Source organism: Croceitalea sp. P059, assembly GCF_031846365.1.
Classification (GTDB): Bacteria; Bacteroidota; Bacteroidia; order Flavobacteriales; family Flavobacteriaceae; genus Croceitalea; species Croceitalea vernalis.
Map to the genome: position 1 here is coordinate 519,043 of NZ_JAVRHW010000001.1, position 57,671 is coordinate 576,713.

General features: G+C 36.8%; 38 protein-coding genes and 1 tRNA gene (1 of these 39 running past the window's edge). 18 read left to right on the top strand and 21 right to left on the bottom strand.

Annotation, left to right across the window (positions count from 1 at the left end; genetic code table 11):
* On the top strand, positions 1 to 794 hold the 3' portion of the coding sequence (locus RM542_RS02295) for an FtsX-like permease family protein (RefSeq protein ID WP_311384092.1). 415 nt of this gene lie to the left of the window's left edge; only the last 794 of its 1,209 coding nucleotides appear in the window; the start codon falls outside the window, past its left edge; it ends in the stop codon at positions 792 to 794.
* Between the two features lie 27 nt (positions 795 to 821).
* On the opposite strand, the gene dusB is transcribed toward RM542_RS02295, so the two are convergent.
* Together dusB and RM542_RS02305 are read right to left on the bottom strand one after the other, a co-directional pair.
* Complete coding sequence (gene dusB / locus RM542_RS02300) at positions 822 to 1,817, bottom strand: tRNA dihydrouridine synthase DusB (protein WP_311384093.1); 996 nt, start codon at positions 1,815 to 1,817, stop codon at positions 822 to 824.
* Positions 1,818 to 1,883: 66 nt separating this feature from the next.
* Positions 1,884 to 3,110 carry a M28 family peptidase gene (locus RM542_RS02305; RefSeq protein ID WP_311384094.1) on the bottom strand — a complete coding sequence of 409 codons (1,227 nt, stop codon included), beginning with the start codon at positions 3,108 to 3,110 and terminating at the stop codon, positions 1,884 to 1,886.
* Between the two features lie 29 nt (positions 3,111 to 3,139).
* On the opposite strand from RM542_RS02305, the gene RM542_RS02310 reads away from it, so the two are divergent.
* Positions 3,140 to 4,246 carry a hypothetical protein gene (locus RM542_RS02310; RefSeq protein WP_311384095.1) on the top strand — a complete coding sequence of 369 codons (1,107 nt, stop codon included), beginning with the start codon at positions 3,140 to 3,142 and terminating at the stop codon, positions 4,244 to 4,246.
* Here RM542_RS02310 and RM542_RS02315 read toward each other — a convergent pair.
* A complete protein-coding gene (locus RM542_RS02315; RefSeq protein WP_311384096.1) occupies positions 4,243 to 6,663 on the bottom strand; it encodes an outer membrane beta-barrel protein in 2,421 nt (806 codons plus the stop codon). The two genes, RM542_RS02310 and RM542_RS02315, sit on opposite strands and share 4 nt — an antisense overlap.
* Positions 6,664 to 6,762: 99 nt before the next feature.
* Between RM542_RS02315 and lepA the strand changes: the two genes are divergently transcribed.
* On the top strand, positions 6,763 to 8,559 hold the full coding sequence (gene lepA / locus RM542_RS02320) for a translation elongation factor 4 (protein WP_311384097.1): 1,797 nt from the start codon (positions 6,763 to 6,765) through the stop codon (positions 8,557 to 8,559).
* Here the strand turns inward: lepA and RM542_RS02325 are convergent.
* Both RM542_RS02325 and RM542_RS02330 read right to left on the bottom strand, forming a co-directional pair.
* Positions 8,556 to 10,394, bottom strand: coding sequence for a sodium:proton antiporter (locus tag RM542_RS02325; RefSeq protein ID WP_311384098.1), 1,839 nt, complete (start codon positions 10,392 to 10,394; stop codon positions 8,556 to 8,558). The two genes, lepA and RM542_RS02325, sit on opposite strands and share 4 nt — an antisense overlap.
* A gap of 150 nt (positions 10,395 to 10,544) precedes the next feature.
* Entirely contained in the window at positions 10,545 to 12,749 is a 2,205-nt protein-coding gene (locus RM542_RS02330) for an amino acid permease (protein WP_311384099.1), read from the bottom strand.
* A 169-nt stretch (positions 12,750 to 12,918) separates the two neighbouring features.
* Between RM542_RS02330 and RM542_RS02335 the strand changes: the two genes are divergently transcribed.
* From RM542_RS02335 to RM542_RS02365, 7 genes are all read left to right on the top strand, one after another.
* Positions 12,919 to 13,791: an MBL fold metallo-hydrolase gene (locus tag RM542_RS02335; protein WP_311384100.1), complete on the top strand. Its 873-nt coding sequence runs from the start codon at positions 12,919 to 12,921 to the stop codon at positions 13,789 to 13,791.
* Positions 13,792 to 13,821: 30 nt separating this feature from the next.
* Positions 13,822 to 15,474 (top strand): S8 family peptidase, encoded by a 1,653-nt coding sequence (locus RM542_RS02340; protein WP_311384101.1) that lies wholly within the window; start codon positions 13,822 to 13,824, stop codon positions 15,472 to 15,474.
* Positions 15,471 to 17,324, top strand: a complete 1,854-nt coding sequence (locus RM542_RS02345) for a M1 family metallopeptidase (protein ID WP_311384102.1) — start codon at positions 15,471 to 15,473, stop codon at positions 17,322 to 17,324. Before RM542_RS02340 ends, RM542_RS02345 begins: the two co-directional genes overlap by 4 nt.
* A gap of 68 nt (positions 17,325 to 17,392) precedes the next feature.
* Positions 17,393 to 17,767, top strand: a complete 375-nt coding sequence (gene rnpA / locus RM542_RS02350; RefSeq protein ID WP_311384103.1) for a ribonuclease P protein component — start codon at positions 17,393 to 17,395, stop codon at positions 17,765 to 17,767.
* Positions 17,764 to 19,389, top strand: a complete 1,626-nt coding sequence (locus RM542_RS02355) for a S41 family peptidase (RefSeq protein ID WP_311384104.1) — start codon at positions 17,764 to 17,766, stop codon at positions 19,387 to 19,389. The genes rnpA and RM542_RS02355 overlap by 4 nt, the downstream gene beginning before the upstream one ends.
* A 21-nt stretch (positions 19,390 to 19,410) precedes the next feature.
* Positions 19,411 to 20,640 (top strand): DNA (cytosine-5-)-methyltransferase, encoded by a 1,230-nt coding sequence (gene dcm / locus RM542_RS02360; RefSeq protein ID WP_311384105.1) that lies wholly within the window; start codon positions 19,411 to 19,413, stop codon positions 20,638 to 20,640.
* Positions 20,637 to 21,245, top strand: coding sequence for a hypothetical protein (locus tag RM542_RS02365; RefSeq protein WP_311384106.1), 609 nt, complete (start codon positions 20,637 to 20,639; stop codon positions 21,243 to 21,245). The genes dcm and RM542_RS02365 overlap by 4 nt, the downstream gene beginning before the upstream one ends.
* On the opposite strand, the gene RM542_RS02370 is transcribed toward RM542_RS02365, so the two are convergent.
* From RM542_RS02370 to rpiB, 6 genes are all read right to left on the bottom strand, one after another.
* Positions 21,242 to 21,682, bottom strand: a complete 441-nt coding sequence (locus tag RM542_RS02370) for a GNAT family N-acetyltransferase (RefSeq protein ID WP_311384107.1) — start codon at positions 21,680 to 21,682, stop codon at positions 21,242 to 21,244. The genes RM542_RS02365 and RM542_RS02370 overlap by 4 nt on opposite strands.
* A gap of 6 nt (positions 21,683 to 21,688) precedes the next feature.
* A complete protein-coding gene (locus tag RM542_RS02375) occupies positions 21,689 to 22,603 on the bottom strand; it encodes a cation diffusion facilitator family transporter (RefSeq protein WP_311384108.1) in 915 nt (304 codons plus the stop codon).
* A gap of 8 nt (positions 22,604 to 22,611) precedes the next feature.
* Positions 22,612 to 22,968: a VOC family protein gene (locus RM542_RS02380; protein ID WP_311384109.1), complete on the bottom strand. Its 357-nt coding sequence runs from the start codon at positions 22,966 to 22,968 to the stop codon at positions 22,612 to 22,614.
* A 35-nt stretch (positions 22,969 to 23,003) separates the two neighbouring features.
* Entirely contained in the window at positions 23,004 to 23,492 is a 489-nt protein-coding gene (locus RM542_RS02385; protein ID WP_311384110.1) for an ATP-binding protein, read from the bottom strand.
* A 47-nt stretch (positions 23,493 to 23,539) separates the two neighbouring features.
* Positions 23,540 to 24,103, bottom strand: a complete 564-nt coding sequence (locus tag RM542_RS02390; protein ID WP_311384111.1) for a DUF6090 family protein — start codon at positions 24,101 to 24,103, stop codon at positions 23,540 to 23,542.
* Between the two features lie 234 nt (positions 24,104 to 24,337).
* Positions 24,338 to 24,769, bottom strand: coding sequence for a ribose 5-phosphate isomerase B (gene rpiB, locus RM542_RS02395; RefSeq protein WP_311384112.1), 432 nt, complete (start codon positions 24,767 to 24,769; stop codon positions 24,338 to 24,340).
* Positions 24,770 to 25,361: 592 nt separating this feature from the next.
* On the opposite strand from rpiB, the gene rnr reads away from it, so the two are divergent.
* Genes rnr through RM542_RS02410 form a run of 3 tightly spaced genes read left to right on the top strand, consistent with a single transcriptional unit; the run spans position 25,362 to position 28,969 of the window.
* Positions 25,362 to 27,551 carry a ribonuclease R gene (gene rnr, locus RM542_RS02400; protein ID WP_311384113.1) on the top strand — a complete coding sequence of 730 codons (2,190 nt, stop codon included), beginning with the start codon at positions 25,362 to 25,364 and terminating at the stop codon, positions 27,549 to 27,551.
* A 59-nt stretch (positions 27,552 to 27,610) separates the two neighbouring features.
* Positions 27,611 to 28,294 (top strand): head GIN domain-containing protein, encoded by a 684-nt coding sequence (locus RM542_RS02405; protein ID WP_311384114.1) that lies wholly within the window; start codon positions 27,611 to 27,613, stop codon positions 28,292 to 28,294.
* Between the two features lie 3 nt (positions 28,295 to 28,297).
* The gene (locus RM542_RS02410) at positions 28,298 to 28,969 is read left to right on the top strand and encodes a LysE family transporter (RefSeq protein ID WP_311384115.1); all 672 of its coding nucleotides are present in this window, start codon (positions 28,298 to 28,300) and stop codon (positions 28,967 to 28,969) included.
* An 18-nt stretch (positions 28,970 to 28,987) separates the two neighbouring features.
* Here the strand turns inward: RM542_RS02410 and RM542_RS02415 are convergent.
* The 6 genes from RM542_RS02415 to RM542_RS02440 form a co-directional block, all read right to left on the bottom strand.
* Positions 28,988 to 29,058 (bottom strand) — tRNA-Cys (locus RM542_RS02415).
* A 52-nt stretch (positions 29,059 to 29,110) separates the two neighbouring features.
* The gene (gene folB / locus RM542_RS02420; protein WP_311384116.1) at positions 29,111 to 29,470 is read right to left on the bottom strand and encodes a dihydroneopterin aldolase; all 360 of its coding nucleotides are present in this window, start codon (positions 29,468 to 29,470) and stop codon (positions 29,111 to 29,113) included.
* A 43-nt stretch (positions 29,471 to 29,513) separates the two neighbouring features.
* Positions 29,514 to 30,464 (bottom strand): type IX secretion system membrane protein PorP/SprF, encoded by a 951-nt coding sequence (locus RM542_RS02425; RefSeq protein ID WP_311384117.1) that lies wholly within the window; start codon positions 30,462 to 30,464, stop codon positions 29,514 to 29,516.
* A gap of 21 nt (positions 30,465 to 30,485) precedes the next feature.
* Complete coding sequence (locus RM542_RS02430; RefSeq protein ID WP_311384118.1) at positions 30,486 to 41,375, bottom strand: T9SS type B sorting domain-containing protein; 10,890 nt, start codon at positions 41,373 to 41,375, stop codon at positions 30,486 to 30,488.
* Positions 41,376 to 43,553 carry a PorP/SprF family type IX secretion system membrane protein gene (locus tag RM542_RS02435; protein ID WP_311384119.1) on the bottom strand — a complete coding sequence of 726 codons (2,178 nt, stop codon included), beginning with the start codon at positions 43,551 to 43,553 and terminating at the stop codon, positions 41,376 to 41,378.
* Positions 43,554 to 43,555: 2 nt separating this feature from the next.
* Positions 43,556 to 45,808 carry a gliding motility-associated C-terminal domain-containing protein gene (locus RM542_RS02440; protein ID WP_311384120.1) on the bottom strand — a complete coding sequence of 751 codons (2,253 nt, stop codon included), beginning with the start codon at positions 45,806 to 45,808 and terminating at the stop codon, positions 43,556 to 43,558.
* A 261-nt stretch (positions 45,809 to 46,069) separates the two neighbouring features.
* Between RM542_RS02440 and RM542_RS02445 the strand changes: the two genes are divergently transcribed.
* Positions 46,070 to 47,755: a glutamine--tRNA ligase/YqeY domain fusion protein gene (locus tag RM542_RS02445; RefSeq protein WP_311384887.1), complete on the top strand. Its 1,686-nt coding sequence runs from the start codon at positions 46,070 to 46,072 to the stop codon at positions 47,753 to 47,755.
* 162 nt (positions 47,756 to 47,917) lie between these two features.
* On the opposite strand, the gene RM542_RS02450 is transcribed toward RM542_RS02445, so the two are convergent.
* A complete protein-coding gene (locus RM542_RS02450) occupies positions 47,918 to 49,051 on the bottom strand; it encodes a VCBS repeat-containing protein (protein ID WP_311384121.1) in 1,134 nt (377 codons plus the stop codon).
* Positions 49,044 to 49,979 (bottom strand): SPFH domain-containing protein, encoded by a 936-nt coding sequence (locus RM542_RS02455; protein ID WP_311384122.1) that lies wholly within the window; start codon positions 49,977 to 49,979, stop codon positions 49,044 to 49,046. The genes RM542_RS02450 and RM542_RS02455 overlap by 8 nt, the downstream gene beginning before the upstream one ends.
* 210 nt (positions 49,980 to 50,189) lie before the next feature.
* Between RM542_RS02455 and RM542_RS02460 the strand changes: the two genes are divergently transcribed.
* The 4 genes from RM542_RS02460 to RM542_RS02475 all read left to right on the top strand — a co-directional run bounded on the left by RM542_RS02460 (position 50,190) and on the right by RM542_RS02475 (position 54,991).
* A complete protein-coding gene (locus tag RM542_RS02460) occupies positions 50,190 to 50,588 on the top strand; it encodes a hypothetical protein (RefSeq protein ID WP_311384123.1) in 399 nt (132 codons plus the stop codon).
* A gap of 37 nt (positions 50,589 to 50,625) precedes the next feature.
* On the top strand, positions 50,626 to 51,045 hold the full coding sequence (locus RM542_RS02465; protein ID WP_311384124.1) for a hypothetical protein: 420 nt from the start codon (positions 50,626 to 50,628) through the stop codon (positions 51,043 to 51,045).
* 95 nt (positions 51,046 to 51,140) lie between these two features.
* Complete coding sequence (locus RM542_RS02470) at positions 51,141 to 54,251, top strand: VPS10 domain-containing protein (protein WP_311384125.1); 3,111 nt, start codon at positions 51,141 to 51,143, stop codon at positions 54,249 to 54,251.
* A 32-nt stretch (positions 54,252 to 54,283) separates the two neighbouring features.
* Complete coding sequence (locus RM542_RS02475) at positions 54,284 to 54,991, top strand: DJ-1/PfpI family protein (RefSeq protein WP_311384126.1); 708 nt, start codon at positions 54,284 to 54,286, stop codon at positions 54,989 to 54,991.
* 26 nt (positions 54,992 to 55,017) lie between these two features.
* Here RM542_RS02475 and gltX read toward each other — a convergent pair whose 3' ends face one another.
* Both gltX and RM542_RS02485 read right to left on the bottom strand, forming a co-directional pair.
* Positions 55,018 to 56,526: a glutamate--tRNA ligase gene (gltX, locus tag RM542_RS02480; RefSeq protein WP_311384127.1), complete on the bottom strand. Its 1,509-nt coding sequence runs from the start codon at positions 56,524 to 56,526 to the stop codon at positions 55,018 to 55,020.
* Between the two features lie 59 nt (positions 56,527 to 56,585).
* Entirely contained in the window at positions 56,586 to 57,650 is a 1,065-nt protein-coding gene (locus RM542_RS02485; RefSeq protein ID WP_311384128.1) for an alkane 1-monooxygenase, read from the bottom strand.
* Positions 57,651 to 57,671: the final 21 nt, after the last annotated feature.

The window sequence follows — 57,671 nt, forward strand, 5'->3', positions numbered from 1 at the left end:
ATGCATTAAGTGTTGTTGCCGGTAGGGGCGTCGTAAATAGGTTGGGGATCGTAACCAATTCTAGAGATGCTTTAAAGGTTATTACCCTTAAACCTGGTAAGAGCTCCTTAACTGCTGATATGCTCAGTTCAAAATCAGCGTACAATCAATTATCCGTTAACGTGAGTGGTGTGTATGCCATTGAAGAAAGTCTTGATAATAAATATATTATTGCCGAATTACCCTTGGTTCAGGCATTTTTAGAAAAAAACAGCACACAAATCTCTGCCCTAGGTTTTAAACTATCTAAGAACAGTAATGAAGAAGAAGTGAGAGCTGCTGTAAATTCGGTCCTTGGAGATAAAGTTATTGTTTTGAATCGAAGAGAGCTTAATAGTACTCTTTATCGCATGCTTAATACCGAGAATATGGCTACTTATCTAATTTTCACACTTGTTTTAATTATTGCGCTTTTTAACGTGGTTGGAGCCATCATTATGATGATTTTAGATAAACAACAAAATTTAAAAACATTATATTCATTAGGCACGACCTTAAAAGAACTGCGGCGAATTTATTTTGTTCAAGGTGTTTTGGTTACTACTCTTGGAGGGTTGATGGGTGTGATCTTAGGTTCTCTGCTTATAGGTTCTCAAATAGCCTTTGAATGGTTAATGATTACGCCTTCATTGCCTTACCCTGTTGAATATAACATTATGAACGTGCTAGTAGTTTTAGCAACGATTATTATTCTCGGCCTGCTATCCTCAAAAATAGCAAGTAGCAGAATATCTAAGGAACTTATAGCAAATTAAGATTCGTCTAGACAGCAATAAACAACCTTATGTAGCAAATTGAAAATCTCCGAATATTTCAAGCACCTCATCAAAAGCAGCAAAAACATCTTCTGATTCATCACTGGTAACCATCTTCATACGGTATGGCTTAAAATTTGGTATCCCTTTAAAGTAATTCGTGTAGTGTCGGCGTGTTTCAAAAACACCAAGTTTTTCGCCTTTCCAATCAATAGACATTTGTAAATGTCTTCTCGCAGCTTCAACGCGCTCAACCATGGTAGGGGGGTCAGCATGTGTTCCTGTTTCAAAAAAGTGTTTTACTTCTTTAAAAAACCAAGGATAGCCAATACTAGCACGGCCAATCATTGCGCCATCTAGCCCATATTCATCTCGCATTTTCACTGCGGCTTCTGGCGAATCAACATCGCCATTGCCAAAAACAGGAATATGCATTCTTTGATTATTCTTTACTTTGGCGATTGGTTCCCAATTAGCATTGCCTTTATACATTTGCGCTCTAGTTCTACCATGAATAGCAATAGCTTGGCAACCTACATCTTGTAATCTTTCGGCAACCTCGACAATTTTAATAGAACTTTCATCCCAGCCCAAACGAGTCTTAACCGTTACCGGTAATTTAGTGTGTTCAACCATAGCTTTAGTCAAAGACACCATTAAGTCAATATCTTTTAAAATGCCCGCACCGGCACCTTTAGAAACTACTTTCTTTACGGGGCACCCAAAATTAATATCGATAATATCGGGCCTAGATTTTTCAACAATCTCAACAGACTGTAACATCGAATCTAAATTGGCGCCAAATATTTGAATGCCTACTGGGCGTTCTTTTTCGTAAATATCTAATTTCATAACACTCTTAGCTGCGTCACGAATAAGCCCTTCCGAAGAAATAAATTCTGTATAAACAACGTCTGCACCTTGCTCCTTACACAAGGCGCGAAAAGGTGGGTCGCTTACGTCTTCCATCGGTGCTAATAGCAATGGAAAATCTGGTAGTTGTATGTCTCCTATTTTAGGCAATTTCTTTTTTTAAGGATTGCAAAAATACATTAAAACTCGATACTTCTCAAAATGAGCCAATTAGGTTTAAAATTTAACTTGAGCACCTATTTTTTTGCCTTTTCTTTCAACAATAACATTTGCAGTATCACCTTCTTCAAAAGCTGAAAGCGCGCGCATATAGCTCATCATATCGGTAACGGTGCTATCTCCCAATTGTACAACCACATCACCTTTCAATAGCCCAGCAATAGCAGCCGGCCTTTCTTCACTAACGCCATCAATTCTCATTCCTTGACCATCAAAGAGATAATCAGGCATAACACCCAATCCTACTTTAAAACGAGGTACTTCTTCGCTTTCATTTTTTGTTTTTCTGAAGGTTAGTTTTTTGGTATCGTCTAATTCTGTAATCACAGTTAGAATATAATCGCCAATCATTTCCATTCCTTTATAATTCAATTTCTCAAAATCGTCAGATGGTTTGTGATAATCTTCATGCTGACCAGTAAAAAAATGTAAGACAGGAATCTCTTGCAAATAAAAAGAGGTATGGTCGCTCGGACCAACTCCTGATTCGCTCAACACCAATTTAAAACCTGGATTATTAGCATTTAAAACTTGACTCCAAATTGGCGTTGTACCCGTTCCGCTAATCGCTAGAGTTTTATCTTCTCTAAGTCTTCCAACCATATCCATATTAATCATATAATTGGCTTTTTCTAAATCTATGGTAGGATTTTTACAAAAATAGTTGCTCCCTAATAGGCCCATCTCCTCACCTGAAAAGGCCATAAATAAGTAATTACTGCCTGGCAAACTGTCTTTTAATTTTTCTGCTAATTTCAGCATGACTCCAACTCCACTTGCGTTGTCATCTGCACCATTATGTATGGCTTCGCCTTCAGCATAAAGAGAACCTTCTCCACCCATACCAAGGTGGTCATAATGAGCGCCAATTATGGTGGTTTTGTTTGCGCCATTATCAATGTAACCTATTACGTTAGTCCCTGTGATAGTTCCATCGCCAGAAACAAACTCTGCCTCAGAATGAGGGTCTTTTTTTGGTTTGAATGTAAATGTTTGAAAATAGGTACCTGAATTTCCTCTCGGGGACAACCCGATTGACTCCATCCTATTCTTTAAATATTGAGCCGCTTGAAGTTCTTGAGGTGTTCCAGTTTCACGGCCAGCAAGGCTATCATTTGCTAGAAAAGCAATGTCTTCTTTTAGAGATACTTTTTTCTGAACCTCTTGCTTGCATGACGCCAAACAAATAAAAAACACAACTAAAACAAAGAAAATACCCTTCATAGCTTTTATTTTTACCAAAAATACATCAAATGAGAAATTTTCTTGCTTTCATTTTTATAATGATAATGGTAAGTTGTAAGACTGAAACCAAAAAAAAAGTATTAAAAGATGAACAGGCGACCTCACTAATGGCTGGCAGCGATACTTTAATATACCCTGAAGAGAAGCATTTTAAAAGTATTCGACAAATTACTTTTGGCGGAGATAATGCGGAGGCTTATTGGAGTTGGGATGATAAGCAGATGATTTTTCAATCCAATAATGAAGCCTGGGGAATGGAATGTGATCAAATGTTTTTAATGCGAATTGAAGAAAATTTCAAAGATAAGAAGCCTCCTATGGTTAGTACAGGTTTTGGGCGTACCACTTGTGCTTATTTTTTACCTGATAATAAACATTACGTATATGGTTCAACGCATTTAGTTGATAAAGAATGCCCGGAAGTTCCTCTTAGAAAAAATGGTAATTATGTATGGCCGGTGTACGACTCTTTTGACATATTTGTTGCGGATTTAGAAGGAAATATAACAGCTCAATTAACCAATGAAAAGGGGTACGATGCCGAAGCAACAGTTTCACCAAAAGGGGATAAAATAGTCTTTACCTCTGATAGAAGTGGTGATTTAGAATTATATACGATGAATTTAGATGGTTCTGATGTATTGCAAATTACAGATGAGCTTGGTTATGATGGGGGTGCTTTTTTCTCTCCAGATGGCTCAAAATTAATATTTAGAGCCTCGCGACCAAAAACTCCAGAGGCGATTAAAAAATATAAAGACTTACTTGCAGAGGGTTTGGTTGAACCTACAGAAATGGAGCTGTTTATTTGCAACGCAGACGGCTCTGATTTAAAGCAATTAACTTTTTTAGGCAATGCCAACTGGAGCCCTTTCTTTCATCCTTCAGGCGAAAAAATACTATTCTCTAGCAATTTTGAGGCTGAAAAAGGCTTTCCTTTTAATCTATATTTTATTGATATTGATGGTAAAAACCTTGAACGCGTAACTCATGGAGAAACCTTTGACGCTTTTCCTGTTTTTTCAAATGATGGTAAGTACCTAGCGTTTTCCAGCAACAGAAATAATGGTGGTACTAGAGATACCAATCTTTTTATCGCTGAGTGGATAGATTAATCTTCTTTTGACAGTCGATCACGTTCTTTCTTATCAATTCCTTTTTGGTTGTCTTCTAGACGGAAGTTTCCAAAATTATACGTGAAGCCAATCTTAACAAACTGAGTTTCTGGTTGTACAAAATAAAAGTTGTCTTGGTTTAAGTACCGAGAAGTATAAGTTCCATTTGCTTTGCCTAACAAGTCCTCGGCTGAGATTGAAATAACAGCCTTATTATTCCAAAGTGATTTTCTTAACCCTAGGGTTAAATTTGTAATTGGAGATTGCACATATGATCCAAATAGATATTTTGACATATGGCTAAAAGCAAGCTCTCCTGTCAGCGTTCCATCTCCAGATAAGGTTAAGTAGTTTGCTAAATAAAGATATAACCCATTAATCTTATTTGTAAATTCTACGTTACCACTTTCGACTGCCAAAAAGGTCTCATCCTCATAGAAAAATGAAGTGTAAGCGTATAAAAACCAAGAATCCAAAACACTCTTACTAACTGTAAAGTCAAAACCATAAGAAGTGCTCTTCAGAACATTCTGCCTTAACTCGCGCAATATTTGTGTTTCATTGTCTTGAAATATTAAAGAACTGATATAGTTTCCATTATCCCGATAGTAAAAATCAAAGAAAAACTCGCTGTTTAAAGTGTAATTGACATTAAAATTATTTGTAAAATTTGGTTGTAGTGTTGGGTTTCCTTCTATAAAATCATTTTCATTAAAAAAATAACGGAAAGGGTTTAAGTCATTGTATTTAGGTCGGTCCACATTTCGTCCATAATCGAAAGCGAAACTGTGGTTTTCTGATGGGGAATACAAAAAATAGACTGTAGGAAAAGGCTCAAAAAATTGTTGTGTGTTGGTTTCTCCAAGACTCAGCGAATTACCCATTGCTTCTGTATATTCTCCTCTTACTCCTAATTTTATTGAAAATTCATCCCAATTTTTTACAAAACTGAGATATGCGGCGTAAACTTTCTCATCATATAAGTAATTATCTGAAAGGGCCTCATTGACGTTTTCATTTGAGCCTAAAAAATTTGAAAAGTCAATATTACTTTCTGAATCTACTGAAGATACTTTAACACCTGTTTCAATTGAAGCGTTTCCTAAAGGAGAAGAAAAATCGATTTGTCCTGTAAAAATATTAATATTCTGAAATGCATCTGTTTGAAAACCAAAATCTCTTAAAAAACCTCCTGTATTATCTAAGTAATTAGATAAAATATTTTGGGTTGTGTTATCATTAAACTTAGTATAATGACCATTAACAGCAATCTTTGCTCCGGGTTTTTTTAATCTGTGTTCATACGATAAATCGAAAGCCATATTCGTATTGTCCTTTTTTCCAGTATTATTTGTCGTAAAAGTTGAATCAATTTCATTTTCAGGATTTGCTATTTCAGCGGAAAGATTTCGTTGCCAAACTTGATTATTATTCAATAAAATGTTCGAAGTAAGACTGATAGAATTAGAACTATTAAATTCATAGTCAACGGTTGAATTTAAATTGTGGGCATCAGAATTTTGAACATCCTCATCTTCAGATGACCATTTTGAAAAGATGGTATTGTTTTCATCAAAATAGTTAACCCCTTTTGCTATTTTTTTTCTAGTCTTTTTAGGATTATAGGTATAATTAGCAAAGACATTTAATTTTTCAGTTTTATAATATTGACTTGTACCAATACTATACTTTGGATAAATGGACTGCGTATATGTTCCATTCACACTACCTTTATAACCAGGCAAAATATTCTTGCTGGTTACAATATTTAAAATTGGCCCAGATTCGGCATCATATCTTGCAGGTGGATTTGGAATAACCTCAACAGATTTAATATTAACCCCAGATAAACCTTCAAGTAAGTCTCTAACTTCTTGACCACTTAATTGCACTTTGCGATCGTTGATATAAACATTTGCGTTTTGTCCTCTTATCTGTAAATCTTCTTGGTTAACGATAACCCCTGGGGTTCCTTTCAAAATATCCCAAGAACTACCTTGTGAAACAACTGTGTTTTCTACTAGAAATACCAGTCTGTCTGCTAATCTTTCTACTGTTGGTCTTCTGGCCGTAACAACCACTTCGTCAAGAATTTCTGCCTCCGTTGGAATCACTAAGGCGCCTAGTTTTACGGTTTTTTGAATATCAAGGGCTAGTGGTTTTGACCCTCTTCCGATATAGCTCGCTTGCAGTAAATAAAGGTCAGGTAATACCTCTTCCAATATAAAATACCCATTATAATCAGCTGATGTTCCTTTAACAAATGTAGAGTCTTTAGAACTCAACAATAATATATTTGCAAAAGGTATGATATCGTTGTCTCCATTGACAACCTTTCCTGATATCTCAAAGGTTTGTGAAAAAATGCTTCCGCAAAGGAAAAACACCATAAAAATGGTTAGCAGTAAGTTCTTCATTTAACGTTTGGGTTCTAAGTCAAAGCTAAGAAAATAATTTAGACCTGACTTTTGTATTTCTTTAGGCAACATCGCAAAAGAACTATATTTGCAGTCTCTATGAAGAAGATTAGAAATTTTTGCATTATTGCCCATATTGATCATGGCAAAAGTACATTGGCTGATAGGTTATTAGATTTTACTGGTTCCGTTACTGATCGTGAAAAGCAAGACCAGTTGCTTGATAGTATGGATTTAGAACGTGAACGAGGCATTACTATAAAAAGTCATGCTATTCAAATGGAATATGAATATCAAGGCGATACCTATATTTTAAACCTCATCGACACCCCAGGGCATGTCGATTTTTCATACGAAGTTTCTAGGTCTATCGCTGCTTGCGAAGGCGCACTTTTAGTTGTAGATGCCGCCCAAAGCATTCAAGCACAGACCATTTCAAATTTATATTTAGCCCTTGAAAACGATTTAGAAATCATTCCTGTTCTGAATAAGGTGGACCTGCCAAGCGCAAGTCCTGAAGAGGTGACGGATGATATTGTAGATTTATTGGGCTGTGATGCCGAAGAAGTTATTCCTGCAAGTGCAAAAACAGGGATAGGAATCGAGGCTATTCTTAACGCTGTAATTGAAAGAATTCCAGCTCCTAAAGGCAATATTGATGAGTCTTTACAAGCTTTAGTTTTTGACTCCGTATATAACCCCTTTCGAGGTGTAGAGACCTATTTTAGAGTTATTAATGGTGAAATCAAAAAAGGTCAAAAAATTAAGTTTGTTGCTACTGATAAAAGTTATTTTGCTGATGAAATTGGTACGCTTAAATTAACCCAACACCCAAAGAAAGTTATTTCGGCTGGTGATGTAGGTTATTTGATTACTGGGATTAAAGATGCTCGCGAAGTCAAGGTGGGCGACACCATAACCGATTCTGCACATCCGACGAAAAATGCAATCGCGGGTTTTGAAGATGTAAAGCCCATGGTTTTTGCTGGTATTTATCCTGTAGATACTGAAGATTTTGAAGAACTACGATCTTCAATGGAAAAATTACAATTGAATGATGCTTCCTTGGTTTTCGTGCCAGAAAGCAGTGCTGCTTTAGGTTTTGGTTTCCGTTGTGGGTTCTTAGGAATGCTTCATATGGAAATCATTCAAGAGCGTTTGGAGCGTGAGTTTAACATGACGGTAATTACAACTGTTCCAAACGTTAGCTACCATGCGTTTACCAGAAAGGATCCTGAAACACCTGTAATTGTAAACAACCCTAGCGATTTGCCCGATCCTTCTACAATTGATCGTGTTGAAGAGCCTTATATAAAGGCAACTATCATCACAAAATCAGACTTTGTAGGTAATGTAATGTCATTATGTATTGATAAAAGAGGACAAATCACCAATCAAACCTATTTGACAACTGAGCGTGTTGAACTAAGTTTTGACATGCCTTTGGCTGAGATTGTTTTTGATTTTTATGATCGTTTAAAAACAGTTTCAAAAGGTTATGCTTCATTTGATTATGCTCCGATTGGTATGCGAACTTCTAAGTTAGTTCGTGTTGATATTCTTTTAAACGCTCAGCCAGTTGATGCGCTATCAGCACTAATTCACTCCGATAATGCCGTACATATTGGTAAGAAAATGTGTGAAAAATTAAAAGAGCTCATCCCAAGACAGCAATTTGATATTCCTATTCAAGCTGCAATTGGTGCCAAAATCATTTCAAGAGAAACTACTAAAGCGCTTCGAAAAGATGTAACAGCAAAGTGTTACGGAGGTGATATTTCTCGTAAAAGAAAGCTTTTAGAAAAGCAAAAGAAAGGTAAAAAACGAATGCGTCAAGTGGGTAATGTTGAGGTGCCTCAAGAAGCTTTTATGGCTGTTCTGAAATTAAACGATTAGTTGTCTTCAGCAATAAAATCAAATACCTTACCCAAGTAAACTAATTTATAGCCTTCTTGCACATTATAATTCTCTTTGCCAAAAGCCGAGATAATTTTTAAATCCCCATTGGTGTCTTTTAGAAATAATGGAATGATGTCGTTGTCAGCTTTTGTAATTTCTAATAGCCCAGAATAGTGGTTTTTATCCGTCAATTCAATTTCATTAATGGTTGGATATTTACGGGCAGCATCTGTCAATTTAATAAAGTCATCTGTATGAGAAAATAATCCTTCTTCAGGGTTGTTCTCTGGGTCATTCATTTCATCTGTATTGACCAAACGGAAAGCCCCATTCTCGCCAAATTGCTTTTTGAACTTATCAATAGCAAATTTATTGATGTCTGAATTGCCCGTCAACGCCATTAAAAAACCCATGTCATTCAATTCAATATTATCAGTTAATGAATCCGAAAATATGTTGGCGGTCATTGCTTCAATTCCTAAGGCCTTGGCTTTATTCACATTCGATTGGTTGTTGTCAATTAAAACTACATGTCTGCTGTTTTTCCTTAAATAACTGCCAATCAATCGAGATACTTTTGAAGCGCCAATAATTAATATTCCCTCAGACTTTGTTAGAAACACTCCTACAATTTTTGCAAACATTCTCGCGGTAGTTGCATTTAAAAGAACCGTTCCGAGCACAATCATAAAAACCAATGGCGTTATATACTCAGCTCCAGGTTCTCCTTTTGCTAATAATTTTGACCCGAAAAGGGAGGCAATCCCAGCAGCCACAATACCTCTTGGACCCACCCAGCCGATAAACATTTTTTCATTAAGCTTTAGCGCCGAACCATTAGTGCTTAGAAACACTCCTAAAGGCCTTATAATAAAAACAACAATTGCAAATAATGCAGCTGTTTTCCAATTCATCAACAACTCTAAATCGCTAATATTAATGTTTGCTGCTAGTAAAATGAACAGAATAGAAATTAAAAGAACACTCAAAGATTCTTTAAAATATAACAGTTCTTTAAGGTTGGGCAGGTTCATGTTTCCTAAAACCATCCCCATAACAACAACAGCTAGAAGACCTGATTCATGTGCAAAAACATCAGACTCCACAAATACTAATAATACCACTGATAAGGACACCACATTCATTAAATAATGTGGTATTAAGTTCTTCTTAATTGCAAATGCCAAAGCGTGAGCAAAAGTGAAACCAAAGGTGGTTCCAAACAATAATATTTTACCAAATTCTATTAAAGCTGTTTGCGTATAGCCGCTTCCTTCACCAACACTAATAAATTCAAAAACCAAAACCGCTACCAAAGCACCTATTGGGTCAATCAAAATTCCTTCCCATTTCAAAACCGTCGAAATATCTTTTTTAAGGGGAATGTTTCTTAAAATTGGTGTTATTACAGTTGGGCCTGTGACTATAATTAAAGCAGAAAAAAGAAAAGAGATTTGCCAAGACAATCCAAAAATATAATGGGCCGCAACACCTGCACCTAGAAAAGTTACCAAAGAGCCAAGGGTAATTAATTTGGTAATTACTGGACCAACATTTTTAATCTCAGACCGCTTTAAGGTAAGGCCTCCCTCAAAAAGAATAATGCTGATGGCAAGTGACACAAAATAATATAGCCCTTCCCCAGGGAATAAGCCTTTTGTTCCGTTCCAAATTGGTTCAATTAGTTTAGCCCCATCTTCTGTATAAAGCGTGGCAATTGGCCCAACTAAAAGGCCTATTAAAATAAGCGGTAATATTGCTGGAAGTTTTAATCGCCAAGCTACCCATTGGGCAATGATTCCTAAAATTATTATTCCGGCTAGTTCTAACATTATCAATAGGTTTTAGCAAACTCTTTTGGGTTGACCTTAAAGAGTTAGAAATGAAACTACTTGCTGATATTGTTAAGCTTGAGTAATCAGCTAATATGAAGTAAAAATAAGCATTTAAAGTATGTAGAAATAACGTCTTTAATTTAAAACCTAATGGTCTCTCATTGTCAAACGCAACACTGAACAAGCTGACTTTTCAGTAAACTTATCTTTACCAGTACCAAAAAGAACACTTATCCAATTGTCTTTTTGGGGTGTCCCTAAAATCAATAAGTCAAAGCTGGCTGAGGCCTTTGAAATAGCTCCAATAGAATCGTTATCTCTTTGGACGATTACCATACTTGAGGTGTCCACTTTTTTCAATAATTTTTTTGAATGAGCCTCCATATTATTTATGGTGTCCCAATCTGTTTTCTCTGGAACGACATGTAATAGTGTTAAAGATGCATTATAGAATGAGCATATTCTATCTGCAACAGCAATAAAGTTTTTGTCTTTTCTACCAGGCCTTAAGGCTAGCAAAACTTTGCCGATATAACGCACGCCGTCGTCTTTAAAAAGGGCAAAATCTGAATTGATATGAGTTAGCAACCACCCTATAGGATTACTAACTAATATACCACTATGTGCTCGACCATTCCAACCCATCACTAACCAATCGCAATGCGTTTGGTTACTTAATTCATGGATGGTGTCTGAAATTTCATGGGTTACTGCCGCTTCAAAATCTACTTGTATGTCTTGTGAGGTAGCCAGCCTATTTACCCTTCGTTCAAGAGAGGCTATCCTTGGGTTTTCTTCAACCATTGCGTCCAAAAAGGTTTGATTAGGAACCTCTGTAACGTTTACAACTTGAATTTTTTCACGTTTATTAATGGCTGCTGCGATTTCTACCAGCATTTCAGGCGAACGTTCATTCCCTAAAAGAGGAACCACAACTCCGGCATTAGAGGCCAATTCGCCATCTAAGTTTTGTAGGCTTTGGTTCTGGCTATTTCGATAGGTAATTTTTGTGTTTCGCTTTCTTTTATAAAGCAAATACAAAGCTGGTCTATGACCGTATTTTCTAAGAATTCCTGTTCGGGTGGCATTCTTCCCAAAAAAGAAATAGATAACAAAACCTAAAAGAAATATTCCTAAAATAGCCAACATCGGCCCTACCCCAAGAAAAACTAATAACGCTATTCCGCTAAAAATGCCGAACAATTGAACAAAAGGATATAATGGCGAACGATATGGAGGGTTGTACCATTGCGCCGAAGTCTCTCTTAAAACGATAACACAGGCATTGACCAAAATAAACATCATCACCATAAAGGCACTTGCTAATTTGGCTATTTTTTCCACATCAAGAAATAGAATAACCAAAACCATTAAAAAACAAGTCATCAAAATAGTAACAACCGGGGTTAAAAATTTGCTGTGGATTTTACCCATGAAATCAGGTAACAGTTTATCAATTGCCATGGCAAAAGGAAACCTTGATGCTGCCAAAACACCAGAGTTCGCCATAGAGATTAGGGTGATGACCCCAACCAAAGCAGCCACATAACCAACAATATTGCCGCCTAATAGTTTTGAAATCGTATAAATTGGCTTGATGTCCGTTTGAAGTTGTTCTAGAGGCAAATTACCCACTAAAACAAAAGCCACAGAAACATAAATTATTGTCATTATAAACAATGAAAGAATCATCGCTCTTGGAAGGTTTGTTCCTGGGTTTTTAATTTCTCCTGCAATGGCCGCGACTTTGGTTACTCCAGCATAAGAAATATAAACAAAAGCCACTGTTGAAAAAAGGCCCATTTTGCCTTTAAGTAAAAAAGGGTCTAATAAAGCTGATGAGGTGCTGGGCAAACCAAACAACAGAATTAGAGCAAGGGTTGTCAAACTTATACTAACGATAAATATTTGAACTTTTCCCACCTTTTTTACACCCATGATGTTCAAAAACAAAATCAGCACCAAAAAAAGAACTGCTATATATTTTGTTAGTCCTGGGTCAATGTTAATTAGAATAGACAGGTAAGCGCCAAAACCAACTAAGGCAAACGCGCTTTTAAAAAGTAAAGAAAGCCACAATCCAAAACCTGCAATAGTTCCAAACAATGGGCCAAAAGCTCTTTCAATATAAACATAGGTTCCGCCGGAAGAGGGCATAGCTGTTGCCAATTCTGACTTAGATAATGCCGCCGGAAGAATACAAATAGCCGCAATCAGATAGGCCATCCAAATTGAAGACCCTGTTTTTGCAGCAGCCAAGCCTGGCAATACAAAAATACCGCTCCCTAGCATGCCTCCAATACTAATAGCAATAACTGAGGTTAAAGATAGGCTTCGTTCTAGTTTTTTCAATTCGGTGTGGTCTAAGCTCTAAAAATACCTTTTTATTTCAGAAAACCTAAATGGGTTTCTTTTAGCCTGTCAACAAAGTCCTTTTCTGTTAAAAAACATGCAATAAAAAGGTGTTTATAAGCTATTTGCCTTAGGGTTTTCTTATTTTGGGCGTCATTTTAGTTTTTAAATGACATTATACCCCGTTGAAACCGGAAATTTTAAGTTGGATGGTGGCGCTATGTTTGGCGTTGTTCCAAAAACAATTTGGTCAAGAACCAATCCTGCTGATGGCAATAACTTGATTGATATCGCTGCTCGAAGCCTTTTAATTGAAGACGGAGACAGATTAATTCTTATTGACACTGGTATAGGCAATAAACAATCTGATAAATTTTTCAGCTACTATCATCAATGGGGTAATCATAACCTTGATAATTCTTTAGAAAAGCTTGGTTTTCATAAAGATGATATTACTGATGTTTTTATGACACATTTACATTTTGACCATTGTGGTGGTAGTGTACAATGGAATAAGAACAAGACGGGCTATGAGCCTGCTTTTAAAAATGCTGCCTTTTGGACAAACGAAGACCACTGGCGTTGGGCTACGGAACCAAACCCTAGAGAAAAAGCTTCTTTTTTAAAAGAAAACCTTTTGCCCATGGAGGCTGCGGGTCAATTAAAATTTATCAGCAGACCTACTCCTTTAGATGGTCAAAGTTTTGTGAAAAATTCAGAGTTAGGATTTGATATTTTATGCATTGACGGACATACTGAAAAGCAAATGATTCCACATATTAACTATAAAGGCAAAACCTTGGTTTTTATGGCTGACCTTATGCCAACTGTTGGCCATATTCCTTTGCCTTATGTTACAGGTTATGACACAAGGCCATTGCTCAGCATGGACGAAAAAGCAACGTTTAGTAAACAAGCGGTAGAAAAAGATTTTGTTCTTTTTTTCGAACACGATGCACATAATGAACTTTGTACCTTAAAAAACACAGAAAAAGGAGTGCGTTTAAACGAATTGTTCTCCTTTAAAGAAATATTCCATTAACAATAAAGTTATTTTTCAAAACACTTTCTTATGACAACTACCTATTCAAAACCATTTTTAACGTTAGGTACCGCGGGGCTTCTTTTAGTAGGCTGCGGTACTACCGGTTTAGTTTCTACCCCTGTTGAAAATATTGATACTATTCCCCTTAAAATAGCTGAACTTTCAGAGAATCAGAAACAGACTTGGGGACATGCCGATTTAGTGTTGGATACAATTCCAGGAATGAGTGTTGATAAAGCTTATGCAGAGCTTATTGGCAACAAAAAAGGAGAAACAGTAGTGGTGGCTGTTTTAGATTCTGGAATGGATTTAGACCATGAAGATCTCGATGGTGTTCTTTGGACAAATAAAAAAGAAAAGGCGGGTAATGGAAAAGATGATGATGGCAATGGTTATATCGATGATATTCACGGTTATAATTTTTTAGGAGATTCGTACAACGAACAATTAGAACATGCACGAATGCTGCGTTTAAATATTGGTAGCGCTGCTGATAGAGCAAAGGCTCAAATTGAGTTAGATAAAGAATACCCAAAAGCATTACAAAACAAGCAACAATATGATCAAATATTTCAAGCGGTGACCAATGCCGATGCTGCGGTAAAAGAAGAGTTAGGCAAAGACTCTTATACAAAAGAAGAGTTGTTGGCTATGAAGCCAACTACCGAACAACTGCAACAAAGCGTTTCTATTTTAACTCAAATGTACCAATACGCTGATTCTATTGATGAAGTAATTTCGGAGTTAACAGAGGGTATTACCTATTTTACGGAAAGAGTAAATTACAACTTGAATAAAGATTTTGATGGTCGCGGAGTTGTGGGTGATAGTCCTTATGATTTTAATAGTCGTGGTTATGGAGATGGCAACCCGAAAAACCGGGTTGAAGACGAAAGTCATGGCACACACGTAGCTGGTATTATAGCTGCAGAACGCAATAATGGAAAAGGCGTTAATGGGGTTGCTAATAATGTGAAGTTAATGAGTATTCGTGCTGTACCTAATGGCGATGAATATGATAAAGATATTGCCTTAGGTATCCGTTACGCTGTTGACAACGGTGCAAAAATCATCAATTGTAGTTTCGGAAAGTCATTTTCACCAAATGCAGAATGGGTATATGAGGCTATTGAATACGCTGCGTCAAAAGATGTGCTCATTGTGCATGCTGCCGGAAATGACGGCAATGATTTGGATGACGCTTCTAATTCAAATTTCCCAAATGACCACAAATACAAAGGAACTGAGATTTCTGACAATATGATTACCGTAGGAGCTTTAGCGCCTTCTTATGGTTCTAAAATGGTTGCCACTTTTTCAAATTACGGGAGCACTAATGTAGATGTATTCGCTCCTGGTGATGATATTTATTCCACTATGCCGAATAACACCTATGAGTTTCAAGGCGGAACTTCAATGGCAGCTCCTGCGGTTGCCGGGGTAGCTGCATTGATTCGTTCATACTATCCATCGTTATCCGCATCACAAGTAAAAAACGTATTGATGCAATCGGGTCTGCCTTCCAAAGCTTCCGTTATACTTTCTGGAGAGCCTGCCAATTCAAAACCTTTCTCTCAAGTCTCTAAATCGGGGAAAATGGTTAATGCTTACAATGCTTTACTTTTGGCAGAGAATATTTCAAAAGGAAAAGCAACACTTGATTATAATGCAGAAAAATGATAAAATTAGCTAAGAAAATTGTTTTTGCCCTTCTTTGTGGGCTCACGACTTTAATCGCTCAAAACAAAACCTCATATTGGCAACAACATGTAGATTATACCATGGATGTCAACATGGATGTAGAAACGTATCAATACACTGGGATACAAAAATTAGTGTATTCAAATAATTCTCCAGAAGTCCTAAACAGGGTTTATTACCATTTGTATTTTAATGCTTTTCAGCCTGGCAGTGAAATGGATGCTCGATTACAAGACATACAAGATGGTGATAAGCGAATGTTAAATGAAGGCAAAAGCCGAATAGCCGCACTTTCAGAAACTGAAATGGGCTATTTACATGTTACCTCTCTAAAACAAGATGGTGCCAAAGTTTCATTCAATGAGGAAGGAACAGTGCTTGTGGTTGATTTGGCAAAACCAATACCTTCTGGTGAAACCACCACTTTTGAAATGGAGTTTAAAGGACAAGTGCCTTTACAAATTCGCAGGTCTGGTCGTAACAGCAAAGACGGTGTTGCGCTTTCTATGAGTCAATGGTATCCAAAATTAGCGGAATATGATTTTGAAGGTTGGCATGCTGATCCTTACATAGCGCGCGAATTTCATGGGGTTTGGGGAGATTTTGATGTTAAGTTAACTCTAGATAAAACCTATACCGTTGGCGGAACCGGTTACTTACAAAACCCAAACGAAATTGGTCATGGTTACGAAACCCCGGGCACTAAAGTGAAGACCAAAGGCAAAACCTTAACCTGGCATTTTAAAGCCCCAATGGTTCATGATTTTATGTGGGCAGCTGACCCTGAATATGTACATGATACCCTACAGATGGAAAATGGCCCTACGCTTCATTTTCTTTATAAGAATGATGAAAAATATAAAGATACATGGGAAAAGGTTCAGCCCTTAACAGCAGATGCCATGGATTTTTTTAATAAAAACATTGGCCCATACCCTTACAAGCAATACTCTGTAATTCAAGGGGGTGATGGCGGAATGGAATATGCTATGTCAACTTTGATTACAGGGGGAGACAAGCCTGGAAGTGTTATCGGAACCATGATTCATGAGCTAGCACATTCATGGTTTCAACACGTATTAGCAACCAATGAAGCCAAACACGAGTGGATGGATGAAGGTTTTACTTCATTCATAAGCGCCTTGTGTAAAAATGCAATTCTTGAGAAAAAATCAGAAAATCCTTTTGAACGTTCTTACGGTGGTTATTACTACTTAGTTAAATCAGGAAAAGAACAGCCTCAAGCGACACATGCTGATCGATATGATTCTAATATGCCTTATAGTATTGCCGCTTACAGCAAGGGGGCCATATTTCTTTCGCAACTTGGCTATATTATAGGTCAAGACGAGTTGATGGAAACCATAAGAAAATACTACGAAGACTTTAAGTTTAAGCACCCAGTACCAAATGACATTAAGCGAACAGCTGAAAAGGTTTCGGGCTTAGAGTTAGATTGGTATTTAATGGATTGGACACAAACTACCAATACCATTGATTATGGAATAAAAGAAGTGGTTGCTGAGGGTGATAAAACTAAAATAGTTCTTGAGCGTATTGGATTAATGCCCATGCCTTTAGATATTCTAGTGGTTGACGCTGATGGTAATCAAGAAACTTATTATGTGCCGCTAAGAATGATGAGGGGGGAAAAAGAAAACCCATATACCAATCTAAAAAGAACTATTGCTGATGATTGGGCCTGGGCATACCCAACGTATGAACTAATAATTGATAAGCCTATTGCAGAGATTGCGGGTGTTTTGGTTGACCCTTCAAAATTAATGGCCGATGTCAATCAGGAGAACAACAGCTATCAACCAGAGTAACAGTTTATTAATTTAAATTATGAAATCCGTTGTGCAACGATGTACAGCGGATTTTTTACTTTTATCCTATGGATTATTCCTTCCCAAAAAGAGAAAAACTTAAAAGCAAAAAGGCGATAGACCTATTATTTGCAGAAGGAAAACACCTTAATAATTTTCCCTTAAAACTAATTTATTTAGAAGGCAAAAAGGAACCTAAAGTTCCATTTAAAACAATGGTTGTGGCGCCAAAAAAAAGTTTTAAAAGTGCTGTAAAGCGCAATCGAATAAAACGATTGCTCCGCGAATCTTTTCGACTCAACAAGCATTTAGTTTTTAACAACATTGAGGGAAATTATACGTTCGCTATTTTATATCTTGGTAAAGAAATGCCTGAATATCATTTTATAGATGAAAAAATGAAAGGGCTTCTTGACAAATTCCTTAAAAAAAATCGCTCATGAAAAAGCTCCGTAAAAAACACCTTTTAATTCCGGTTTTAGCATTCGCTATACTCTTTACTACAACGAGTTTTAAAAGTGATTTTTTTGAAATTGCTAAACAAATAGAAATATTTACAACGCTCTTTAAAGAACTCAATATGAACTATGTCGATGAAACCAACCCTGCTGAGTTGATGGATTCTGCCATAAAAAACATGTTGAACGAATTAGACCCCTATACGCGCTTTTTAAACGAGCAAGATGTTGAAGGTTTTAAAATTAGAAATGCTGGTGAGTACTCTGGTATTGGTGCCTTAGTTCGGTCTTATGATGATAAATTACTGATTGTTGAGCCCTACAAAGACTATCCGGCAGATAAAGCTGGTCTTAAAGCCGGAGATGAAATCATTCAAATTGGAGATATAATGGTTTCCGATTTTGATGATAATGCGAGTGAATTATTGAAGGGAGCCAATAACACGGAAGTTACTATAACATTTAATAGACAGGGCGAAACCAAAACAGCAGCGATTAAAAGAGAAGGTGTGGAAGTCGATGCTGTACCATATTACCATATGGTTGGTGAAAAAACAGGATATATTGTGCTGTCAAGATTTAATCGAAAAGCATCAAGCCAAACCAAATCAGCCATGCAAGATTTGAAAGGTCAAGGAGCAGAACGTTTGATTTTAGATTTACGTGGTAACCCGGGAGGGTTGTTGTCTGAAGCGATTAATGTTACCAATTTGTTTGTTCCTAAAGGAGAACTTATTGTAACCACCAAATCAAAGGTTAAAAAATTCAACCAAGAATATAAGACCAAAAATCAGCCTGAAGATTTAGAAATTCCTTTGGTGGTTTTAGTTAATGGAAGTAGTGCCTCAGCTAGTGAAATAGTTTCTGGCGGCCTGCAAGACTTAGACCGCGCTGTGGTTATGGGTGCTCGTAGTTTTGGAAAAGGATTGGTTCAACGGCCTTTAAAGTTAACTTATGGCACACAGCTCAAAGTAACTATTTCAAGATATTTTACTCCTTCTGGAAGGTGTATTCAGTCTTTAGATTACTGGAATCGAGACAGTGAAGGAAATGCTGTTCGCAATAGTGAATTCAAAGAATTTAAAACAAGAAATGGAAGAATTGTTGAAGATGGTGGAGGAGTCATGCCTGATGTTGAAATTGCGTCTACAAAATCAAATGCGCTAACCGATGCGCTTGTGCAAAATAATGTCATTTTTGATTTTGCAACCGATTTTTATTATAATAACACATTTGACTCTACTGTTGATTTCTCTTTTTCATCTAGTGACTATAATGCATTTAAGAGTTTTACAAACGGGAAAGACTTCTCATTTAAAACAGAAACAGAAAAACTGTTAGAAGAAGCGTTAAATAAAGATGATAGCTTGTTGGGTGCTGATGTTCAAAATAAATATAAAGACCTGCTTTTAGCAGTAAATAGAGGTAAGATAGCCGCTTTAGATTCTTATGAAACTGAAATTTCAAAAAAACTAGAAGATGAGATTATCAAACGATATTTCTATAGAGACGGGCTTTATGATTATAACCTAACGCATGACGATGCTATTTTAACTGCGGTTGAGTTGCTTTCTAATTCGAATAAATACAATAGTATTTTAAAGTAGTATTCTTTCTATTTTTAAAGCATGCATAAATTAAAAGTCTGTGAGCTATTCGCAGGGGTTGGTGGTTTTCGTCTAGGGCTTGAAAATAACGGTGCTTACGAAGTGGTTTGGAGCAACCAATGGGAGCCCTCTACAAAGGCCCAACACGCATCTATGGTTTATGTGGCGAGATTTGGTGCTAAAAATCATTCTAACGAAGACATTGAAAAGGTTTCAACAATATCAATACCCGACCATGACGTTTTAGTTGGTGGCTTTCCTTGTCAAGATTATTCAGTGGCCACTACATTAAAAAACTCTAAAGGGCTTATTGGTAAAAAGGGGGTGCTTTGGTGGTCTATCCATCGCATCTTAAAAGAAAAAAAGAACAAGCCTAAATACTTGGTTTTTGAAAATGTCGACCGCCTATTAAAATCTCCTTCAACGCAACGAGGGCGTGATTTTGCGATAATGCTCAGCTGTTTAAATCAGTTGGGCTATGCCATAGAATGGAGGGTAATCAATGCCGCTGAATATGGTATGCCACAACGAAGAAGACGTGTGTTTTTTGTCGGAATTCATGAGTCTTCTACCCTATACGAAGACTTGAAAGAACAGAGTGCCGAAAATTACCTGCTGCACAAAGGAGTGCTTGCAGAGGCTTTTCCTGCACATCTGGCCGATAAAAAACACAACACCTTTACCATTGAAAATGATGTAGTCAAACTATCTGAAAACTTTAATGAAAATGATAAGCTTTCTCCGTTCTTGAATAGCGGGTTCTGTTTTCAAGGCAAAGTATTTTCTACTAAAGTATCGCCTACTTACTATGGCCATCACACAACGCTCTTCAATATTCTTCAAAAAGGAAAAATAGCCCCAGAATACTATATTTCTGAAGACGATTTGCCCAAGTGGGAATATTTAAAAGGTTCTAAAAAAGAAGTCCGAACCACCAAAGACGGATTTCAATATAATTACGCCGAAGGCGCTATGGTTTTTCCTGATGCTTTAAACAATGCCTCTAGAACTATTATAACAGGTGAAGGGGGTAAGTCGCCTTCAAGGTTTAAACATGTAGTACAAACACCTAAAGGCCTGCGCAGGTTAACTCCTATTGAATTGGAACGTCTTAACATGTTTCCTGACGACCACACAAAACTTGAAGGAGTTACGGACGCCAAACGTGCTTTTTTTATGGGGAATGCACTTGTTGTTGGTGTGGTTGAAAAAATCGGTAATGCCTTACTAAATAAAATCAATTCTCAATGAACAAAAAAAGTTCATTCAAAACAGATTTAGCTAAAGAACGAAAGCTGACCCCCCTCTTAGACTCTTACTATTCCCTACACCTAAAAAATTATAGTTTTGAGCGCGTTTCTTCTTTAAAAGAACAGCTTGAGGGTGTTGACGTCAACTTCATCCACAAAACAAATTCAACACTTTTTCATGTAGACGAAAAAGCACAATTAGACTATATTAATGACGATTTGCCCACTTTCGCATTTGAAATTTCTTATTATAAAAATGAACTTCAAAAAGAAGGTTGGTTTTACGACAGCAATAAGAAAACCCATTTCTACGCGCTTATTACCGCAATTTACGACGATGATGAAACATTATTTACTTCTTGTAAAATCACTTTAGTAAACCGCAAAAAACTTCAGCTTATTTTGGTTAAAAAGGGGCTTGATTACAATATGTTAAATAGTCAATATCATAAAAATTCTCACGGGAAAATATGTATAGATGAGCTAGATTGTCGGGAACAAGGCTACTTGTTTTTATCCCAAAAAAATAAAGCAGAAAAACCGTTGAACCTCATCTTAAAATTAGAATGGCTTTTAAAACTAGGGGTCGCTAAAAGATTGGTTTAAGGCTTTATCATTTTAATATGTGGAATGTCATCTTCAAGATATTCTTTGCCTTGTTCAAAAAAGCCTAAACTATTGTAAAATTTTATCAAATACGTCTGTGCAGAGAGCTCAATTTGAGCGCCCTTTAGTGTGTTCTCAATATAATCAATAGTAGCCTTCATAATTACTCTTCCAAAGCCATATTTTCTTTCTGAAGTTTTAACCACTACTCGGCCGATAGCGGGGTTATCAAAGTAATCTCCGGGCTTAAATGCTCTAGTATAAGCAACAATCTTGTTGTTCTTTTTGCCTAAAACATGAATGGCCTTTTGGTCTTTGTCATCAACGTCTTGATACACACAGTTTTGTTCTACCACAAAAACCTCACTTCGTAGTTGAAGAAGTTCATACAATTCTCGTGTGGTAAGCTCATTAAATGTTTTAATTGAAATAGTCATATAAACTTAGTCTTGAACAATTATTTTTTTGTTATCGCACTTACCGTATTCTGGTTGAATATTCACGTGGTTAACGCCATATTGATGATATACCCTCTCTTCAATTTGCTCCAATATTTCATCAAATTCTGACAGTTTTATATCCTCTTTAAAATCGACATGAGCTTCTAAGTGAATTTCTTCTTCGTTCAATTGCCAAATATGTACGTGATGTACGTTCTTTATGAGTTTAATTTCTGATATAGTAGCCACAATTTCTTGAACCGCTATCGTTTTTGGAGTAAACAACATGAGTACATTGGTTGACTCTTTCAATAAGTCAAAACCCATATAAATTAAGTAAAGCGCTATTAAAAGCGTAAGTAATGGGTCAATCCAAAAAATGCTATAAAACTTCATTAAAACACCGCCTATTAATACCGCTACAGAAGCCAACATATCCGTCAACAAATGAAGGTATGCTGATTTCATGTTCATGTTAACGTCTGCGTCTTTCTTAATCAGCAAGACACTAAAGCCGTTACCTATAATAGCAATGATGGACAGCCAAATTACCAAGTCAGAACCTATTTCTTCGGGTTTATAAAAACGCTTTACCGCTTCAATAATTAAAAAGATGGCCACTACCATTAATGTTGCGGCATTTACAAAAGCAGCAATAATTTCAGCTCGTTTATAACCAAAGGTTTTGTTGGTAGAGGCTTTTTTCTTGGAAAGCGCATTCGCTATATAGCTTACAATTAAAGAGAGTACATCGCTAAAATTGTGTAACGCGTCCGATAGTAAAGCAAGGCTACCAGAAATAAGGCCGCCTATAACCTGGGCGATTGTAATAACTATATTTAAAAAAATAGAGATGCCTAAATTCCGTCCTTTTAAATCATGGTGATGATGGTGACCTTGATGGTGCGAATGTGACATAAGTGGTTCTAAATATTTTGTCCAAATGTCAATAAGTTACTGTCTGGGTCAAGTAATGAAAACTCTCGTTGACCCCAGGGCTTATCTTCCAATTTTCCGTTAGGATGAATTTCAGTCTTTTTTTCTAATAACGCCTTATAAAGCTCGTCAATATTGTCTGTCCTAATATACACTTGGCCATAATTTTTTCGAGGTTTAAGATTTTTGAATTTAAAAAAGTGTAGCTGTATTTGGTCTCTTTCTAGCATTAAATAATCATCATAATCGGCGCTTCCAAATTTTGAAAAGCCCAATTGATTTACATAATAAGATAGTGTAATCTCTTTGTCGCGCATGGGTAGTTTGGGATTTATATTTGTTAGCATGGTTAATTTAATTATTTAAGCTATCGTATTAATTTTTATTCCTTAACAATTATACCGTTTTCGGTTTCTTTTGGGGTTGGTTTTTCAAACCAGTTTTCCATAAAATCAAAGTTTTCTTTAGTCACTTCAAACTCAAAAGTGTTTCCTTTTTCTTTATTCCGTTTTTGTATTCGTTGAAATCTGGTTTCTTTTGAAATATCTAAAAAATGTGTTTTTATTTCGTATCCATTTGCCAAGGCAAATTGCCTAAACTTTTCTCTGTGGTTAAATTTTGATAGTCCTAAGTCTAAAATAGCATCTGTTTTTGAATCTTCTAGTTGATGCACTAGTGCTAGTATCATTGTTTCAGCCCTCTCAATTCTTTCAAGAAACCAATCTAAACCATCATCAGGTTTTTTGTCTGCAAAAAATAAGATTTTATTCCACTTATCAATTGAGAAAATAATACCGTTAGTTTGCGCTTTTAATTTCTGAGAATAGGTTGTTTTTCCTGAACCTGTATTACCAACAATTAAGTGTATCATTACCTTTTCGGATTTAAAATTGATATAGGCTTACTTTTTAACTGACTTTAGTCATATTCATTAAGAAACTCCTCAATCTCTGATTGCGAGTATCTTGATGTAGAAAGGATTTCTTCGCTTAAAAGAAGAAAAACTTCTTTTTTCTCTTTGTTTGTGGTTTTAAGGTTTTCAATTAAGTAATCAACAAGTTTTGTGGTTTTAAGGTCGAGATTCTTTTTTGTTTCTTCTATTTCAGATAAGGCTGACAGCTTCTCAAATTCAATTAACTCAATTTTTGAATTAGCAATAGCTTTCCATGAATTCGTTTTAATTATTGGGCTCTGAATACCATCAGCTTTTCTTATTATTCCATATATAGAAATAGAGTCGTTATTTACATATTGCATAAGGCTATCTATTAAAACCTGTTGTTTTGGAATACTTGCCTCTAGGTTGACCTTGCTTTCTTTTAATTCATTCTGAATAGATGTATATATTTTATTCAAATAGTTTTTATCTTTTCTGTTTTCATTCCAATTATTAATTGATAGAGCAATTAAAATACCTATCACCACTAGTATAATTTCTCCGAAAGCATACTTTAGATAACTACCTTTTTTATTTTTATCCATTAGTTGAAGTCTTGTTTTCCTAAAGATTTTTATCATTAGCTATTCGTTTGTCTTAATCAATTAAAACAATCTCAGATAGGGGATTCGTTGTGGATATTAGTTCTAAATACTATTATCTAAGCTAAAAATAGGTTTTTTAGCGCGTTTTCTATTTATGTTCTATAGCACATAAATATATTGGTATATGCTGTAAAATAAACAACTACAATCGTTGCGCTATACAAGTATTTTTAATTAAGAACACGAAATTTTCTCAACTCTTCTTTCGTGCCTACCTCCTTCAAATGGAGTGTTTAAGAAAGTATCTACCATTTCTAGTGCTTGAGGTAAGGCAATAAAACGCGCTGGTAAACTCAAAACATTCGCATCATTATGTTCCCTAGCCAGTGCTGTAATTTCTTTATTCCAACACAAAGCGCTGCGTACTAATTGATGTTTATTCGTTGTCATATTGGCACCATTACCACTACCACAAATAACAATACCAAAATCAACATTACCTTTTTCAACATCTTCAGCTACAGGATGCGCAAAGTCAGGATAATCAACACTGTCTGTGCCGTCTGTGCCATAATTTATAATAGTAATTCCTTTTGATTTTAGGTACCCTATAATCGCTAATTTATAATCGGTTCCGGCGTGGTCATTACCAATAGCTATCTTCATTATATTTTGATTTAGGTTTGGTATATCAAAGGTACAATACTTTTAATTTTACTTTGTTGATAAACTAAAACAAAAAAACTTAGTAGTCTTTAAATCAGTTTATTAAAATTAGTTCTCTTTTGTTGATAGATGGAAGACAACTACTTATTACTAAAATTTGTTTTTTGCTTTTTTTTAAGCAATAATAACTTTAATTAAAAAAGGTAGCTTCAATTAATAAAAAGTTAGTTTAAACATATTAAATAATAATTACAGGTAGTTAACATTAAACTAACCTTTAGTTATTAATATATTCATGTTTATAATACTTATTAATAACTGTCAATAAATAACATAAAACATTGATTTCTAAGTTTTTTAAAATGGTATAAGTTGTCAATAAATTCTTTTTTATGTTCAGAGCAAAGATTTAGTGATAATTTTATTACACATTTCAACAGACTATTATCATCACCATTTTTATTTTAAAATTTAAAAAAGAAAAATAATATTTATTGTAATGTTAATAAATGTTGATATTCTTTAAGCTTAAAAATAATAGTTCAAGTACACAGATTATAATTTGTACTTTTCAATAAAATACTACCACTTAATGTCTAAAAAGAAGAAGCGAACACGAAGTCAACAAAAAAACGAAATTACTAAAGGCATTTTTAAAGTATTAGAGAAAGAACCTTCAAAAGCATTTAATTACAAGCAAATAGCTGCGCAACTAGGTATTACAGAGACTCAAATGCGTAACGATTTAATCAAACGTTTAGGGCAGCTTAAACAAAAGGACCGTATTCAAGAAGTAGAAAGAGGCAAGTATCAAATGAAACCTTCTCAGTTTCAAACAGTTTCTGGTAGAGTAGATTTAACCTCAAATGGTAATGCTTATATCATTGTTGATGATTTTGATGAAGATGTATTTGTACCAGGTCATAGAATAAACAAGGCTTTTCATGGTGATATTGTGAAGATAAAATTAAAAGAAAGCAAAGGTAAAAAACGCCAAGAAGGAGAAGTAATTCAGGTTGTAGAGCGTAAGAAAACGACTTTTGTAGGTATTTTAGATAAGCAAAAAACATTTGCTTTTGTAAGACCTACCGATTCAAGAATGTATACTGACATTTTTGTACCTATTGAGAAAACAAAAAAAGCGGAAGATGGTGATAAAGTTCTTGTCGAAATTGGTGAATGGCCTAGTGATAGAGAATCTCCTTTTGGTAGAGTTGTTGAAGTTTTAGGTAAACCTGGAGAACACCAAACTGAAATACATTCTATTCTTGCAGAATATGGCTTGCCGCATGAGTTTCCGTATGAGGTTGAGCAGTATGCTAATACACTTGATACTGCTATTAAACCTGAAGAAATAGCAAAAAGAAGAGATATGCGGGATGTACTCACTTTTACTATAGATCCGAAGGATGCTAAAGATTTTGATGATGCTCTTTCTTTTCAAATTTTAGACAATGGTAATTATGAAATAGGAGTACATATTGCTGATGTTTCACATTATGTGTTACCCGATTCTATTTTAGAAGAAGAAGCTTATAATAGAGCAACATCTGTTTATTTGGTAGATCGTGTGGTACCAATGTTGCCTGAAGTGCTTTCAAATAATGCGTGTTCTCTACGCCCTAATGAAGAAAAATATACCTTCTCTGCAATTTTTGAATTAAATGCAAATGCTATAATTCAAAATCAATGGTTTGGAAGAACAGTTATAAATTCAAATGAACGTTTTGCCTATGAAGAGGCACAGCATATTATTGAAACCAAACAAGGTAGTATACCTAAAGAAATTTCTATTAGAAGTAACACCTATACTGTTACTAATGAAGTAGTTGAAGCTACTTTAATTTTTGATAAACTTGCAAAAATTATGCGTAAAAAACGCATGAGTGCAGGAGCAATTTCTTTTGATAAAATTGAAGTACGTTTTAATTTAAATGATAAAAATGAGCCTGATGGGGTCTATTTTAAAGAGTCAAAAGATGCTAATAAACTTATTGAAGAGTTTATGCTTTTAGCAAACAGAAAGGTTGCTGAATTTATTGGTAAACAAACCCCTAAAAAAACTTTTATTTATAGAATTCATGATGAACCAGATGAAGATAAATTAATAGCTTTAAATGGTGTAATATCTAGATTTGGGCATACTGTTAATTTAAAAGATAAGACCAGCATAAGTAGTTCTTTAAATAAATTATTAAGTGATGTAAAAGGTAAAAAAGAACAAAACTTGGTTGATACTTTAACGATACGAAGTATGAGTAAAGCTGTTTATACTACTGATAATATTGGTCATTATGGTTTAGCTTTTGACTATTATAGTCATTTTACCTCACCAATAAGAAGGTACCCTGATGTAATGGTACATCGTTTATTACAACATTATTTAAATGGTGGAACTTCTGCAAAAGAAGAGGTTTATGAAGAAAAATGTAGACATTCTTCAAGTATGGAAATACTAGCTTCTAGTGCTGAGCGAGATTCTATTAAGTACATGCAAATTAAGTTTATGCAAGACCATAGCGATAAAGAGTTTGTTGGAGTTATTTCAGGAGTAACTGAATGGGGTATTTATGTTGAAATTATTGAAAACAAGTGCGAAGGTATGGTTCGTATTCGTGATATAAAAGATGATTATTACACCTTTGACGAAAAACAATATGCTATTATTGGAGACCGATTTAATGTCGTTTACCAATTAGGTGATGAAGTAGTAGTAATGGTCAAGAATACGGACTTAATTAAAAGGCATCTAGATTTTTCGTTGATTGGTAAACATGAATAATACTTTTTTGGAATAAAATTTGTTTTATGTTATAGAACATCAATCAAAAACTATAAATAATGAAAAAGCAATTTTTAGTCTTATCGTTATTTTTCTTGTTTCAAATTACCTCCGGACAAGAAGAAAAAATCACACAAGAACTTCAAAATTTTACCGAACTTAAGGCCTTTGATGGTATTGCTGTAAATTTAATTCCATCAACTGAAAATAAGGCAATTATTACTGGAGCTAACACCCAAAAGGTAGTTATTGTAAACAACAAAGGAAAGCTGAAAATACGCATGCAGCTTGATAAAATATTTAGTGGTTACCGCACTTTTATAGATTTATATTATACAGAAACATTAACTATAATTGATGTAAATGAAGACGCAAGAATAAGTTCAAAAGACACTTTTATTCAAACGGTTTTGGAACTTAGAGCCCAAGAAGGTGGTGAATTAGAGTTAAATTGTCAGACAGAACAATTATTAGCTAAAGCAGTTACAGGAGGGAAAATATATACCGCCGGTTTTACAGATAACCAAGATATTGTTATTAATACTGGAGGTTCTTTTTATGGAAGTGATTTTAAAAGTAAGTTCACTACTATTTCGGTAAATGCAGGTGGAAATGCTGAACTTTATGCCACAAAGTATGTAAAAGCTGATGTAAAGGCTGGCGGTACTGTTAAGGTATTTGGCGACCCAGAAAAAATGGATGAGAAAACTGTTTTTGGAGGAAAAATAGAACGAGTAGAATAAAAAATGATAGAAGATATACAGGCAGCAATACCCTTAGGCTTTTTATTGAGCTTTATGATTGGCCCTGTTTTTTTTGTTTTATTAGAAACCAGTGCTACTAAGGGTTTTAGAGCAGGTCTTTTTTTAAACATAGGAGTTATTATCGCAGATATTCTTTTTTTGGTAATAGCATATTTTAGTAGTTTTCAATTATTAGAAAACTTAAGCAATCAACCAGGTTTATATGTTTTTGGAGGCATGATTATTCTTGTTTATGGGATAGTTATTTTCGTAAAAAAAGAAGGAAAGAAAGAAAAAGTTAAAGCTAAAAAAGGCTCATACATAGGCTTAATGATAAAGGGGTTTTTATTGAATTTTATCAATATTGGGGTTTTGGTATTTTGGCTTGGTATTTTAATAATAGTAGGTCCTAGTTTAGAAAATCAACCAAGCAGGATACTGGTCTTTTTTGGCGCTATGCTAGCCACATATTTTATAACAGACATTTTTAAAATATTATTAGCAAAGCAACTACGTACAAAACTAACAGCCGAACGAATAATATTAATAAAAAAAGGATTAGGCTTGGTATTGATAGTTTGCGGAATTGTTTTAATTACCAAGGGTTTTTTACCAAAAGACAAGTTTAATATCAAAGACGGTATTGAAAGAATTAATGAACAAAAAACCCGGTAAACTTACCGGGTTTTTTTGAGGCATCGAGCGGATTCGAACCGCTGTACAAGCTTTTGCAGAGCTGTGCCTAGCCACTCGGCCACGATGCCTTTTTAGTGGTGCAAATGTACCACACTAATTTTTGGTTTCCAAAATAAGAAATCAAGGTTTTGGTTTAGAAAGGACAACAGCAACACTTTCTACATCACCACCAATTGGAGGGTTTATTTTAGAAACAGAAATCTCAGCATTTTCAACTCGAGGGATTTCTAAAAAAATACGATCTAAAATTCTTTTAGCAACATGCTCTAAAAGCTTAGATTTTACACGCATTTCTTCTTTTACAATATTATTTAAATGAACATAATCAACTGTTTCTTTGAGTTGATCACTTTGTGAAGGTTTTGAAAGATCTGCTGCCACCTCTAGGTCTACCCTATAATCGCTGCCAATAATACTTTCTTCTTTCAGACACCCGTGTTGTGCATGAACACGAATGTTGTTTAGTTTAATTTTACCCATTTATGGTTTAATAAAAAGCAAAATTAAAGCAAAGAAATTAAACTTAGTATGTACAACGGCAATTACTAATACCTTGAAATAAATCCATACCAACAGTTAGTACATGTGTGCCTTGGCTGTAGCCTAATATTTCATTTGTAATTATTTGATATGAATAACCAAAATAGAAATTATTTTTTTTAAGCCCGGCAATAGGCGCTATATATAAAGGCTCTCCTAATTGATCGTTTAAAAAACGATATGTCAGCCCTAAATAATAGTAATCTTCAAAGTTGTGAAAACGAAATTTAGCATTTAAATCGGTAACTGAGCGACCATCACTTTCAAACCATTGGAAGAAAACAGAAGGCTCAAATTCTAGCTTACTGTTTTTGTTTTTCATAAAACTATAACCGGTATACAAGTAATAATTTCTTAATGTATTTGGCTCATTAATTGGATTGAAGTCAACCAAACTGTTTTTAGGTAAAATATTAGAAGCGTTTAAACTTATATAGTACTTGTCTTTTCGATAAAGAATACCCATGTCAAAGTTATGGTTGGTCGTTGCTCGATCGTCAGTAATTATTTGCCCGTTGCTTGGCACAAAGTTTTCTGTGTCAATTCTAAATTGATTAAAATTATATGAGAGCCCAAAAGACAAGAATTCGTCGTCATAACGATCCAGAGTTAAATGGTGAGCAAAAGAAACCCTAGCTCCTCTTTGTCGGGTATTCCCATTACTATCATTAAATAAAACCATACCAATACCAGAGCGGTTGCCAATACGAGCATCTGCGGCTAAAGTTTGGGTGTCTGGAGCGTCTTCAATGCCTACCCATTGGGTAAGACCGTTTAAACGAACCTTAATGTGGTCGCCAATACCAGCATAGGTTGGTGACATCAAAAAAGGATTGTCAGCAATGTACTGTGATAGTTGGGGTATGGTAAGCTCTTGTCCTCTCACCACCAAAGCAAAAAGAAACAAAAGGAATAAGATTGGGGTCTTTTTCATGACTCTACAGGTTAATTTTTATCAACGATAAAGGGTAAAATGACCTACAAATTCTCGGTCGTCATTTGCTCCTCTTAATTTAATAACATACCAATAGTCTCCTGTTGGCAGGTTTTTGTTATGATACAGGCCGTTCCACGCCGGATCATTAATTTCCATTCTATAGAGTTCTCTACCATAACGATCAAAGATGATAGTTAGTACATTCGGAAAGGCTTCTAAGTTTTCAGGCCCCCAAGTGTCATTCCAATCATCTCCATCAGGAGTAAAGAAATCAGGTATTTCAATGTCTATGAACTCTATAAATATTTCAGCAGCTACTTCACATCCGTTTTGATCAATCAACGTAACCATGTAGGTATCAGTTCTGTTTATTATGAATGTGTTATCAGCTCCGTTGTCTATGTCTCCAAAGTAGAAAGTGTAATCTTCTAAGCCTCCAGAGGCAATTGCAGTAATTTCATTAATACTGTTTTGTTCTAAAGTCAAACTTAGAGGCGCGAAACCGATAATTTCAAAATCAACCATATTCACACACCCATTAGCATGTGCAATACTTAGCGTGTGCATACCGGGTGACATGTTCGTAAAATCTGGCGAAAGTTGCATCGTAGACGGGTCTGTCGAATCCATACTATAAAGCACATCACTCATAATAGTATCATCTTCAAAAGCAACCACAATGCGATTTTCTGGCACATCACCGTTGCATTCATAAACAGGTGTCACCACCGCATTTAAATTAACACCTTGTTCAATTTCTACAATAATGTTCTCCTCGCAGTCCTGAGCATCTTTAATAAACACGACATAACTACCCGCGGCTAAATTGCTAAAAGAAATTTGGTCCTGAACAAAATCGGCGTCGTTGCTAGAATTTAAGCTTGTTCGATATGGCGCTGTTCCGCCAGTTATATCAATTTCAAAAGAACCGTCTTCATCACCTTGGCAAATTTCAGGCAAGACAGTTGTTGTTGCTACCAAAATAGGGTTTGGCTCTGTAATTGTATAGTTTAAAAGCTCAAAACAACCATTTTGGTCTTGTGCAATTATGGTGTAATCTCCAGGCGCTAAATCAACAAAAGTGTTTGTTTCATCAAACTGATCCAAGTTTGGGGAAATCGCGTATTGATAACCACCAGACCCGCCAGAAAGCGCTACTGTAATGCTTCCGTTTTCTTCTCCCGAACAACTCACATTAACGATATCTTCTGTAAAAGTTAGAGGCGTTGGCTCTGCAATAATCACCTCTTCTGGAGCTACCACACAATCGTTACTAGTGACGCTAACATAATAAGTGCCTGCGAAAAGGTCTCTAAATTCTCCTTGATTCTGAGGCCCTGCAATTCTCGAAGCAACACTTAACGATACATCTGTGTAAAGCTCATATTGATAGTTACCTAGACCCCCATCTGCATCTGCAAAAATTACTGCAGTATTTTCACCGGTGCAATTAATAACAGCGGCAGAAGCATCAACAGTTAAAGTAAGTGGTTCAATAATATCTTCGGTTATTTCATTAGAAACAACAGAAGAACAATTAAAAGCATCTTGAACAAAGTAACTGTAGGTTCCGGCACTGATATTGCTAAACAAGTGAGTGTTTGGGGCATTGGTTTCATTCATCGGAAAGAAATTAATACCATCTACACTATAACGATAAGGAGCAGTACCACCAAAAGCACTTAATTCTAATACCGCTTGATTTAGGCATGTTAAAGGACTTAAGCGAATTAATTGAGAAGAAACCTCTGTTGGGTTAACGATTTCAATTATTCCGGTTTCAGCAGAACAACCAACATCATCGGTTACAGTAATACTATAAAAGCCAGCAACTAAATTGTCAAATGTACTTGCGCCTTGTCTTGTTGAAACTTGCGGCGCAACACTTCCTAAAATGTCAGTGTAAGTATTTAATTGATATTCGTAAATCGGAGTTATGTTTCTTGCTGCAAGCGTAGCAGTAACTGACGCGGCGTCATCTCCGAAGCAAACCAATGTGCTTGCCGCAATCGTTGCTGCAATCGCATCAGGCCGTATTAAGGTAATAGTATCCGTGTGTACACAACCTAAAGCGTCAGTAATCGTAACAATAAAATCACCAGCAGAAAGACCCGTAAAGGCAAAATCAGTAACATTGTTTTGCGAATAAGACTGTGAGGTTGTCGTGTTGTTTAAAGCAATGGTAAAAGGACCCTCGCCACCAGACACTTCAACTAAAATACGCCCCTGGTCATTCGTACAGCTAACACCAGCCTCTTCTGCAACTAGGGCAGATATAGGGGCTTCTGGAGCTATAATTGTAATTACATTAGAGGTTTCAACACAAAAAGGAGCTGTTGTTTGTGTGACAATCACGTAATATGTTCCCCCGGGCAGGCCGGTTATTGGAGCTTGCGCAATAGCAGTATCCCCTGAGCCTGATTGTAAGACAACTGTGTTGTTGTTAGAGTTGTAAACTTGGTAGTCAAACGTTCCCGCATAATCAGAAACCACAAAATTAAAACTACCATCATCCACCCCATTATTCAGGCATTCTTCATCTGTAAATGTTGTTGCCAACACATCCATTTCAAGAGGCTCTTCAATGGTGTGAACAGTTTCAATTATACAATTTGGACTAGCGTCTAAATTCGTAATTCTAATGCTATAATCCCCAGCTCCTAATCCAGAGAACAAACCAGTATTGTTTGTACTTGTATAAACTAGATTAATACCATTTATCTCAAATTCTATGGTTGGTGTAGCCGTGACAGGGCTTATGGCAACACCAACTTGAATTTGTGCGTCGCTTCCAGGGTTACAGGTAAGCGGAACCAAATCAGCTACGGTTGGGTCTGTTATTTCAACGAACGGAGCAATACTAACATTTGCTGCAACTGCATTTCGACAACCATTATCGTCATAAGCATAGATGTCATAATTACCACCATCGTAATTGGTTTCAATATATACGGGATTAGCCCCATCTTGAACGGTCGCAGCTGTTGCAGTATTGATAAATTCAAAACGCACAAAATTTCCAGAACCACCAGTAATGGAAGCGGTATCTATTGTTATAGAAGCGGTGTTGGCGTTATTTCCAGTTGTACAACCAAATTCTACTACAGTCGCGTTTACGTTAGAAATAATGTTTGGTTGATTAATTACTTGAGTTATCTCTTCAGTACATCCATTCGCAGCGGTTACTCTGATTGTATAAGTGATACCCGCAATGGTTCCTTCAAGATTATCAAAAACTGCAGTAGCATTTGTAACACTTGTAGGGTTTGGAGTTATCGGAAAAGTTACCGCACCACTAACACCAGGACCAGAAATGATTTCAAAGATATAAGGCCCTATTCCATTATCTGGAATGGCACTTATACTTATGGTTCCATCATCTGCCCCATTACAACTAACATCTAAGTGATGATCAACATTGATAGCTGGAGTAATAGCAACAGGAACAGTAACTGTTGTGGTTGCTTGACAAAAAGGAGCAAGCGTGTTTGTGTCGTAAATTGTAATGGTGTAAACCCCATCTACACTAGCTCCGTTCCAAACCTCAGTGCTCCCCGACATTGCGGTTATACTTTGATCAGCGCCGCCTGGCCCATCAATTTCGTATGAATAATTGCCTGAACCGGAAGAAACATCGATGGTGATTTCAGCATTGTTATTTGGCGCTATTTCACAATCAAGTAAAGTAGTGAGAAGCGCTGTAAATTCTATTGGAGGAACTATATTAAAGTTTTCATCATCTTGACAGCCATTGACATCTCTTACCGAGATCGTTTGTCCTGTACCAGAAGAAAGTCCTGTTACTGTAAACTGATTGCTTCCATTAAAGACGAAATTTTGGTATGCCGCGCCGTTTACACTTATTTGAAATGGAGCAATAGCAGCGCCTGGATTATTTAGGGTAATTAAAACCTCAAAGCTTCCTTCATCTGCGCATTCATCAACTATTGACAAATCAATATCTGGTGCGTCATCTAAATCTACAGTAACGGCGTCGTTTTGAACACATCCGTAGGCATCCTTGACATAAACAATATAGTTACCCGATTCTACATTGGCTGTTGAATTTGTCATCCAACCAGCATCAGCAGCTGTTGGTGCCGTGGCTAAATTTGATAAAAACTGATACTCATAAGGGGCGGTCCCTGATTGTGCGATGGCAGTAATTAAACCTGCATTAACATTACAATTGTCGTTTACTGTACTATTTGCAGAAACAGATAATGGCTGAGAAGCTTCATCAATTGTAAAATCGATAGAGCTTACGGAGCACCCTGCGTTTACTCCATCAGCCTCTGTGAACTGTATGAAATAAATACCCGGGCTTAAAGGCCCAATATTGGTTTCTGAAACAGGTCCTGCTGGAGGGTTAACAGACAAACTACCACTTATAGCTGTAGGCAAAATACTAGTATTTGATTGCGCCAGAAATATTTCATAGTCAACCTGTGTGGTTGTGGCGTCGAAGCCATCAATTGTAAAACTTACGTTGCCATCGGCATTTCCTGTACAAGTAACATTATTAACAACGTCTAAAGTTGAAGTCATAACTGACGGACTATTAATAGGGGCCGAAGCCTCTTCAAAATAGTAACAGTTAGTGGTAATATCATGTACTACAAAAGTGAATGTAATACCAGGAGTTAGACCGGTAAATGTATGAGTCGGACCACCAACTACATCTGGAGGAAAGAAAGTTGAAGCATATGGCGCAGAAAACGAATCCAAAATACCAAACTCATAGTTTGTACTAAGAATTGCAGTGGTAACAGTAACAGCAGCCGTTCCCCCAGTTAAGCAATTCAATGTTGTTGCCGATACATCAATGTCTAAGTCGTCAGGAGGAGAAGCGATAATATTGGTGGTAACCCTTGAACAACCATTCGCATCAATAACATCAACTTCATAAATTCCAAAATCGAGAATAGCAAAGGTATGGTCTTCACCGCCGGAGGTTGTATTATAAGCAGCGGAATAGCCGTTATTTCCTGTTAAATAATAGGTATATTCTGCAACCCCACCGGACAATCCCTCAACCGAAATAGACCCAGGATTTGTACCTGTTGAAGTATCACACGTTATAGGCTGTAAATTAATTGAGTAATTAATTTGGTTTGGCGAGTTAATGCTTGTAGCAAAAACATTAGAAACACACCCATTTGCATCCGTCACTGTCACATCATAATTACCAGCAGGAAGCCCTGTGGTTTGTGTTCCGTAATTTGTTGTTGTTCCAGAATCTACAACTTCAATGACATAAGGCCCTAAGCCTACAGAGGTATCAATAGTAATGTCTAAAGCTCCGTTAGAGTCACCAAAACATAAAACATCCGTTGGAATGATATTGCTGATTACAGGAGTGTCTGCCGGCGATACAACAACGGTGTTTGTGGATACTGTACAAGCGACTGGAGTAGAGGTGTCTGTAATTCTAAACTCGTAGCTTCCTGCGGTACTTGTTGCAAACACATTACCTGTAAAGCCGGTGGTGTTGTAGGTTGTTCCTGAATCGTTGGACCACTCATAGGCAAATGTTCCAGACCCACCAGATGCATTTATAGTAATACTTGCATCACTCAAACAAGTAAGGTTAGCGCTTAAAGTTGCACTAGCAAGCAGCTGAGAATTAATAGTGGTTGTTTGGGTGGCGATAGCTACTGGACAACCTAACTGATCACGAACATCAATGTCGTATGAGCCACTCGAAAGATTATTAAAGGTATATGTTGTTGATGTTACAGGAGATGGTATAATCCATGGCCCTGAATTAATTCTAAATTGATATCCGCCATTTCCATCTGTAACATCAACCTGAATTGAAGCAGTGTTTCCGCCTGAGTAACATGTGGTTGGAGTAACCGTAAACGCAACAGGGTTCAAAGGAGATATTATGATAGGTGTATCTATACTGTCTTCACAATTATTAGTGTCTCTTACGCGCACAACATAGGTGCCATCACTTAAACCAGAAAACACGCGATTAGTGCTGTTAGTGGCAAAATCATATGCTCCAATAACAACACCTGCACCATCTTCTAATTGATAGGTGTATCCAGGCAGACCACCATTAGCCTCGGCAGTTATTGTGGCGTCAGCTGTACAAGAAAGACCTGTTGTTATACTAGCTGAAGCTACTACAGCTGTGGGCTCTGTTAGTATTTGGGTGATAGATGTTGTACAAGTAATTTCATTAGCTTTTCGTATCAGAATGGTTTGACTCCCAGCAGGAAATACTGCATTGGTTGTAATCGGAGATGTTGTTGATGTAATCCAAGTTGTTCCGCCATCCTCTGAATACTCAAAACCCGCAACTGAGTCAAAATTTTCAACACTAAATGTAATGCTGCCATCAGACAAACCATTACATGAAATATCTGTAGAACCTTGAACTGCTGAGCTAAATACGCGACCAGCCTCTACAGTTACAGGTGTCGTGACACTTAATTCACAAACCTCAGGAATTTGGAATATTTCAATATCATCGATGGCTAGGTCATTACCGCTATTTCCAATTTTTTCAGTTCTAATAACAAAGTCTAAGCTTGTGTTGGCACCCGGATTGAAGTCTGTTGAAAAAAGAACCCAATCATCAGGGCCAGTGTTCTTAGCGATATCTCCTGTTCTAATTGATTGTACTACTGCGCCAGAGGCATCAACTATTTCAATTGTTAAGTCTGGATCTAGAATAGTTCTGGTAGAAACAACTAAATTGAAAATATACAATGAAATTCTAAGCGGCCTATTTGGAATAATATCGTTAATAGGCTTTGTGTAGATAATTTGCCCTGGGCTTGGTGTACCAACATTAATAACTAAATACCGACCAACAGAACTCGATGGGTCTGTATGGTCATTTGGACTAATCCATGCGCTAAAAGGCGCAATTATTTCGTTGGTTACGCTATATTGGAAATCATTAATATTAAGATTTGTATCGCCACCATTTGCGGTGCTACTCGTTTGATCTTCATAGGCATACCCTTGTGTATCTGGACTTGGAATTGACCCAACTCCAACCCCAAAATTTTCAGATAACAATAAGCTTGGTGTCGGCGGTGTTTGTGATTGATAGTAAGTTGTTACTGTGTAAGTGCCTGGCGCCACATTAGTGAAAACATTGTTTGATTCAGGGGTGTTGAGCACACCATCTAATGCATATCTGTAATCATAACCCGCAATACTTGGAGAGGCTGTAATTGTCCCTGAGCCATCACAATTATAGTCTACTTCAGGTGTTAACGTGACATTTGGAGGCATAGGTAGACCTTCTACAGAAACGTCCATTGAAAACGAACAAGACGCGTCACGAACTAAGACCGTATAGTCTCCTGGTAATAATTGAGCAATAGACGAGGACCCCCAATTACTACCGCCATCAAAACTATATTCATAAGGAGGGTATCCTCCAACAACATTAGTGATTCTAACTTCTGCACCGTTGCTTGGATCACAAGTAACATCTCTAGAAACACCAGCTGATGCACTTAATGTAAACGGCTGGTCAAGATCATATGATTGTTGAATATCACAACCAGAATCATCAAGTATTCGAATATCATAAGTCGTAGAGGTTAAACCAACAAATGTATCTGTTGGTTGATATGTAGTACCACCATCAATACTATATTGGTATGGCTCAACTCCTCCCGAAACACTTATGATAAGTTGACCGTCAGCATCACCATTACAAGACGGCTGAACCTCTGAGACTAAATCTATAGCAAGGCCCCCATTATCGTTTATTGTTACAGGGTTTGATAGCGCATAACAGTTGTTAGCATCTAATACGATAAAGACATATTCACCTTCTTCATTTGCAAAATACTCATCAATAAAATCGCCATCGGTATCTCTCCACCCAAAAGTAAAAGTAGCGTCTACTTGATAGGCATTTGGGTCAATATTATCAATAATTTCTTGTTCTGTAGGAGAACCACCAGGGGTATGTAATAACACCCCGTCTTTACTCCAAATAGCAAAAAGAAAATCTGGATTTCCTTGGCCTCCTGCTTGAGTAAGTTCTATGACTCCTGCGGAACAACCAATATCTGCTGTGGTTAAAGCAGAGAGGGTTGGGTCAGGAATTCTGGTTAGGCTGATGTTTTGAATATCTTCACAACCATCATCTGTTCTTGTAATTACAATATAATCACCAGGATTAACATTGTTAAATGTGAAATTATTATCGGGCTGTGCGGTTTCATTGTCTATTAAAGTTCCACTAGGCGAACCATCATCAAGCCTTAATTCATATTCATAATTAGGGCTAACATTTAAAGCTTGAATAGTAATATCCCCTAGAGAATTACAATTTGCTTCTGTAGTTAAAATATCAACTTGAAAGTCTCTTTCTAATATACCAATGTCTTCAGTAACAAAAACACAGGAGTTAGGTATAGGGTTATTTGATCCGTCTAATTGTACAACCTCAACTCTGTATGCACCGTTATCTGTAATATCAAAACTAGGGCCATTATTTGCGCTAAAAGGAACATCAATAACATTATTGGTTACGTCAAATAATTGAAAACCATAGCCACTACCTAAATTGGTAATCGTAATGTTTCCAGGAGTTGAGCAAACGATATCTCTACTTGTGTGTAAAAGATCTAGATTGTTTCTAAACACATTAAAATAGAATCGGCTAAAACAGCCATTTTGATAGTTGATAACGAGTCGAAACTCCCCAGGTGTTGAAGCCAAGAAGTCCCCGCCGGTACTGACTGTATTCCAAGAACATGTGTTGTCTTTATTGGCGCAATCATCGGGCGCCGCAGAACAACTAGTATCATCTAATTGCTCCCAAACAATACTATCAGCATCGGGGATGTTTATTTGTAATAATTCTGTGTCATTTAAACCACACAAAAACACCTGAGGTAATTCGTCACCATCATTAGGGCAGACTAATATTTCACCTTCAATTGTGTTTGAAGTGTCGTTTATTAGCGCGGTAATTGGATTAGTTTGTGTTGCGCCAAATAGCTCCACAATAATTATTTCATTAAAATCTTTGCAAGGGTCAGCTACCTGTTTGTTTACGATATAAGTACCCGTCTGATCAACTTGCTGTGTGCTAAAATCGCTATCGGGGTTGCCATCATTTAAAACGGGGTCAGAGGCATCAATTTGACCATTATTGTTGCTATCAAGAACCCACACATAATTATCAAAACCGTCTCCAGCATCAAGCAATACATTGTCACCACATAACTGAACAGTTCTAGTATAGTTGCAGGCGGTTAAATCATCTAGCAAAAAGTTAGTCGCCCCAGGAGTAACAAAACCGCAATTATCAAAATCAGAAACACTAGGGTCATCAGTAATTACTGCGCTATTAATTTCACCTTGATACGTAGAATAGGCCAAGTTTTCTATTAGGTCTGTGCATGCGTCAATAAAGTCAAAACAGTTTTCAGCCACTCTTACCCGAAGTCTAATAGTATAAGTTGGATCAGTCATTTCAACCAAATCATCAGGAACAGTAAAAGTTATTTCGTTTGTTGCGGCATCAAAAACATGTGTCACGCCAGGAGCACCAGTGTAATCTGCGCTAACAAAAGTGGTGTTGACGGGTAGAACATCTCTAATGGTATAGTTGGCGGCATTGTCATTTCCTAAGTTTCTAAAACTTAAAACATAATCGAGCGTTTGACCCAAGTTCACACCAGAACCAGTAATATCATTTCCTCCAATATCTTCAACCCTTTTTTCAAGAACTATATTCGGTTCAATGATTTCTACTGAAAACGCAGTTAAGAAAGGTCCATATCCATCACCTGTTGATGTAAATCTAAGTACTGCACCTGATTCATCATTAGGCAAGACAGTTTCATTAGGGTTGTTGAGATTGAATAAATCAATATCAGTTCCTAATGTATTGGTTCCGTATGGAGTTCTAGTAGGAACTTCCGCGCCATCAGTGGTAATCGTGGAGTTAAAAAAGTTGTTATCTGGATTTAGTGTTGTAGACAAATTGGTATAGCCTGCAACGGAGTTTGCGCTAATGTAAAACCGATCATTGGTAATACCGCGATCACCCTCTAATGCGGCGACACCAACTCTAGCCCTAACAGGAAAAGGAGAGGGCAATGTTCTAAAACCATTAACAGCTACATCAACGTTACCTACAGCACCTGATAAACCAGCATAACCGTCAAAAGTAGATATGAATTTACCTGATTCATTAGGGTTTTCATAAATAATAACTAAAACCCAACCCGCAGAACTAGAGCCGTTACGTGTTCCTCTTGTAGCACGTATGTTGGCGGCAGTATATTCTCCATTTGGGTTTGAATTAGACCTAATTAAATCAGTTACTTCTTTATAACATATAACTGGAGCATCTTTAAAAAAACCACCAGATGATGGGTCAATACCATCAAAAATAATATCGTCCTCTTCTCCTGGTAAGTCAGGGTCGTTGTCTGCAATTAAATTCACATAAGTTCCACCAGGAATTTTGAATTTAATTTCATTCCACTCTTCAATTCTTGTTGTTCCAGTAAACTGTGCGCCTCCGTCTGTACTTCTTTCGTTAGGATAGGTACCGGCCCAATAAAGACCCGCGTAACGAACCTCTGAACAAGAGGGGTCCGTAATATTAAGTTCAGCACTACTAGAACTAAAGGTTGAAGCATCGGCATCGATATCAATATACTCCATCCATAAGGAGTTATTGTTAGCCGTTCCATTATAGGGCGTATTGGCCTCAGCAGGATTAGCTTCAGAAGCCCTGTTGAGAATGTTGTTTCCAACAAAAATAATATCACCTCTTATTTCAATATTATCTCCGTCCAATCTAGGAGAGAATGGAACAACTTCTTGGGCATGAGCACCAAATGATACAAAAAGGAGAATAAGAAAAAAGAGTAGATAAGCTCTTTTGACTAAGGATGCTAATTTCATTTAAGCAGCTTGGTTAGGTTTTACGCGCATAATCCAGATTTGGTCTTCATATGCGTCATTTAGTTTGGAATAGTAAGACACTAGGGCGTTAGTCCAATCCTGATGTTTTTTTAAATAAACATACCGATAGTTGTTTTCTGGATTTATGAAATAGCTCGCACTTAGGCCTTGAGCATTTAAATGTTTTACAAAACGATTCGCATTTGACGGCTGCTCAAACACATTAGCAATAATGTAGTAACCAGAACCTAGACCGTCAATATCGTATGTTTTATAACTAACAGCACCTTTCTGTTGAACCGGTTGCTTTTGAACATTTTTTTGTAGAACATTATCATCATATTCTGAGCTATTGGAATCTGTTGTATTTGAGGCATAAGCAGTATTGCTGTACTCACCTTTAACCTTCATGACCCAAGTATCACCAGAGTAGGTTCCATTAAGGCCTGTTTTATAGGCAGAAACCGCTTCGTCTTTATTTTTAAAGTCTTTTAGATATACATAATTCAATCCGTTTTTAGGATTTGTAAAATAGTCGGCCTCAACACCATCAGCATGTAGTTTATCAATAAACTTTTGCATGTATTTTTTACCCTTATAAACATTAGCGATTAGATAGTGACCACTTTCTACACTTGGAATAGCGAATGATTTAAATCCGTAAGACTTTTTTGTGTTTGTGTTAATTCTGTCTTTTTTAGTGTTTGCCGTATAGGCCGCTTTTGAAGCAGCTTCGGCAGGGGTATCCATATCTTTAAGCGCACTAATCTTTTGTGAAGCTTCAGAATTGGTTATTCCTGCACTGGCCCAAGAAGCTTTATTTGTCTCGTTAGATTGGGCGTTATAGTCTTTTAGCTTGATAACTTTTTTTGAAGCCGTGGTATTGCTCAATCCATTATTGGCTAAAGGAGACCTTTTTGGATTGTTCACAATATCGATACTATCTAAATTGGCGAAGTACATTCTTTTGGCTTTTTCTTCCAACTCTGGGTTTTCGCCATTGGTTTCTCTTTTTACCATCCGCATTACCGTTGCAAACCTTCTTTCTAAATCGCCTTGACGCGATTTTTCAATGGAATCTTGTCTGAACAATAACTCGTCAAGTATACTGTTGTTTTCGGCAAGTTTTTCTTCCAATTCTGCAATTTTCAGGTCTTTGTCTGTTAAGGACAGCTCTTCTAAAGGAATATCTTCTTCATCATTTTCAACCAAATCATTATCCTTTTCTAGCATCACTCGGTCTTCAGTTAAATTAGGCGTAAAGGAATACGCTAATGAAATTTCATGATTAACACCAAAGTTTTCAAAATTGTTAGAAAGCCCTTTTTCTACCGTATAACCTAAAGAGATACGTTTATTTAAATTAAAACCTACACCAGCGGCTGCGCCATAAAAATCATCATAACCGGCTTGTAACCATCCTAATTTTGGAACATCAAGGATAAGGCTTCCGCCCAAGGTGATGTCATTTAAAGGATCTGTACGCACTCTAGCCAAAGGCATTAAACGAGCACTTTCGAGAACACCGGATGTATTTTTAAACTGATGGGTATATTGAAGATGGCCGGTATATGTCTTCTCACCGAAATCTGTTAGAGATTCATTGGTTTTTAAGTTGTAGTCAAATAGGTTATCTGCAAGCACACCAAAATCAAAAGCACCATATGAGATGTTGAAACCTGGTTGAAAGGTTATAAGTGCGCTATTGTCTAAACTATTAAGTAATGGATCATCATCAATTGGGTTAGCCCTGTTCTGATTAAAACCACTATTGTAGTATGAAAAGTTACCTCCAAAAGTTAAATTACTTTTATCGCTTAGCTTTACACCGTAAGCGTAATTAGCTAGTAAACCAAAATTTTCAATTAGACCTTCGCGCTGAGTATATAAACTTAGGCCCACTCCACTTCTATCGCCAATACGACCGCTGTAACTTAAAAAATAAGTTTGGTTATTGTCATTAAAAGATACCGATTGGTTTCTGTGAAATAGATTAATATATGATTTATCTTCTCGAACAGTTGAAAAAGTCGGATTTAATAGAAATCTATTGAACTTAACAAGGTTCTGTGAAGGAACGTCATAGGCCACGAATGGGCTCTCTTCTTGTGCAGTTAGTGAGTAACTGCTTAAAAGTGAGCCTATGGCTAATAGTAGTAGGTAGCTGTACTTTTGCATTGTTATTTGATCACGGTTATAGTCCCTTGTCTAAGGGTTTCTCTAGCGTTCTTGATTTTGTAATAAAATATTTGGTTCTTTTTAGCAAAGGCAATACTTGATTCTGGCCAATTATTTCGGTAGCCATTTTCGTTAATTACTTCTTCACCTTTTTCATTATATATAATGACTGAAACCTCAGCATTATTGGAGTACGAATTAGGTATAATCCATAAATCATTGATTCCATCTCCGTTTGCGGTTATCACATTAGGAATTTCAAAATTGTCTCTATAAGAAACTGTAATGGTTTGACTGATTTGACAGTCTCCAACACTTGCGATAACTAAATAGACTCCTTCTTCAGATAGGGTAACAGAGTCTGTGCTAGAAATTAGATTGTTGCCTTGGTCATACCACGCATAAGAACTTGCTCCGCTAGCGGTTACAGTCTCAGAAGAACCCTCAGGAAAGACTAGATTGTCACCGGTGTCTATAACAACAATAGATGCATCAAAATCAGTAATTACAATGTCATTAGACTGTATTGGACAACCATCGGAACTTATAGCAAGTTGGTAGGTTCCTGTTTCCGTAACGATAAGTTCAGTCTCAGTTGTAGAAACCATAGCGCCGTCTTTAGTCCACGTATAGCTTAATCCTGTTAAGTCAGTTGTTGTTGAAAGCGTAACTGTAACACCATCACATAATTGTAAGCCAGAACTAGTAATATCAATAGTTTCATTAGAGGCTAATCGTATGCTCAGCGGATTTGAAGTTGCATTGAATGTTGTTATGCTACCTTGAACAGTATAGAAACCATTATCTGACACATCATTTAATGTGAGTTCATCAGCGGTTAAACCAGGCAAAACCGCATCATCTTTTAACCATTGATATGTAAAAGAAGACCGTAAAGAACTAGTGACATCAGAACGATTACCATCAGCATCGAGGGCATTTATTTGAAGTACAGTAAGTGTCGTGTTCTCAACAGAGCAATCGCTATAAGTACCTACATAATCAATAATAACTTCAAAGCTATTAGGAAGAACCACCGTGGTTTCTTCAGAGTTCTTGGCCGGCAAGGTGCAGGCCCCACCATTTTGAGTAACCTCTGCGTAGAAGATTCCTGGTTCATTTATTGTAATACTGGAAGAAGTTTCTCCAGAAATAGCGACTCCGTCTTGATACCATTGATAGGTAGGGCTAAGCGCTGTTGTGCTTACCTCAAGTATTTGGTCTTGTCCAGGTAATAAAACTAAGTTAGGTTCATTTATGCGTGAAACCGTAAAATCAGCAGCACTTGAAATGGTAACCGCAGAAGACTGTTCAGCGCATATACCTGCGCCTTCAATTCGAACTGAATAATCACCTTCAAATCCGGAAGTTGCACCATCAATTATATACGATGAAGCATCTACAGTTGGTCCTGAAACAATATCACCTCCTTGAAACCATGTATACAAATAACCCATTCCACTAATATTGGCATCTAATGTTACAGATTCAGATGGACAAAGAGTAGTAGTTGAAGGTGTATTAATTGCAACTCCAAGAGGGGTTGTTATCACAACTTCAATTGTGTTTGATAAGGTATTTGCAGAACCAGAACAGTTAATTCCATAATCTATTTCAACATAGTACATTCCAGATTGTGAAACCACTAAGGCGTTGGATGTTTCACTTAATGGTGTGCCACTGCGATACCATTTGTATTGGTAAGTACCGGCATCAGGAACATTATGAGTTTCGATTGTTATGCTGCTTCCATCACAAACTTCAAGTGTTCCTCCTGGCGGGATAACCCCACTAGCATCTTGACTAATAAGAATTGGGCTACTGTAGCCGATATAGTAAATTGAAAAAGCGTCTGAAGAAGGGCTGGTTACAGCCGGACTCGTACTTCGCACTCGAAAACGATAATTTTCACCTTGCACATCTTCTGGTACAGCAAAACTAAAGTCGAAATCAAATTCTGTGTTTTTATCGCTTGCTCGGTCTAGCTCTCTTGGGGAGCCAAAGTCACCACTAGCGTCTGATAGTTCTAAAATAAATTCATTGTTGCTATCAACCAATGGTGGATTCCATGTGAAGTTGACAAAATATTCGTTAAAGCTCGCTGAGGCGCATGCTGAAGTCCAGGCATCCGTAGAACCTAAATTCGGATTAGGAGCAGCAGTAGGTTGATTCAACACTTGAGCATGGGTAGAATGTGATAGTAGGCCGCACATTACCAGTGTTAAAAATACGCCGTAAAATGAAGAAGTTTTCATAGGCATTGTTAGCTTTGGGGTCACGCAAGAAAGAGTTGCATTTTGTAGGTTTTCAGACATGACAGTTTTTAAGATTTGTTAGTACCTAGTTTTCACTAAGTTGTATACAATAACAAATATTATGATTCTGTTCCTGCTCTAAAACTTATTGTTGTGGGGTAGACCAAAACTGTTGTGAAATAACTTTATTTGTATGGAGTAAAGTTGAAATACACGCATTACAACGCATTTTTGCTACATTTGCTCGATATTTTAAAGGCCATGGAAGAGACTAAAAAGTCATTAAATTTTATAGAACATATTGTTGAAGAAGATTTGGCAAATGACTATTCAATAGAAAAGTTAAGATTTAGATTTCCACCTGAACCAAATGGGTATTTACACTTAGGTCATGCAAGCTCTATTTGTTTGAATTTTGGCCTTGGAGAAAGCTATGATGCTCCAGTCAATTTACGATTTGACGACACGAACCCCGCGAAAGAAGAGAAAGCCTATGTTGATGCTATCAAAGAAGATGTTAAATGGCTAGGTTATACTTGGGATAAAGAGTGTTATGCTTCTGACTATTTTCAAGAATTATATGGTTGGGCCGTCGGCTTAATTAAAGAGGGCAAAGCATATGTTGACAGCCAATCTTCAGAAGAAATGGCCATACAAAAAGGCACTCCGACCGAACCAGGTGTGGCTGGTCCGCATCGTAATAGGTCTGTTGAAGAGAATTTAAACCTCTTTGAACGCATGAAAAAAGGTGAGTTTGATGAAGGCAAACATGTTTTGAGAGCTAAAATTGACATGGCTTCACCAAATATGCTGATGCGTGACCCAATTTTATATCGTGTTTTGCATAAGGCACACCACAGAACAAATACCGATTGGTGTATTTATCCTATGTACGATTGGACTCATGGCCAAAGTGATTATTTAGAACAAGTTTCACATTCGTTGTGTACGCTTGAATTTTTGCCTCATAGAGAATTATATGATTGGTGTTTAGACCAATTGGTATCAAATGATAAATTGCGACCAAAGCAAAGAGAGTTTGCCAGAAGAAACCTTAGCCACACCATTGTAAGCAAACGAAAGCTGCTTAGATTGGTAGAAGACGGGGTGGTTGAAAGCTGGGATGACCCTCGTATGCCAACTATTTCAGGACTACGTAGAAGGGGTTATACTCCAGAATCAATTCGGAATTTTGCTGATACTGTCGGGATTGCCAAACGAGAAAATTTGGTAGATGTTTCTCTACTAGAGTTTCATGTTCGAGAACACTTGAACAAAGTTACCCCAAGGGTCATGGCGGTTTTAAATCCCTTGAAAGTTGTTATAACAAATTATCCTAAAGATCAAGAAGAATGGCTAGATGCTGAAAATAGCCCGGAAGACGTGTCGCTTGGCTCTAGAAAAGTTCCTTTTTCTAGTGAACTTTATATAGAACAAGAAGACTTTAGAGAAGAAGCCAATAAAAAATTCTTTCGTTTAAAATTAGGTAAAGAAGTACGCTTAAAAAATGGTTATATCATTAAAGCGGAAAGCTGTACAAAGGATAAAGACGGTAATATAATAGAAGTGCAATGTACATATGACCCTAAAAGTAAAAGTGGTAGTGGAACAGAAGAAAGTTTGCGAAAAGTAAAAGGCACCCTGCACTGGGTTTCCATCAAGCATGCCATAGAAGCAGAAGTGAGAGTATATGACAGGTTATTTACAGACGAAAACCCCGATGGTCATAAGGACCGTGATTTTATGGAATTTGTAAACCCTGATTCTTTAAAGAAAATAACTGGTTATTTGGAGCCAAGTTTAAAAAATGCCAAAGTTGGTGAACGTTTTCAATTTCAACGTTTAGGTTATTTTAATGTTGATTTAGATTCAACAATTGAAAATTTGGTTTTTAATAGAACAGTAACCCTACGAGATACTTGGGCGAAAATTCAACAGAAAAATTAAAGAGTTTGAAGGAAAAATAGAACTATCAGAAAGAACTATCGACCAAACGATAACAATTGGTATTTTCTATTCAAAAAGGCCGATTCTAATAGCTTCTAGGCGGGTTTATTTTGGGGGTCACACATTGCAATGGTTAAGGGAGAATTAAGCTGTTAAATTGCTTTAATTGTCTTTTTTCATTCTTCCATAACGATTTAAGTAGTACAAGTTCAAATCGCCAGAGTTTGCTTCTAGAATATCGATGTAGCCATCATTATTTAAATCAGAAAGATGAATATCATAAGTATCCATTTTATGATCTTCGTTCAATGGAATTTTTTCAAAAGAGTTTTTGCCATAATTGATAAAGGCATAATTCACATCATCCCCATTGGCGTTTAAAATATCAATTAAACCGTCATTATTCAAATCAGCAACTTTTACACTTGCTGTTGCAAAATCATCTGGCTCATAAAGAATACTTTTTTTAAAACCCTTACCATTTCCTAAATAGATATAATTCGCTCCAATTAAATTTCCAACAGCGATATCCATAAAACCATCATTGTTGAAATCGGCTACCGCTACAGAACGGGTTTCGTCATTTCCGGTACCGAACGGAATTTTTTCTTCGAACACCAAAGCATCGGTTTGTAGATAAACAAAATTTTGTTGCTCATCACGATTGGCCAATACCAAATCCATAGCCCCATCTTTATTCATATCAGCAACGGCGATATCAATGGTAGAATCGTCATCAGAGCCAAAAAGGATGATTTGAGTAAAATCACCCTTGCCATCATTAATAGCAATTTCATTGGCACTACCCCTATTTGTAAATAATACATCTAAATCTCCATCACCGTCAATATCACTTAGGTTCACATTTCTTGTAGGGGTGGCGTCTCCACCAACAGCACCTACCCTACTAAAAATTCCTTTTCCGTTATTGCGATACCAATTATTCGGATGCCGGTCATTGCCGGTAACAATATCTAAATCACCATCACCGTCGAGGTCTCCTAATTCAGCCGCATAGCAAGAGGACCATTCTTCATCAATAATTCGAGAAGTTCTAAAAACACCATTGCCAACATTGTAAAAAACAAAATTAGGTGCTGGCCAATGCCGCCCCTCCGCACTAACAACATCAATATCACCATCTCCATCAACATCGCCTGCAGCAATAGAAGCCGTTCTATTTTCTTGTGCTCCAAAACTCAAGAAAGCCCCACCAGGATTAAAGAAAGGGCTTTCCTGTGCTTGAATAGAACTTACCATGGTGCAGAAAACCAATATTAATTTATGCTTAAGCATCCCCTTTTTTAGTGGTATTGGTTTTTTTCATGGATTCGCCTATCATATTACTTGCCGTAAATGAGGCAACCATATTATTGAGCATATCGCTACCTGCTTGAGGTGAGTTTGGTAAAAGAATCAGATTGGTATTGGTTTCTTCCCCAATGGATTGTAGAGTATCATAATGCTGAGTAACCACAATTAAAGCGGAAGCCTCTTGTGAATTAATACCTACCTTATTTAATACTTCTACAGATTCTTCAAGACCACGGGCAATTTCACGACGCTGGTCAGCAATACCTTGACCTTGTAATCGTTTACTCTCTGCTTCCGCCTTAGCTTTTTCTACAATAAGAATACGAGCAGCATCACCTTCAAACTGTGCAGCTATTTTTTCACGTTCAGAAGCATTAATTCTGTTCATGGCTTCCTTTACCTGTGCATCTGGGTCAATATCAGTAACTAAGGTTTTAATAATATCATAACCATACTCGAGCATAGCTTCTTGCAACTCACCCTTAACAGCAATAGCAATGTCATCTTTTTTAACGAAGACATCATCCAATTTCATTTTAGGGACCTCAGCACGTACCACATCAAAAACATATGAGGTAATTTGATCATGTGGATATTCTAATTGATAAAACGCATCATAAACCTTGCTTTTGATAACCACGTATTGAACGGAGACTTTCAGTTTTACGAAAACATCGTCAAGTGTTTTAGTCTCAATGATTACATCGAGTTGTTGAATTTTTAGTCCAATTCTGGCGGCAATTCGCTGTACAAAAGGAATTTTGAATTGAATACCAGATTGTCGTACACTAGTGAATTTACCAAAGGTTTCAATAATAACGGCGGTTTGCTGCTTTACAATAAATACAGTTGAAATAAATACAAGCAATATGACAATTGCTATTGGTATAATGTAGCTTAGACTTCCCATAATAGTAGTGTTTTAAGTTTAATTGTTTAAAATACAAAAGTGTGTATTAGATATGTAGTAATTATGAAAGAATTGTTACAAATATTCCACTAATGAACATATAAAGGCAATAGCCGGAAATGCTTTTAGGTTAATTTTAAATTAACTATTTGATAACACTTTTTAATTAGGGAATATCTTGTTTAAATTGTTCTTCAATAAAACTAGAAAATGAAAAATGTTTACTTAATTATTTTAGCTGTTTTAATGTTCTTAAGTTGTGACCCGGTTTCAGACATGGAAGCTAACATTGAGAACCTTACATCTGAAAGCCTAACAATTGAATTTATTTCTTCTGAAGTAAGCCTGAATAAAACCTTACAAATTGCCCCTAATGAAATTAAACTTTTTCAAGAGGGTTTTGATATTGGAAGCACCTATTTAGAACCTTCGCTTATTGATTATGACTCTGTACTTATTAAAAACCAAGCCCAAGAGATTGTGAAGATTTATAAACCGAATGAAGCGGGTAAAAACATATATAATATTAGTGCTTATTGGCAAGGAACCGAGCCTTCTAAAAGGTTTTTTAAATACGAATACGAAATAGAATCTAGTGAGATTGAATAGTTCTAGCGTTCTTTTTACATCTTAAATGGCGAACAATATGAGGCAATTAACTCTTTTTTTTGGGCTAATTATAGCGGGGTTTTTTTATAGTTGTGACGACTGTAACGATTGTAAAGAATTACAACAGAAAAGGATTATAATTCAAAATGAGAATGGAACAAATCTTTTGTTTGGAACCGATGCGACCTATAACCCAGACGAAGCAACTATAGTAACTTCAAGCGGTGTTCAGCAGCCCTTGTTCGTGGATGAAGATGCAGGAGCACTTCTTTTTTCCTTAGAAGAAAATGAAATGACTTATACGCTCCACCTTAATACTACGGATAGTGAGACTATAAATTTTGAATTGGATGAGCGCGACAGCAAACAATGCTGCGGTACATTAACCATTTCAACTAGCACTAGTTTGAATGGAACTAAAATTGAAAACAGCGACACCATCATTATTGTGAAGTAGTTAACTATTATAGGAAACCACAGTCATTAAGGGAAAGTTCAGCGGTTTATGGTATATTTAAAGGAGTAAAAGAATACTTCTAAATACCATCCAAAATGAAAAATAGTACCACTTCCGTTTTCTTTTGTCTTCTTCTTTGTTTTGCGTTTAATTTAAGCGCACAAAATCAAGTCTTAGCACAGCAAATGACCATAGACACTAGTTTTTATCAAGGTCTTAAATGGCGTAATATTGGTCCAAAACGAGGAGGTCGTTCTCTGGGTTCAGCGGGCAGCCCCACAAGACCAAACGAATATTATTTTGGTGCTACTGGTGGCGGTTTGTGGAAAACCGTAGACGGCGGTAACGAATGGAAACCAGTTACTGACGGTCAAGTAACTAGCTCTTCAGTTGGGGCAGTGGCTGTTGCAGAAACAAACCCTGATATAGTGTATATCGGTATGGGTGAAGTACAATTGCGAGGCAGCATCACCCAAGGCGATGGGGTTTATAAATCTATAGATGCCGGAAAAACATGGAAACATTTAGGCCTTAAGGAAACCCAAGCAGTTTCACGTATTCGAATTCACCCTACAAATCCTGATGTGGTTTATGTTGCAGCGTTAGGGCATCCTTATGGAGATAATGAAGAACGAGGTGTTTTTAGAAGCACAAACGGAGGTGATGCCTGGGAAAAAATATTATACTTGAGCCCTAAAGCCGGAGCGGTAGATTTGATTATCGACCGCAACAACACAGAAGTGTTATATGCTACCACATGGGAAGTTCAACGCAAAGCCTGGAAAATGTGGGGTGGCGGAGGCGACAGTAAATTATGGAAGTCTACGGATGGAGGAGATACTTGGACAGATTTAACAGAGAATACAGGAATGCCCGAAGGACCAATTGGAAAGATTGGAGTAACAGTTTCACCGGCAGATTCGAATCGTGTGTGGGCAATTGTTGAAGCTAATGAAGGTGGTGTTTTCCGTTCTGATGATGCTGGACAAACCTGGGAACGAACTAATGATGAACGTAAACTAAGACAACGGGCTTTTTACTATTCTAGAATTTATGCAGACCCATTAGATAAAGAGGTTGTTTATGGCTTGAACACAAGAATGTATAAGTCAAGCGATGGTGGAAAAACCTTTGATACTATTATTCAAACCCCTCATGGCGATAATCATGACTTATGGATAGACCCAACGAATCCAAAGCGGATGATAAACTCAAATGACGGCGGGGGTAATGTCAGTATTAATGGTGGAAAAACTTGGACAGAGCAAGATTTTGTTACAACTCAGTTTTATCATGTGATGGCGACGAATGATGTGCCTTATCATGTGGCTGGAGCACAACAAGACAATAGTACTTTAGCAATGCCAAGTGATGGTTGGGGCCATATGTTGGCCAGAGGCCCGAACAAGGGTTGGTATTATGCCGTAGGTGGAGGTGAAAGCGGCTGGATTACACAACATCCGAAGAATTTAGATATATTTTACGCAGGTAGTCAAGGCGCTTTATTAACACGTTATGACAGAAGCAATGGGCAGTCAAGGGATATACAGGTATATCCACGTTTTTTCTCAGGTGAACCGGCTGATGCTTTACCAGAACGTTGGCAATGGACCTTCCCAATCATGTTTGCTCCGCAAGACTCCAACGTGATGTACACCTGTTCTCAACATATTTGGAAAACAACAAATGATGGCCAAACATGGGAGAAAATAAGTCCTGATTTAACCTATGCAGACCCAGCAACTTTAGGCAAAACAGGTGGTGTTATCACTATGGATATGAATGGCCCTGAGATTTATGCTACGGTTTTTGCCTTAGCACCATCTTTTCATGACATTAACACCATTTGGGCAGGTTCTGATGATGGTAAAATTCACATAACGAGAGATGGTGGTGGCAGCTGGAAGGACATTACACCTGACGGCTTACCTAAATTTTCAAGGGTAAGTATTATTGATGAATCTAAACATCGCCCTGGCACTTTATTTGTGGCTGCCAATCGTTATCAGGTTGATGATAGACAACCTTATGTATTTAAAACTCATGACTACGGAAAAACGTGGACAAAAATCATAATTGGTATTGAAGATGGTCATTTTGCAAGAGCGGTTCGTGAAGACCCCGTTCGAGAGGGATTATTGTTTTTAGCAACAGAACACGGAGTGTATTTCTCTATGAATGATGGCGTACAATGGCAGAGCCTTCAATTGAAATTACCAGACACACCAATTCGTGACTTGGTGGTTAAAGATAATGATGTGGTCATAGGCTCACACGGCCGTGGTTTTTGGATATTGGATGATATTCAACCCCTCCGTCAATATAAGGAAACCATGAATAATCAAGCCGCTGTGCTTTTTGAACCTTCAGATGCTATTCGGGGTATTAATAACGCTAGCATTCAATACTATTTAAAAGAAGAGTTAGACACGATTACTTTTGAAATCCTTGACGCGAATGACAAACTCATTAACACGTTTACCGGGAGTAAACCAAAATATAAAAAAGACCCAAACCTACCTTGGTGGCAACGTGGAGGCTCTTCAAAACCAACCACAGCTCAAGGCATTAATACCTTTACTTGGGATTTACGATATCCGGGCGCAATCGATTTTGAAGGTATGATAATTTGGAGTGCCCGCCCGCAACGTGGCCCAAAAGCACCGCTCGGAGATTATAAGGTTCGCATGAAAACCAATGATTATGAAAAAACCTATCCGTTTTCTGTGATGATGGACCCCAACTTAAAAGGCATTACTAAGGCTGATTTAGATGAACAGTTTACTCTAGCGAATAACATTATGCAAAAGACTAGTGCAGCTAATGAGGCTGTTATTAAAATTAGAGAGATGAAAGCTATCATCGTTGAGAATAAAGAGAAAATAGGAGCAGAAGTTATGGAAAAAACCATGACGCCTTTTATGAACAAAATCTCCGCGGTCGAAGAGGAATTATATCAAGTGAAGAATCAATCAGGGCAAGACCCATTGAATTTCCCTATTAAATTGAACAACCGATTGGCCTCATTAAGACGCAGTGTTGAAAGTGGCGATGCTAAACCTACGGATGGCGCGTATAAGGTGTTTAAGGAGCTTTCTGCGGAATTGGAAGGCCATTTGGGCGACCTTAATGGCATTCTAGAAAAGGAATTGCCAATGGTAAATACCGCTTTGGAAGCTGGTGGGGCAGGAAAAATAGAACCATGATGTTAACTAGAAATAGTATGAACCCAATAAAAATGAAACTTTTATTAATAAGTAGATTGTCTCGATATTTAGCCATACTTCACATTATAATCGGGGTGAGTACTTTAAATGCTCAAGAAGAAACGAACCAGACTAAACTAGACACAATGGAAATAGCTTTTATTATGTTCTATGACTATGAGACTTTAGATGTTTTTGGACCAGCAGAAATTTTTGGTCGTCTAGTCGATAAATACAATCTTACTTTTTATTCCCTCGATGGAGGTGTCATAACTAATAGGCATGGGGTTCCGATTATGACTCAAAAATTAGCAGCTATCAACAACCCACCAAATATAGTTTTGGTTCCCGGGGGCATGGGGACACGAAAAGAGGTTAATAACAGCGAGCTTTTAACCGCCATAAAAGAACTTTCGCTCGAAAGTGATTATGTGCTTTCTGTTTGCACCGGAAGCGCACTACTTGCCAAATCAGGAGTGTTAGAAGGCAAACAAGCGACTTCAAATAAAAGAGCATTTACATGGGCGTCTTCTCAAAGCGATAACGTTGACTGGGACAAAAAAGCGAGATGGAAAGTCGATGGTAAATATTACACTTCCTCAGGAGTAAGCGCTGGTATGGACATGACATTGGGTTTTATAGCTGACCGCCATGGTATTGATTTCGCCAGAAAAGTTGCCAAAGAAATTGAATATAACTGGATTGAAGACAGGGATAACGACAGTTTTATTGCGGAATAATTAACGTTAAATTTTTTTACTGTTATTTATGCTAAATCGGCAATAGCTTTTTCAATACGTTGCAAACAGGCTTCTTTTCCAATCATGGCAAGAATATCAAACAGATGAGGGCCTTTTAAATCTCCTACGGTAATTAAACGTAAAGGACCCATAACCTTACCAAAAGACAATTCACTTTCGGTAATCCATGCTTTAATATTGGATTCGATATTTGCTGAGTTAAAGTCCTTAGTAGCTGAAATGATGTCAGCCACCTTTCGCATTAATGCTGGCGTATCTTCCTTCCATTGTTTTTTTACTGGTTTTTCAGCATAAGAGTTAGGTGCTTCAAAAAAGTAACTGCTCAAGTCCCAAAAATCAGCCACAAAATCTGCGCGTTCTTTAATTAATCCCACTACTTTTTCGACATAACTGTCATCCCGAGCATCTCGAGGAATCTCTTTATCAGCTAGCACCACCTGAAACAAACCAGCCAGTTCCTCATCATTTTTCTCTTGTAAATATTGATGGTTGTACCATTTGGTTTTTTCTGGGTCAAAACGAGCGCCAGATTTATTTACGCGTTCTAAGCTAAAGGCGTTTATGAGGTCTTCCAGAGAAAACAGTTCTTGTTCAGTTCCGGGATTCCAACCTAGCATCGCTAAAAAATTAACAACGGCATTTGAAAAATAGCCTGCTTCACGATACCCTTGTGATTCATTCCAAGATAATGGAAATACGGGGAAACCGCCTTTTTCACCATCACGCTTGCTCAATTTTCCTTTTCCTGTTGGTTTCATAATTAAAGGCAGGTGTGCAAACTGCGGCGCGTCCCATCCAAAGGCATTATAGAGCAATTGATGCAAGGCCAAAGAAGGCAGCCATTCTTCTCCGCGAATTACATGCGAAATTTCCATTAAATGGTCATCTACAATATTTGCCAAGTGATAGGTTGGCATGCCATCGCTCTTAAAAAGAACTTTATCATCAAGTACATTGGTGTCTATTTCAATTGTGCCACGGATTATATCTTTAAGATGAAGTTTTTCGTCTTGAGGGGACATAAAGCGAATCACATATGGTTCTCCAGAGCTTATTTTGGATTGTGTTTCTTCTTTGCTTAGCGTAAGAGAATTGTCAAGTTTTAATCTATTGTGCCAATTGTAGATGAAAGTCTTTCCTTTTTCTTCGTGGTCTTTACGATGAAAATCTAATTTTTCAGCAGTATCAAATGCATAATAAGCATGACCTTTTTCTATCAATTCTAAAGCATATTCTTTGTACAAGTGCTTTCGTTCACTTTGGCGATATGGGCCAAAATTCCCTTCTTTTGCAACACCCTCATCAAAAGGAATTCCACACCAATTTAGCGCTTCTATAATATAGGCTTCAGCACCTTCAACATAGCGGTTTTGGTCAGTATCTTCAATTCGCAGCACAAAATCACCACCGTATTTTTTAGCAAATAAATAATTAAACAAAGCAGTACGAACACCACCAATATGAAGCGGCCCTGTTGGACTAGGCGCAAAACGAACTCTTACCTTTTGATTCATTACTTAAAATTGAAGCACAAAGATAGTATTTGATAAAGCAGCAGAAAAGCGTGTTTGAACTAAACCAAAGAAAAGTCGTTGACATTGAGTTTCATTTCTTTTGGGACTCGCGGATTCATAATATAAAACCATAAGGGCGGTATAAAAGAAATCACCATGGATGTTGGATACCCAAATGGCATTTGTGGTGAGATGTCATGATAGTCTAAGGTCTGGTATTTTTTAGACGATTTATAATGATGATCACTATGCCTAGTTAATTCATATAAAACGATACGGCCTATAACATGATTACTATTCCAAGAGTGGCATTCTCGAACACGCTCATAACGACCGGAAGGCTTTTTAAAACGAATGAGGCCATAGTGCTCAATATAGTTCACAGTTTCTAAAAGAAGAAACCCTATGATTCCGGAACCAACAGCGAATAGGACTCCTAATTGCCCAAAAAAGAGAAACACTAGGGTTAAAAATGATAATTGAAACAAAGTGTAGTATACCATATCATTTTTAATAGAAAAGAAACTTAAGCCGTCCGCTCTTAAAAGCTTGCCTTGAATTTTCCATGCGCTTGAATATTGGCGTAGGGTAGAAGTAAACCAAAACGAATAAACAGTTTGATTTAATCTGGCTGTAGCAGGATCTTCTTTCGTTGCTGCATGCAAGTGATGACCAAAGTTATGTTCAATATAAAAGTGCATATAAAAAGAAGGTAGTAGCAAAAGCTTTCCTAAATAGCGTTCAAAAGTTAATTGCCGATGCCCTAATTCATGAGCCACATTAATACCATTTACACCGAGTACAATACCAACAGAAAACACTAAGCCGATAATTTCGTAAAGTGGATAAGCGTGGGTTGTAATATCCCAAAGACTATAAAACACAAACCCGAACACAATGGGAATGTTTAGATATAACATCCAATCAAATATTTTGCTTTTACTTTTTTGTTCTAATTTCTCACCTTCAAGGTTAGATGTGTCATGTGGTAAGAGAATTTCAAGAACTGGGATAATCACAAATGCGTAAAACGGAGTAAAAAAACTTAAATAGCCTTTAAAATAAATGCTAATAAACGCTGAAATTGGTATTGTTAGCGCTGCGAGGTACTTTAAATCTTTCATATGATCTATTTTAACATAAAA

What these genes read in the sequence shown, in the direction of transcription:
- gltX (WP_311384127.1), bottom strand. Translation starts at nt 56,526, where the DNA reads ATGAATCAAAAGGTAAGAGTTCGTTTTGCGCCTAGTCCAACAGGGCCG.
- RM542_RS02425 (WP_311384117.1), bottom strand. Translation starts at nt 30,464, where the DNA reads ATGAAAAAGACCCCAATCTTATTCCTTTTGTTTCTTTTTGCTTTGGTG.
- RM542_RS02380 (WP_311384109.1), bottom strand. Translation starts at nt 22,968, where the DNA reads ATGCTAACAAATATAAATCCCAAACTACCCATGCGCGACAAAGAGATT.
- RM542_RS02445 (WP_311384887.1), top strand. Translation starts at nt 46,070, where the DNA reads ATGGAAGAGACTAAAAAGTCATTAAATTTTATAGAACATATTGTTGAA.
- RM542_RS02485 (WP_311384128.1), bottom strand. Translation starts at nt 57,650, where the DNA reads ATGAAAGATTTAAAGTACCTCGCAGCGCTAACAATACCAATTTCAGCG.
- RM542_RS02475 (WP_311384126.1), top strand. Translation starts at nt 54,284, where the DNA reads ATGAAACTTTTATTAATAAGTAGATTGTCTCGATATTTAGCCATACTT.
- RM542_RS02315 (WP_311384096.1), bottom strand. Translation starts at nt 6,663, where the DNA reads ATGAAGAACTTACTGCTAACCATTTTTATGGTGTTTTTCCTTTGCGGA.
- RM542_RS02410 (WP_311384115.1), top strand. Translation starts at nt 28,298, where the DNA reads ATGATAGAAGATATACAGGCAGCAATACCCTTAGGCTTTTTATTGAGC.
- RM542_RS02355 (WP_311384104.1), top strand. Translation starts at nt 17,764, where the DNA reads ATGAAAAAGCTCCGTAAAAAACACCTTTTAATTCCGGTTTTAGCATTC.
- RM542_RS02345 (WP_311384102.1), top strand. Translation starts at nt 15,471, where the DNA reads ATGATAAAATTAGCTAAGAAAATTGTTTTTGCCCTTCTTTGTGGGCTC.
- RM542_RS02460 (WP_311384123.1), top strand. Translation starts at nt 50,190, where the DNA reads ATGAAAAATGTTTACTTAATTATTTTAGCTGTTTTAATGTTCTTAAGT.
- RM542_RS02340 (WP_311384101.1), top strand. Translation starts at nt 13,822, where the DNA reads ATGACAACTACCTATTCAAAACCATTTTTAACGTTAGGTACCGCGGGG.
- RM542_RS02365 (WP_311384106.1), top strand. Translation starts at nt 20,637, where the DNA reads ATGAACAAAAAAAGTTCATTCAAAACAGATTTAGCTAAAGAACGAAAG.
- rpiB (WP_311384112.1), bottom strand. Translation starts at nt 24,769, where the DNA reads ATGAAGATAGCTATTGGTAATGACCACGCCGGAACCGATTATAAATTA.
- RM542_RS02470 (WP_311384125.1), top strand. Translation starts at nt 51,141, where the DNA reads ATGAAAAATAGTACCACTTCCGTTTTCTTTTGTCTTCTTCTTTGTTTT.
- RM542_RS02405 (WP_311384114.1), top strand. Translation starts at nt 27,611, where the DNA reads ATGAAAAAGCAATTTTTAGTCTTATCGTTATTTTTCTTGTTTCAAATT.
- RM542_RS02310 (WP_311384095.1), top strand. Translation starts at nt 3,140, where the DNA reads ATGAGAAATTTTCTTGCTTTCATTTTTATAATGATAATGGTAAGTTGT.
- lepA (WP_311384097.1), top strand. Translation starts at nt 6,763, where the DNA reads ATGAAGAAGATTAGAAATTTTTGCATTATTGCCCATATTGATCATGGC.
- RM542_RS02435 (WP_311384119.1), bottom strand. Translation starts at nt 43,553, where the DNA reads ATGCAAAAGTACAGCTACCTACTACTATTAGCCATAGGCTCACTTTTA.
- rnpA (WP_311384103.1), top strand. Translation starts at nt 17,393, where the DNA reads ATGGATTATTCCTTCCCAAAAAGAGAAAAACTTAAAAGCAAAAAGGCG.
- RM542_RS02305 (WP_311384094.1), bottom strand. Translation starts at nt 3,110, where the DNA reads ATGAAGGGTATTTTCTTTGTTTTAGTTGTGTTTTTTATTTGTTTGGCG.
- RM542_RS02370 (WP_311384107.1), bottom strand. Translation starts at nt 21,682, where the DNA reads ATGACTATTTCAATTAAAACATTTAATGAGCTTACCACACGAGAATTG.
- RM542_RS02390 (WP_311384111.1), bottom strand. Translation starts at nt 24,103, where the DNA reads ATGGATAAAAATAAAAAAGGTAGTTATCTAAAGTATGCTTTCGGAGAA.
- RM542_RS02450 (WP_311384121.1), bottom strand. Translation starts at nt 49,051, where the DNA reads ATGCTTAAGCATAAATTAATATTGGTTTTCTGCACCATGGTAAGTTCT.
- RM542_RS02325 (WP_311384098.1), bottom strand. Translation starts at nt 10,394, where the DNA reads ATGTTAGAACTAGCCGGAATAATAATTTTAGGAATCATTGCCCAATGG.
- dcm (WP_311384105.1), top strand. Translation starts at nt 19,411, where the DNA reads ATGCATAAATTAAAAGTCTGTGAGCTATTCGCAGGGGTTGGTGGTTTT.
- RM542_RS02375 (WP_311384108.1), bottom strand. Translation starts at nt 22,603, where the DNA reads ATGTCACATTCGCACCATCAAGGTCACCATCATCACCATGATTTAAAA.
- folB (WP_311384116.1), bottom strand. Translation starts at nt 29,470, where the DNA reads ATGGGTAAAATTAAACTAAACAACATTCGTGTTCATGCACAACACGGG.
- RM542_RS02455 (WP_311384122.1), bottom strand. Translation starts at nt 49,979, where the DNA reads ATGGGAAGTCTAAGCTACATTATACCAATAGCAATTGTCATATTGCTT.
- RM542_RS02335 (WP_311384100.1), top strand. Translation starts at nt 12,919, where the DNA reads ATGACATTATACCCCGTTGAAACCGGAAATTTTAAGTTGGATGGTGGC.
- RM542_RS02385 (WP_311384110.1), bottom strand. Translation starts at nt 23,492, where the DNA reads ATGATACACTTAATTGTTGGTAATACAGGTTCAGGAAAAACAACCTAT.
- RM542_RS02440 (WP_311384120.1), bottom strand. Translation starts at nt 45,808, where the DNA reads ATGAAAACTTCTTCATTTTACGGCGTATTTTTAACACTGGTAATGTGC.
- rnr (WP_311384113.1), top strand. Translation starts at nt 25,362, where the DNA reads ATGTCTAAAAAGAAGAAGCGAACACGAAGTCAACAAAAAAACGAAATT.
- RM542_RS02430 (WP_311384118.1), bottom strand. Translation starts at nt 41,375, where the DNA reads ATGAAATTAGCATCCTTAGTCAAAAGAGCTTATCTACTCTTTTTTCTT.
- RM542_RS02465 (WP_311384124.1), top strand. Translation starts at nt 50,626, where the DNA reads ATGAGGCAATTAACTCTTTTTTTTGGGCTAATTATAGCGGGGTTTTTT.